The 54,836-nt window shown below is 71.4% G+C and carries 59 protein-coding genes and 2 pseudogenes (1 of these 61 running past the window's edge); 34 read left to right on the top strand and 27 right to left on the bottom strand.

Going from position 1 to position 54,836, the window contains the following annotated elements; genetic code table 11:
• Window positions 1–726 carry the 5' portion of a DEDDh family exonuclease gene (locus ACZ619_RS03035; protein ID WP_469593393.1) on the bottom strand. Its footprint begins 255 nt before the window's first position, so the window shows 726 of its 981 coding nt (coding positions 1–726); the start codon lies at window positions 724–726; its stop codon lies beyond the left edge, outside the window.
• A 216-nt stretch (window positions 727–942) separates the two neighbouring features.
• On the opposite strand from ACZ619_RS03035, the gene ACZ619_RS03030 reads away from it, so the two are divergent.
• The 8 genes from ACZ619_RS03030 to ACZ619_RS02995 all read left to right on the top strand — a co-directional run bounded on the left by ACZ619_RS03030 (window position 943) and on the right by ACZ619_RS02995 (window position 8,699).
• Window positions 943–1,737, top strand: coding sequence for an acetoacetate decarboxylase family protein (locus tag ACZ619_RS03030; protein WP_469593391.1), 795 nt, complete (start codon window positions 943–945; stop codon window positions 1,735–1,737).
• A complete protein-coding gene (locus ACZ619_RS03025) occupies window positions 1,737–2,621 on the top strand; it encodes an SDR family NAD(P)-dependent oxidoreductase (protein WP_469593389.1) in 885 nt (294 codons plus the stop codon). The genes ACZ619_RS03030 and ACZ619_RS03025 overlap by 1 nt, the downstream gene beginning before the upstream one ends.
• Before the next feature lie 12 nt (window positions 2,622–2,633).
• A complete protein-coding gene (locus ACZ619_RS03020) occupies window positions 2,634–3,920 on the top strand; it encodes an amidohydrolase family protein (RefSeq protein ID WP_469593387.1) in 1,287 nt (428 codons plus the stop codon).
• Window positions 3,917–5,149, top strand: coding sequence for an amidohydrolase family protein (locus tag ACZ619_RS03015; protein ID WP_469593385.1), 1,233 nt, complete (start codon window positions 3,917–3,919; stop codon window positions 5,147–5,149). The genes ACZ619_RS03020 and ACZ619_RS03015 overlap by 4 nt, the downstream gene beginning before the upstream one ends.
• 57 nt (window positions 5,150–5,206) lie before the next feature.
• A complete protein-coding gene (locus ACZ619_RS03010) occupies window positions 5,207–5,920 on the top strand; it encodes a VIT1/CCC1 transporter family protein (RefSeq protein ID WP_469593383.1) in 714 nt (237 codons plus the stop codon).
• Between the two features lie 167 nt (window positions 5,921–6,087).
• Complete coding sequence (locus ACZ619_RS03005; RefSeq protein WP_469593381.1) at window positions 6,088–6,954, top strand: sterol desaturase family protein; 867 nt, start codon at window positions 6,088–6,090, stop codon at window positions 6,952–6,954.
• Window positions 6,951–7,616 carry a lysoplasmalogenase gene (locus ACZ619_RS03000; protein WP_469593379.1) on the top strand — a complete coding sequence of 222 codons (666 nt, stop codon included), beginning with the start codon at window positions 6,951–6,953 and terminating at the stop codon, window positions 7,614–7,616. Before ACZ619_RS03005 ends, ACZ619_RS03000 begins: the two co-directional genes overlap by 4 nt.
• A 36-nt stretch (window positions 7,617–7,652) precedes the next feature.
• The gene (locus tag ACZ619_RS02995; protein WP_469593377.1) at window positions 7,653–8,699 is read left to right on the top strand and encodes a zinc-dependent alcohol dehydrogenase family protein; all 1,047 of its coding nucleotides are present in this window, start codon (window positions 7,653–7,655) and stop codon (window positions 8,697–8,699) included.
• A 99-nt stretch (window positions 8,700–8,798) separates the two neighbouring features.
• Here ACZ619_RS02995 and ACZ619_RS02990 read toward each other — a convergent pair whose 3' ends face one another.
• The 3 genes from ACZ619_RS02990 to ACZ619_RS02980 form a co-directional block, all read right to left on the bottom strand.
• Window positions 8,799–10,181 carry a CoA transferase gene (locus ACZ619_RS02990; protein WP_469593375.1) on the bottom strand — a complete coding sequence of 461 codons (1,383 nt, stop codon included), beginning with the start codon at window positions 10,179–10,181 and terminating at the stop codon, window positions 8,799–8,801.
• Window positions 10,182–10,231: 50 nt separating this feature from the next.
• Complete coding sequence (locus tag ACZ619_RS02985; protein WP_469593373.1) at window positions 10,232–11,740, bottom strand: S8 family peptidase; 1,509 nt, start codon at window positions 11,738–11,740, stop codon at window positions 10,232–10,234.
• 65 nt (window positions 11,741–11,805) lie between these two features.
• Window positions 11,806–13,329 (bottom strand): S8 family peptidase, encoded by a 1,524-nt coding sequence (locus tag ACZ619_RS02980; RefSeq protein WP_469593371.1) that lies wholly within the window; start codon window positions 13,327–13,329, stop codon window positions 11,806–11,808.
• 335 nt (window positions 13,330–13,664) lie between these two features.
• Between ACZ619_RS02980 and ACZ619_RS02975 the strand changes: the two genes are divergently transcribed.
• From ACZ619_RS02975 to moaA, 3 genes are all read left to right on the top strand, one after another.
• Entirely contained in the window at window positions 13,665–14,021 is a 357-nt protein-coding gene (locus tag ACZ619_RS02975; protein ID WP_469593369.1) for a DUF485 domain-containing protein, read from the top strand.
• Window positions 14,018–15,646, top strand: coding sequence for a solute symporter family protein (locus tag ACZ619_RS02970; RefSeq protein ID WP_469593367.1), 1,629 nt, complete (start codon window positions 14,018–14,020; stop codon window positions 15,644–15,646). Before ACZ619_RS02975 ends, ACZ619_RS02970 begins: the two co-directional genes overlap by 4 nt.
• Before the next feature lie 154 nt (window positions 15,647–15,800).
• Entirely contained in the window at window positions 15,801–16,790 is a 990-nt protein-coding gene (gene moaA, locus ACZ619_RS02965; protein ID WP_469593365.1) for a GTP 3',8-cyclase MoaA, read from the top strand.
• A 6-nt stretch (window positions 16,791–16,796) separates the two neighbouring features.
• Here moaA and ACZ619_RS02960 read toward each other — a convergent pair whose 3' ends face one another.
• Both ACZ619_RS02960 and ACZ619_RS02955 read right to left on the bottom strand, forming a co-directional pair.
• Entirely contained in the window at window positions 16,797–17,006 is a 210-nt protein-coding gene (locus tag ACZ619_RS02960; RefSeq protein WP_469593363.1) for a hypothetical protein, read from the bottom strand.
• 173 nt (window positions 17,007–17,179) lie between these two features.
• Window positions 17,180–17,527, bottom strand: a complete 348-nt coding sequence (locus ACZ619_RS02955; RefSeq protein ID WP_469593362.1) for a DUF3099 domain-containing protein — start codon at window positions 17,525–17,527, stop codon at window positions 17,180–17,182.
• Window positions 17,528–17,772: 245 nt separating this feature from the next.
• On the opposite strand from ACZ619_RS02955, the gene ACZ619_RS02950 reads away from it, so the two are divergent.
• The gene (locus tag ACZ619_RS02950) at window positions 17,773–18,051 is read left to right on the top strand and encodes a GlsB/YeaQ/YmgE family stress response membrane protein (protein WP_469593360.1); all 279 of its coding nucleotides are present in this window, start codon (window positions 17,773–17,775) and stop codon (window positions 18,049–18,051) included.
• A gap of 57 nt (window positions 18,052–18,108) precedes the next feature.
• On the opposite strand, the gene tyrS is transcribed toward ACZ619_RS02950, so the two are convergent.
• The 5 genes from tyrS to ACZ619_RS02925 form a co-directional block, all read right to left on the bottom strand.
• Window positions 18,109–19,377 carry a tyrosine--tRNA ligase gene (gene tyrS, locus ACZ619_RS02945; RefSeq protein WP_469593358.1) on the bottom strand — a complete coding sequence of 423 codons (1,269 nt, stop codon included), beginning with the start codon at window positions 19,375–19,377 and terminating at the stop codon, window positions 18,109–18,111.
• 57 nt (window positions 19,378–19,434) lie between these two features.
• Complete coding sequence (locus ACZ619_RS02940) at window positions 19,435–20,829, bottom strand: metallopeptidase TldD-related protein (RefSeq protein ID WP_469593356.1); 1,395 nt, start codon at window positions 20,827–20,829, stop codon at window positions 19,435–19,437.
• Complete coding sequence (locus tag ACZ619_RS02935; protein ID WP_469593354.1) at window positions 20,826–22,349, bottom strand: TldD/PmbA family protein; 1,524 nt, start codon at window positions 22,347–22,349, stop codon at window positions 20,826–20,828. The genes ACZ619_RS02940 and ACZ619_RS02935 overlap by 4 nt, the downstream gene beginning before the upstream one ends.
• 157 nt (window positions 22,350–22,506) lie before the next feature.
• Window positions 22,507–22,728 carry a DUF397 domain-containing protein gene (locus tag ACZ619_RS02930; protein ID WP_469593352.1) on the bottom strand — a complete coding sequence of 74 codons (222 nt, stop codon included), beginning with the start codon at window positions 22,726–22,728 and terminating at the stop codon, window positions 22,507–22,509.
• On the bottom strand, window positions 22,725–23,591 hold the full coding sequence (locus ACZ619_RS02925; RefSeq protein ID WP_469593350.1) for a DUF5753 domain-containing protein: 867 nt from the start codon (window positions 23,589–23,591) through the stop codon (window positions 22,725–22,727). Before ACZ619_RS02925 ends, ACZ619_RS02930 begins: the two co-directional genes overlap by 4 nt.
• Before the next feature lie 152 nt (window positions 23,592–23,743).
• On the opposite strand from ACZ619_RS02925, the gene ACZ619_RS02920 reads away from it, so the two are divergent.
• From ACZ619_RS02920 to ACZ619_RS02895, 6 genes are all read left to right on the top strand, one after another.
• The gene (locus ACZ619_RS02920) at window positions 23,744–24,226 is read left to right on the top strand and encodes an ATP-binding protein (RefSeq protein ID WP_469593348.1); all 483 of its coding nucleotides are present in this window, start codon (window positions 23,744–23,746) and stop codon (window positions 24,224–24,226) included.
• A 95-nt stretch (window positions 24,227–24,321) separates the two neighbouring features.
• Window positions 24,322–24,609 carry a type II toxin-antitoxin system Phd/YefM family antitoxin gene (locus ACZ619_RS02915; protein WP_469593346.1) on the top strand — a complete coding sequence of 96 codons (288 nt, stop codon included), beginning with the start codon at window positions 24,322–24,324 and terminating at the stop codon, window positions 24,607–24,609.
• A gap of 5 nt (window positions 24,610–24,614) precedes the next feature.
• Window positions 24,615–25,001: a type II toxin-antitoxin system VapC family toxin gene (locus ACZ619_RS02910; RefSeq protein WP_469594473.1), complete on the top strand. Its 387-nt coding sequence runs from the start codon at window positions 24,615–24,617 to the stop codon at window positions 24,999–25,001.
• Window positions 25,002–25,158: 157 nt separating this feature from the next.
• On the top strand, window positions 25,159–25,863 hold the full coding sequence (fabG, locus tag ACZ619_RS02905; protein ID WP_469593345.1) for a 3-oxoacyl-[acyl-carrier-protein] reductase: 705 nt from the start codon (window positions 25,159–25,161) through the stop codon (window positions 25,861–25,863).
• Between the two features lie 5 nt (window positions 25,864–25,868).
• A complete protein-coding gene (gene fabI, locus ACZ619_RS02900) occupies window positions 25,869–26,636 on the top strand; it encodes an enoyl-ACP reductase FabI (protein ID WP_133026879.1) in 768 nt (255 codons plus the stop codon).
• A 199-nt stretch (window positions 26,637–26,835) separates the two neighbouring features.
• Complete coding sequence (locus ACZ619_RS02895; protein WP_469593342.1) at window positions 26,836–27,186, top strand: hypothetical protein; 351 nt, start codon at window positions 26,836–26,838, stop codon at window positions 27,184–27,186.
• On the opposite strand, the gene ACZ619_RS02890 is transcribed toward ACZ619_RS02895, so the two are convergent.
• Window positions 27,164–27,856 (bottom strand): FadR/GntR family transcriptional regulator, encoded by a 693-nt coding sequence (locus tag ACZ619_RS02890; protein WP_469593340.1) that lies wholly within the window; start codon window positions 27,854–27,856, stop codon window positions 27,164–27,166. The two genes, ACZ619_RS02895 and ACZ619_RS02890, sit on opposite strands and share 23 nt — an antisense overlap.
• 82 nt (window positions 27,857–27,938) lie before the next feature.
• Between ACZ619_RS02890 and ACZ619_RS02885 the strand changes: the two genes are divergently transcribed.
• The 4 genes from ACZ619_RS02885 (at window position 27,939) to ACZ619_RS02870 (ending at window position 30,424) form a co-directional block, all read left to right on the top strand.
• Window positions 27,939–29,240, top strand: coding sequence for a CynX/NimT family MFS transporter (locus tag ACZ619_RS02885; RefSeq protein WP_469593339.1), 1,302 nt, complete (start codon window positions 27,939–27,941; stop codon window positions 29,238–29,240).
• A 96-nt stretch (window positions 29,241–29,336) separates the two neighbouring features.
• A complete protein-coding gene (locus ACZ619_RS02880; protein ID WP_469593337.1) occupies window positions 29,337–29,453 on the top strand; it encodes an SGM_5486 family transporter-associated protein in 117 nt (38 codons plus the stop codon).
• Window positions 29,454–29,618: 165 nt separating this feature from the next.
• Window positions 29,619–29,825: a hypothetical protein gene (locus tag ACZ619_RS02875; RefSeq protein WP_469593335.1), complete on the top strand. Its 207-nt coding sequence runs from the start codon at window positions 29,619–29,621 to the stop codon at window positions 29,823–29,825.
• 80 nt (window positions 29,826–29,905) lie between these two features.
• Window positions 29,906–30,424, top strand: a complete 519-nt coding sequence (locus ACZ619_RS02870) for a SixA phosphatase family protein (RefSeq protein WP_469593333.1) — start codon at window positions 29,906–29,908, stop codon at window positions 30,422–30,424.
• A gap of 117 nt (window positions 30,425–30,541) precedes the next feature.
• On the opposite strand, the gene serB is transcribed toward ACZ619_RS02870, so the two are convergent.
• Window positions 30,542–31,750, bottom strand: a complete 1,209-nt coding sequence (serB, locus tag ACZ619_RS02865) for a phosphoserine phosphatase SerB (protein ID WP_469593331.1) — start codon at window positions 31,748–31,750, stop codon at window positions 30,542–30,544.
• Between the two features lie 229 nt (window positions 31,751–31,979).
• Window positions 31,980–34,172: a streptophobe family protein gene (locus tag ACZ619_RS02860; RefSeq protein ID WP_469593329.1), complete on the bottom strand. Its 2,193-nt coding sequence runs from the start codon at window positions 34,170–34,172 to the stop codon at window positions 31,980–31,982.
• Window positions 34,173–34,417: 245 nt separating this feature from the next.
• Between ACZ619_RS02860 and ACZ619_RS02855 the strand changes: the two genes are divergently transcribed.
• A complete protein-coding gene (locus tag ACZ619_RS02855; RefSeq protein ID WP_469593327.1) occupies window positions 34,418–36,931 on the top strand; it encodes an ABC transporter ATP-binding protein/permease in 2,514 nt (837 codons plus the stop codon).
• 89 nt (window positions 36,932–37,020) lie between these two features.
• Here the strand turns inward: ACZ619_RS02855 and ACZ619_RS02850 are convergent, their stop codons facing one another.
• From ACZ619_RS02850 to ACZ619_RS02840, 3 genes are all read right to left on the bottom strand, one after another.
• Window positions 37,021–37,758: a transglycosylase SLT domain-containing protein gene (locus ACZ619_RS02850; RefSeq protein WP_469593325.1), complete on the bottom strand. Its 738-nt coding sequence runs from the start codon at window positions 37,756–37,758 to the stop codon at window positions 37,021–37,023.
• A gap of 298 nt (window positions 37,759–38,056) precedes the next feature.
• On the bottom strand, window positions 38,057–39,139 hold the full coding sequence (locus tag ACZ619_RS02845; protein ID WP_469593323.1) for an S-adenosylmethionine:tRNA ribosyltransferase-isomerase: 1,083 nt from the start codon (window positions 39,137–39,139) through the stop codon (window positions 38,057–38,059).
• Entirely contained in the window at window positions 39,136–39,831 is a 696-nt protein-coding gene (locus ACZ619_RS02840) for an SDR family NAD(P)-dependent oxidoreductase (protein ID WP_469593321.1), read from the bottom strand. The genes ACZ619_RS02845 and ACZ619_RS02840 overlap by 4 nt, the downstream gene beginning before the upstream one ends.
• Window positions 39,832–40,056: 225 nt before the next feature.
• On the opposite strand from ACZ619_RS02840, the gene ACZ619_RS02835 reads away from it, so the two are divergent.
• The 4 genes from ACZ619_RS02835 to ACZ619_RS02820 all read left to right on the top strand — a co-directional run bounded on the left by ACZ619_RS02835 (window position 40,057) and on the right by ACZ619_RS02820 (window position 42,739).
• A complete protein-coding gene (locus ACZ619_RS02835) occupies window positions 40,057–41,202 on the top strand; it encodes a GAF domain-containing sensor histidine kinase (RefSeq protein ID WP_469593319.1) in 1,146 nt (381 codons plus the stop codon).
• Window positions 41,195–41,836 carry a response regulator gene (locus ACZ619_RS02830; protein WP_469593317.1) on the top strand — a complete coding sequence of 214 codons (642 nt, stop codon included), beginning with the start codon at window positions 41,195–41,197 and terminating at the stop codon, window positions 41,834–41,836. The genes ACZ619_RS02835 and ACZ619_RS02830 overlap by 8 nt, the downstream gene beginning before the upstream one ends.
• A gap of 168 nt (window positions 41,837–42,004) precedes the next feature.
• The gene (locus ACZ619_RS02825; RefSeq protein ID WP_469593316.1) at window positions 42,005–42,253 is read left to right on the top strand and encodes a chaplin; all 249 of its coding nucleotides are present in this window, start codon (window positions 42,005–42,007) and stop codon (window positions 42,251–42,253) included.
• 246 nt (window positions 42,254–42,499) lie between these two features.
• Complete coding sequence (locus tag ACZ619_RS02820) at window positions 42,500–42,739, top strand: chaplin (protein WP_469593314.1); 240 nt, start codon at window positions 42,500–42,502, stop codon at window positions 42,737–42,739.
• A gap of 53 nt (window positions 42,740–42,792) precedes the next feature.
• Here ACZ619_RS02820 and ACZ619_RS02815 read toward each other — a convergent pair whose 3' ends face one another.
• Window positions 42,793–43,578, bottom strand: coding sequence for a hypothetical protein (locus ACZ619_RS02815; protein WP_469593312.1), 786 nt, complete (start codon window positions 43,576–43,578; stop codon window positions 42,793–42,795).
• Window positions 43,579–43,728: 150 nt separating this feature from the next.
• Between ACZ619_RS02815 and ACZ619_RS02810 the strand changes: the two genes are divergently transcribed.
• The 3 genes from ACZ619_RS02810 to ACZ619_RS02800 all read left to right on the top strand — a co-directional run bounded on the left by ACZ619_RS02810 (window position 43,729) and on the right by ACZ619_RS02800 (window position 46,090).
• Window positions 43,729–44,520, top strand: a complete 792-nt coding sequence (locus ACZ619_RS02810) for an ABC transporter ATP-binding protein (RefSeq protein WP_469593310.1) — start codon at window positions 43,729–43,731, stop codon at window positions 44,518–44,520.
• Window positions 44,521–44,580: 60 nt separating this feature from the next.
• On the top strand, window positions 44,581–45,012 hold the full coding sequence (locus ACZ619_RS02805) for an NfeD family protein (protein ID WP_469593308.1): 432 nt from the start codon (window positions 44,581–44,583) through the stop codon (window positions 45,010–45,012).
• 130 nt (window positions 45,013–45,142) lie between these two features.
• On the top strand, window positions 45,143–46,090 hold the full coding sequence (locus ACZ619_RS02800; RefSeq protein WP_469593306.1) for an SPFH domain-containing protein: 948 nt from the start codon (window positions 45,143–45,145) through the stop codon (window positions 46,088–46,090).
• A gap of 108 nt (window positions 46,091–46,198) precedes the next feature.
• Here the strand turns inward: ACZ619_RS02800 and ACZ619_RS02795 are convergent, their stop codons facing one another.
• The 3 genes from ACZ619_RS02795 to ACZ619_RS02785 form a co-directional block, all read right to left on the bottom strand.
• Window positions 46,199–46,708, bottom strand: a complete 510-nt coding sequence (locus ACZ619_RS02795) for an HNH endonuclease (protein ID WP_469593304.1) — start codon at window positions 46,706–46,708, stop codon at window positions 46,199–46,201.
• Window positions 46,709–46,875: 167 nt separating this feature from the next.
• Window positions 46,876–47,415: a YbhB/YbcL family Raf kinase inhibitor-like protein gene (locus tag ACZ619_RS02790; protein WP_469593302.1), complete on the bottom strand. Its 540-nt coding sequence runs from the start codon at window positions 47,413–47,415 to the stop codon at window positions 46,876–46,878.
• Between the two features lie 57 nt (window positions 47,416–47,472).
• Entirely contained in the window at window positions 47,473–48,255 is a 783-nt protein-coding gene (locus tag ACZ619_RS02785) for a sporulation protein (protein WP_469593301.1), read from the bottom strand.
• 135 nt (window positions 48,256–48,390) lie between these two features.
• Here ACZ619_RS02785 and ACZ619_RS02780 point away from each other — a divergent pair.
• The 3 genes and pseudogenes from ACZ619_RS02780 to ACZ619_RS02770 form a co-directional block, all read left to right on the top strand.
• Window positions 48,391–48,648 (top strand): annotated as a pseudogene (locus ACZ619_RS02780) (DNA-3-methyladenine glycosylase); the annotation flags it as partial.
• A 14-nt stretch (window positions 48,649–48,662) separates the two neighbouring features.
• Complete coding sequence (locus ACZ619_RS02775; protein WP_469593299.1) at window positions 48,663–49,274, top strand: DNA-3-methyladenine glycosylase; 612 nt, start codon at window positions 48,663–48,665, stop codon at window positions 49,272–49,274.
• Between the two features lie 434 nt (window positions 49,275–49,708).
• Entirely contained in the window at window positions 49,709–50,083 is a 375-nt protein-coding gene (locus tag ACZ619_RS02770; RefSeq protein WP_469593297.1) for a hypothetical protein, read from the top strand.
• Window positions 50,084–50,304: 221 nt separating this feature from the next.
• Here the strand turns inward: ACZ619_RS02770 and ACZ619_RS02765 are convergent, their stop codons facing one another.
• The 6 genes from ACZ619_RS02765 to ACZ619_RS02740 form a co-directional block, all read right to left on the bottom strand.
• Complete coding sequence (locus ACZ619_RS02765; protein ID WP_210989043.1) at window positions 50,305–50,526, bottom strand: DUF7848 domain-containing protein; 222 nt, start codon at window positions 50,524–50,526, stop codon at window positions 50,305–50,307.
• Window positions 50,526–50,729 (bottom strand): hypothetical protein, encoded by a 204-nt coding sequence (locus ACZ619_RS02760; RefSeq protein WP_469593295.1) that lies wholly within the window; start codon window positions 50,727–50,729, stop codon window positions 50,526–50,528. Before ACZ619_RS02760 ends, ACZ619_RS02765 begins: the two co-directional genes overlap by 1 nt.
• Before the next feature lie 88 nt (window positions 50,730–50,817).
• The gene (locus ACZ619_RS02755; protein ID WP_469593293.1) at window positions 50,818–51,651 is read right to left on the bottom strand and encodes a helix-turn-helix domain-containing protein; all 834 of its coding nucleotides are present in this window, start codon (window positions 51,649–51,651) and stop codon (window positions 50,818–50,820) included.
• The gene (locus ACZ619_RS02750) at window positions 51,648–52,163 is read right to left on the bottom strand and encodes a DUF6879 family protein (RefSeq protein ID WP_469593291.1); all 516 of its coding nucleotides are present in this window, start codon (window positions 52,161–52,163) and stop codon (window positions 51,648–51,650) included. The genes ACZ619_RS02755 and ACZ619_RS02750 overlap by 4 nt, the downstream gene beginning before the upstream one ends.
• Window positions 52,147–52,353, bottom strand: a complete 207-nt coding sequence (locus ACZ619_RS02745) for a hypothetical protein (RefSeq protein WP_469593289.1) — start codon at window positions 52,351–52,353, stop codon at window positions 52,147–52,149. The genes ACZ619_RS02750 and ACZ619_RS02745 overlap by 17 nt, the downstream gene beginning before the upstream one ends.
• A gap of 230 nt (window positions 52,354–52,583) precedes the next feature.
• On the bottom strand, window positions 52,584–54,035 hold the full coding sequence (locus tag ACZ619_RS02740) for a recombinase family protein (protein ID WP_469593287.1): 1,452 nt from the start codon (window positions 54,033–54,035) through the stop codon (window positions 52,584–52,586).
• Here ACZ619_RS02740 and ACZ619_RS02735 point away from each other — a divergent pair.
• Window positions 54,017–54,334: pseudogene (locus tag ACZ619_RS02735) on the top strand (DNA-3-methyladenine glycosylase); the annotation flags it as partial. The gene ACZ619_RS02740 and the pseudogene ACZ619_RS02735 overlap by 19 nt on opposite strands.
• Between the last annotated feature and the right edge of the window lie 502 nt (window positions 54,335–54,836).

Here is a 54,836-nt window from a genome sequence, read left to right as displayed (position 1 = left end):
CTTGCCGTCCTCGTAGCGCCCCGGGTTCGGGTACGGGCACGCCGCCCGCTTGCGGGACGGCCGCCAGCTGGTCGGCCGGTAGCCGCCGCTCGCCTGCTGTCCGATACGGGGCGTGTCCGACCACTCCGTCAGCGGCCGGCACTCCAGCAGCGGCAGCCGTACGTTGCCCGCCGCGGCGGCCCGCAGGCTGGGCCGGAACGCCTCCGCGAGCACGCGCGCGTCGTCCAGCGCGTGGTGCGCCCGCCGCTGGACCACGCCGAAGTGCGCGGCCAGGGTCTCCAGCTTGTGGTTGGGCAGCGGCAGCGCCAGCTCCTTGGAGAGCGCGATCGTGCACAGCCGCTGCCGTACCGGGGCCTCGGCCTTCGCGCGCGCGTACTCCCGCGCGATCATCTGCCAGTCGAAGACCGCGTTGTGCGCCACCAGCACCCGGCCGTCCAGCCGGGCCGAGAACTCCTCGGCGATGTCGGTGAAGAGCGGCGCCCCTTCGAGGGTCTCGCTCGTCAGACCGTGGATCCACACCGGTCCCGGGTCGCGCTCCGGGTTGACCAGGGTGTACCAGTGGTCCTCGACCTCGCCGCGCTCGTCCAGCCGGTAGACGGCCGCGGAGATTATCCGGTCGTCCCGGGCCAGTCCGGTGGTCTCCACGTCGACGACCGCGTACCCCTTGGGATACGCGGTGGGCCACGGGGTGCCGGGGGACACTGCGGTCGTACGGTCTTCGAGCATGGTCACTGAGGATACGGGCCGGGACCGACAGTCCGGGCCGTCAGGTCGCCTCCCGCACCCGCCCGTTCGAATGTCCTGATTGCCTTCGCGTGGCTATGGACCTTTTCGCCGCGCGGTGCAAGCGTGCACCCCGCCCGGCGCGCGGACGCGACGACTGAGCACCGACGCGACGCCGACGCGACGCGGACGGTGGCCGACGGAAGGGCGGTACGGCGGATGGCACGCGTACGATACGGCGCTCGGACCGGGGCGGAGATCGCCGCGGGGCGCACCACGAAGCTCCCGGACGTCTGGTCCACCGGGGTGGTGGCGGTCTGGGAGACCGACCCGGACGCGGTCGCGGCGGTGCTGCCGCCGCCCCTGAAACCCACCGGCCGGCCGCTGGCCCGGGTCAACGTCAGCAAGGTCGAACTGCCCGGATACCCGCTCGGCGCGGGCTCGTTCGCGGTGGCCGCCGCGCACGGCTCCGTCGAGGGCTGGTACCCGCTGGTCATGCCGATGACCCACGAGCGCGCCCTCACCGGCGGCCGCGAGGTGTTCGGCGAGCCGAAGAAGCTCGGCGAGGTGACCGTCGAGCGCGAGGACGGCCTGGTCCGCGCGGTGCTGGCCCGGCACGGCGTGGCCTTCGTGGAGGTGCGCGGCACGGTCGACGGCCCGCTGCCGCTGCCCGAGCCCGCCCCGAAGACCGACTTCTACTTCAAGTTCCTCCCGGCCGTGGACGGTTCGGGCTTCGACGGCGACCCGGTCCTGGTGCACTGCGTGCGCGAGGAGAAGGTCCGCCGGCTGGAGCGGGTGACGGGTGAGGTGATCCTCCGCGAGTCCGCCCACGACCCGGTCGCCGACCTCCCGGTGCTCCGCCTGCTGGACATCACCCTCGGGGAGAAGACCAGCGACCAGCGCGGCCGGGTCGTCGAACGGGTCGACCCCCAGGCCCTGCTGCCCTACGTCCACCAGCGCTACGACGACCCGCGCCAGATCCACGACGCGCCGCCGGAAGGGAGCGGGGCCTGATGGAGCTGACCGCCGGACAGGTCGCCGTCGTCACCGGCGCGGCGAGCGGCATCGGACTCGCGATGGCCCGGAGGTTCGCGGGTGAGGGCCTGAAGGTGGTCCTCGCCGACGTCGAGGCCGCCGCGCTGGACAAGGCCGCCGACGCCCTGCGCGCCGAGGGCGCCGACGTGCACGCGCGCGTGGTCGACGTCGGCGTCCGCGAACAGGTCCTGGAACTGGCCGAGTCGGCCTACGACACCTACGGAGCGGTGCACGTCCTGTGCAACAACGCCGGGGTCGGCTCGGGCGCCGAGGGCCGTATGTGGGAGCATGAACCGAACGACTGGAAATGGGCGTTCGAGGTCAACGTGTGGGGCGTCTTCCACGGGGTGCAGGCGTTCCTGCCGAGGATGATCGAGGCGGGGGAGCCCGGCCACGTCGTCAACACGTCCTCCGGCGACGGCGGCATCGCACCGCTGCCGACCGCCTCGGTGTACGCGGTCACCAAGGCGGCCGTCGTCACGCTCACCGAGTCCCTGTACGCCCACCTGAAGGCCGAGCACGCGCGCGTGGGCGCCTCGGTGCTCTTCCCGGGGCCGCACATGCTGCGCACGGGACTGTGGGAGTCGCACCGCAACCGGCCCGGGCGCTACGCCAAGCAACGGCCGCGCAGAACGCCGTACCGCAGCCTCGGTCAGTGGGAGGCCGCGATGCGCGCGGCGGGCGAGGAGGTCAGCTTCACGCCCGTCGAGGAGGTCGCCGGGTTCGTCGTGGCGGGCATCCGCGCGGACCGCTTCTGGCTGCTGCCGGACAGCGAGCACAGCGACGCGCAGATCCGGGCGCGGGCCCGCTCGATGCTGGACCGGGCGAACCCCTCCTACCTCGAAAGCTTCATCCTGGACTGACAGGGGGCTCTGGTGACCGCCTACGACGACCCTTACCTGATCATCTCCTCCGACTGCCACGCCGGACTGCCCACCGAGGAGTACCGGCCCTATCTGGACGCCCGGTTCCACCGGGACTTCGACGAGTTCCTCGCCGGACGCGACCGCCGCCGGGAGGAGATGACCCGGCTCGGCATCCGCAACGAGGCGTTCGCGACGAAGTGGTTCCAGGACAACGAGGAGGGGCTGCGCGGCGGCTGGGACACCGCGCAGCGCCTCAAGGAACTGGACGGCGACGGGGTGGCCGCCGAGGTGGTCTTCCCGGACGCCGACGCGGTCGACAGCCGGACGGCCGCGCCCTTCGGGGTCGGCCTCGGCCTCTCCGGCGACCAGGACCCCGAGTTGGGCATGGCGGGCGCCCGGGCCCACAACCGCTGGCTGGCCGACTTCGTCTCCGAGCACCCCGAACGGCACTGCGGGGTCGCCCTGCTGCCCGTCACCGCCCCGGCGGACCAGGTCGTCGCCGAGGTCCACCGGGCCAGGGAGTCGGGCCTCGGCGCCCTGATGATCCCCTCCATGTGGGTCGACAAGGAGCCCTACCACGACCGCCGTTACGACCCGGTGTGGGCCGCGGCCGCCGAGTGCGCGATGCCGGTCCTCACCCACTCCGGGGCGGCCCCGCGCGACGAGTACGGCGACCATCTCGGCATCTACGTCAGCGAGGTGACGTGGTGGCCGGCCCGCCCGCTGTGGTTCCTGCTCTGGTCCGGTGTCTTCGAACGCCACCCCGGGCTGCGCTTCGGCGTCGCCGAGTCGGGCTGCTGGTGGCTGCCGAACCTGCTGTGGTTCATGGACCGCCTCTACCTGGGCGCGCACGGCGGCAAGAAACTCTCCCCCTTCGAGGAGCTGAGGCGCCCGCCGCACGAGTACCTCGATCGGCAGGTGTTCGTCTGCGCCACCAACACCAAGCGCCGGGAGCTCGCCCAGCGCTACGAGATCGGCGTCGACAACATCCTCTGGGGCAGCGACTTCCCGCATCCCGAGGGCACCTGGCCGGACACGCGCGCGTGGCTGCGCCGTACCTTCCACGACATCCCGGTGGCCGAGACCCGCCGGATGCTCGGCCTGGCGGCGGCCGAGGCCTTCGGCTTCGACGTGGACCGCCTGGCACCGCTGGCCCGCCGGATCGGCCCGACCCCCGCGGACCTCGGCCAGCCGGCCGACCAGGCGGCGGTGGAGGCCTCCTGGGCCCGCTCGCGCGAGGTGGGCCGCCACTGGCTGACGGACCACGACTTCCCCGTGCTGGGAGCGGAACGATGAACGGACAGGACCGCTACACGGTGATCTCGGCCGACTGCCACGCGGGCGCCGACCTCCTCGACTACCGGCCCTACCTGGAGCGGCGCCACCACGACGCGTTCGACGTCTGGGCGGCGACGTACGTCAACCCGTACGAGGACCTGCTGGCCGACACCGCCGACCGGAACTGGAACTCCGCGCGGCGGCTCGCGGAGCTGGAGGAGGACGGGATCGTCGCGGAGGTGATCTTCCCGAACACCATCCCGCCGTTCTTCCCCTCCAGCTCCCTGATGGCCCCGGCGCCCACGGCGGCCGAGTTCGAGCGCCGCTGGGCGGGCCTGCGCGCGCACAACCGCTGGCTGGCCGACTTCTGCGCCGCCGCCCCGGGCCGCAGGGCGGGCGTCTTCCAGATCCTCCTCAACGACGTGGACCAGGCGGTCGAGGAGATCCGCTGGTCGGTGACGGCGGGCCTGAAGGGCGGCCTCCTGCTGCCCGGCACACCCCCGGGCTCGGGCCTTCCCGAGCTGCACGCGCGCGTGTACGACCCGATCTGGGCCGTCTGCGCGGAACTCGGCGTGCCCGTCAACCACCACGCGGGCTCCGCCTCCCCGCCGCTCGGCGACGAACCGGCCGCCCGCGCGGTGTTCATGGTGGAGACGACCTGGTTCTCGCACCGGGCGCTGTGGCACCTGGTCTTCGGCGGCGCCTTCCGCCGCCACCCGGAACTGCGGCTGGTCCTGACCGAACAGGGCTCGGGCTGGATCCCGGGGGTCCTGGCGATGCTGGACTACTACCACGGCCGCATGCTGGCGGCGGCGACGAGGACGGCCACCGCGGAGTCCAGGTTCGGCGCCGGCCTGGCGGAGTCGATGGGGAAGCCGCCCTCCCAGGTGTGGCACGAGAACTGCTTCGTGGGCGCCAGCTTCATGCGCCCGCACGAGGTGCCGCTGCGCGACCGCATCGGCCTGGACAAGATCATGTGGGGCAGCGACTACCCGCACGACGAGGGCACCTACCCGTACACCCGGGAGGGCCTGCGCTTCGCCTTCCCCGGGGTGCCGCGCGAGGAGCTCGCGGCGATGCTCGGCGGCAACGCGGCCCGGGTCTACGGCTTCGACCTGGACCTGCTGGACCCGATCGCGGCGAAGGTGGGACCGACGGCCGAGGAGATCGCGGAGCCGCTGCCGGAGCCGCCGCCGGACGCGACGAGCCCGCTGTTCGCGCGGGGCGCCTCGGTGCGGGTCTGGTGACGCCGATACGCCAGTCGGTACGCCGTTCGTGAGCCCCGGGGTGCGATCCTCCCTGCTGTGACGGAACCAACGCACGACAACGAGGCCCATGGGGGAGCGCTCGGCTCCCGGCTGAACTGGCTGAGGGCGGCCGTGCTCGGCGCGAACGACGGCATCGTCTCGACGGCGGGACTCGTCGTCGGTGTCGCGGGCGCCACGGCCGACCGCGACGCCCTGCTCACGGCGGGTCTGGCGGGTCTGCTCGCCGGGTCGATGTCGATGGCGGCCGGGGAGTACGTGTCGGTGTCCACCCAGCGCGACTCCGAACTGGCCGCACTGGCACTGGAGAAACGGGAACTCAGGGAGCAGCCCGAGGCGGAGCTGGAGGAGCTGACCGAACTGCTGGAGCGGCGCGGGCTCTCGCGCGAGGTGGCGCGCGAGGCCGCGGTCCAGCTGACGGAACGGGACGCGCTGAGGGCGCACGCGCGCGTGGAGCTCGGCATCGACCCGGACGAACTGACCAATCCGTGGCACGCGGCGGTGGCGAGCTTCCTCGCCTTCACGGTGGGCGCCCTGCTGCCGCTGCTGGCGATCGTGCTGCCGCCGACGGGCCGGCGGCTCCCGGTGACCGTGGTCTCGGTCCTGGCCGCCCTGGTCCTCACGGGCTGGACCAGCGCCCGGCTGGGCGCGGCGGCACCGGGCCGCGCGGTCCTGCGCAACGTGATGGGCGGCGCGCTCGCCATGGGCGTCACCTACGCGGCGGGAAGCCTGCTGGGGGCGGCCGGGGTCTAGGGCGGGAAGGCGTCCACGCCGGTGAGCGGTGTCGGCGGGCCGATCGGCGTTCCCGATCGCGCGCCCGTCCGTTGGCGGAGATCACCAACAAACAAGCGCATACCGCCGGTAATACTTGTGGGTAACAACGTCTAGCCGCGGCCGGCCGACGGCCCTACGGTGCCAGCATGCCGAACCTGCCCGATGTCGTGCTGTGGTCGATACCCGCCTTCGTGCTGCTCACCGTGGTCGAGGTGATCAGCTACCGCCTCCATCCCGACGACGACCTCGCCGGCTACGAGAGCCGGGACGCGGCCACCAGCATCGGGATGGGGCTCGGCTCGCTGGTCTTCGACTTCGTCTGGAAGATCCCGATCGTCGCGCTCTACACGGCGGTGTACGCGCTCACCCCGCTGAGGATCCCCGTCCTGTGGTGGACGGTCCCGCTGATGCTGCTCGCGCAGGACTTCCTCTACTACTGGTCCCACCGGGGCCACCACGTCGTCCGCATCCTGTGGGCCTGCCACGTCGTCCACCACTCCAGCAGGAAGTTCAACCTCTCCACCGCGCTGCGCCAGCCCTGGACCTCGCTGACCGTCTGGCCGTTCTACGTCCCCCTCGTCGCCGCCGGTGTGCACCCCGCCGCGCTCGCCTTCTGCTCCTCCGCGAACCTCGTCTACCAGTTCTGGATCCACACCGAGCGCATCGACAGGATGCCCCGGTGGTTCGAGTTCGTGTTCAACACGCCGTCCCACCACCGGGTCCACCACGCCTCCCAGGGCGGCTACCTGGACCGCAACTTCGGCGGCATCCTCATCGTCTGGGACCGGCTGTTCGGTTCGTGGGTGCCCGAGGTGGAGCGGCCCGTGTACGGGCTGACCAAGAACATCGACACGTTCAACCCGCTCAGGGTGGCCACCCACGAGTACCTGGCCATCGGCAGGGACCTGAGGGCGGCCCGCGGCTGGCGGGAGCGGGCCGGCCGGATCTTCCGGGGGCCGGGCTGGGCGCCGCCGGCCGCCGCCGAGCGGACCGAGGAGTCCGTGACCGCGTGAGAACGTCCCGGGTGCTGCTCGGCGCCTTCGTCCTCGCCACCGTCCTCGACCTCGGCTGCCTCGTCGCCGGCGCCCGCGCCGGGCACCTGGCCGCCAAGCCGCTGCTCATGCCGCTGCTCGCCGCGTACACCGCCCGCGCGGGCGGCCCGCGGCTCCTCGTCGCCGCCCTGCTGTGCGGCTGGGGCGGAGACCTCCTGCTCCTCTCCGACGCCGGCCCCGCCTTCATGGCCGGGATGGCCTGCTTCGCCGCCGGGCACGTCTGCTACCTGGTCCTGTTCCGGCGCCAGGGACCGCCACGCGCGCGTGCGGGCACCCTCGCGGCCGGCTACGCCCTGGCCCTCGTCACCCTGGTCGTCCTGCTGTGGCCGGACCTGCCGGCCGGACTCCGCGTCCCCGTCGCCGGCTACAGCACCCTGCTCACCGCCATGGCGTGCGCCGCGGGCTCCCGGCTCGGCCCGGCCGCCGGGCTCGGCGGTGCGCTGTTCGTGCTCTCCGACACCCTCATCGCGACCGGCGTGGCCGGCTGGCCGCAGCCGCCCCGGCCCGACTTCTGGATCATGCTCACCTACGCGGCCGCGCAGTTCCTGCTGGTCCGGGGCACCCTCGATGCGCGGCCCGTATCGGACGCGGCGTACCGTGAAGTGCGCTCGCCCACCCCCTGAGCGCCGTCACGACACCGCACGAGAAGGACCCTCGCCATGCGCGCCACCACCATCCACGCCCCGTACGACATGCGCGTGGAGGACGTCCCCGAGCCCGTGGCGCAGCTGCCCACCGACGCCGTCGTCCGGGTGCTGCGCGCCTGCATCTGCGGCAGCGACCTGTGGGCGTACCGGGGCGAGGCGGCCCGGCGGCCGGGCCAGCGCATCGGGCACGAGTTCCTCGGCGTCGTCGAGGAGACCGGCTCCGAGGTGGGCAGCGTACGGCGCGGCGACCTCGTGGTCGCCCCCTTCATGTGGTCCGACGGGGTCTGCGACTACTGCCGCGAGGGCCTGACGACGTCCTGCGAGCACGGCGGCTTCTGGGGCGCCGTGGGCTACGACGGCGGCCAGGGCGAGGCCGTGCGCGTTCCGTTCGCCGACGGCACCCTGGTCCGGCTGCCCGGGGAGGCGGCCTCCGACGACCGCCTGCTGTCCGCCCTGCTGACCCTCTCCGACGTGCTCGGCACCGGCCACCACGCGGCCCTGGGCGCGGGTGCCCGGCCCGGTGCCACGGTCGCCGTCGTCGGGGACGGCGCGGTCGGCCTGTGCGCCGTGCTGGCCGCGAAGCGGCTGGGCGCCGAGCGGATCATCGCGCTCGGCCGGCACGAGGTCCGCACCGACATCGCGCGCCGCTTCGGCGCCACCGACGTCGTCGCCGAGCGCGGCGACGCGGCCGTGGAGGCGGTCCGCGAACTCACCCGGGGCCAGGGCGCGCACGCCGTCGTCGAGGCCGTCGGCACCGAACAGTCCATGCGGACGGCCGTGAACATCGCCCGGGACGGCGGCGCGATCGGCTTCGTCGGCGTGCCCCACGGCAGCGGCACCGGACTGGACCTCGGTGTCATGTTCGACCGGAACATCGCCCTGCGCGGCGGGGTCGCCCCGGTCCGCGCCTACATCCCCGACCTGCTGCCCGACGTCCTCGACGGCACGATCGACCCCTCGCCGGTCTTCGACCTGACCGTCGGCATCGAAGGCGTGCCCGACGGCTACAAGGCGATGGACGAACGCACCGCCCTGAAGGTCCTCGTCACCAACGGCTGAGCCACCGTCCCGCCCGCCGCCCGCCGCCCAGGTCCGCCTCGCCTGACCGGCAGCGGCAACGCCGTCAGCACCCCCGGCCACCGGCGCCGGGACGGCGGCCTACTTCTCCGGCCAGCGTGCCGGGGCCGAACCCCAGGGCACCGGTGGCCGCGCCCAGTCCGACGGGCCGCCCGCGAACGACAGCGGGGGCCGCGCGTACCGCAGCCGCCCCAGCGCGCTGTCCGTCTCCGCGAGCCAGGCGTCCGGGCCCGGGTACGGCTCCCCGGCCTCCGGACCCGGCTCCACCTCGGCCGTCAGCCACCGCGCGGTGCGCGCCAGTGCCAGCCGCACGAACCGGCCGTGTCCGTCGTACGACCGCTCGGTGAGCGCCCGCAGCACACCGGCCGCGAGCAGATAGCCGGTGCCGTGGTCCAGCGCCTGCGCGGGCAGCGCGCCCGGCCGGTCCGCCGTGCCCTCGGTCACCGCGATGCCGGTGGCGACCTGCACCAGGCTGTCGAAGCCGCGCCGGCCGCCCCACGGCCCGTACCCGCCCCACGCCGAGACCTGGGCCACGACCAGTCCGGGCCGCCGTTCGGCCAGTGCCTCGGGGGAGAGGCCGAACCGGTCCAGGGCGCCCGGCCGGTAGCCGGTGACCACGACGTCCGCCGACGCCAGCAGCTCCTCGAAGGCCGCCCGGTCCGTCGTCAGGTCGAGGGTCGCCGAGCGCTTCCCGAAGCCCGTGTCGGCTTGCTGGTCGGCGAGTTCGGGCAGCCACGGCGCGTCCAGGCGCAGCACGTCCGCGCCCAGCAGCCCCAGCGTGCGGGTGGCGACCGGACCGGCCAGCACCCGGGTCAGATCCAGGACGCGCAGCCCGGCGGCCGGCAGCAGCGGGGCGGTGCCTGCGTCGAGCGGTGCGAGCACGCGCGCGTGCGTCCCCTCCAGCCGGCCCCGCTCGACCAGGGGGCGCGCGGCCACCTCGGCGGCCTGCTCGTGCTCGGCCCACCGGGCCGGCGAGCGCAGCGCCACCGCGAGGCCGCCCGCGCCGTGGACGGTGTCCTCCACCTCCTGTGCGGAGCGCCCGGCGATCCGGGCCGCGGCCTCCTCGGCCGAGGCGCCCTCCGCCAGCCCCAGCGCGGTCAGCAGCCGGGCCCTGTGGTGCGGGTAGTTGGCGTGGGTGCGCACCCAGCCGTCGGCCGTCCGCCAGAACCGGGACAGCGGGGCGAACGGCACCGGCGCCCGCCCTTCGACCAGCAGCTGCCGCTCGCTGGTGAACGCCGCCGCCACCGCCCCGTCGTCCACCAGCACCCCGGGCACCCGCGCGGCCCCGGTGCGCCGCGCGCCCAGCTCGGCGGCGGCCAGCGCGCACGCGCCGACGCAGGCGCGGGCCAGCGCGGGCACGGGAAGCCGCGCGTCGAGCGGCCCCGGGCGGACGACGGTCGACACCCGCCCGAGCAGGGCGGGGTCGCCGCCGAGCGCACCCCATGCAGCATTGATCGAGTCCATGACTCAACTATGCATGATTGATTGAATCAATATGGATGTGCTGCCCGGTCCTACCTGGTCACGGCCGCCAGCGCGTCGGCCGTGCCCCAGCCGTAGAAGCCGTTGTGGTTCCTGGAGCCCTCGCACACCGCGTCGACCTTGCCGTCACCGTTGATGTCGTACGGGTCGGTGCACGGTGTGGCGGTCGCCTCGGCGTAGAGCAGGGCCTTCACCACGGCGGGGGAGGCGTGCGGATGCGTCGACTTGATCAGCGCGGCGACGCCGACGACATGCGGGGTCGCCATCGACGTGCCCGCCATGTAGCCCCACTTGCCGCCCGGCAGCGGGCCCAGGATCAGACCGCTGGTCGCCGGGGGCTCCGGTTTCTGGTAGGCCGTCGCGTCGCCGCCGGGCGCGGCGATGTCGACGACCCCGAGGCCGTAGTTGGAGTACGACGACTTCAGGCCCTTCGCGCCGGTCGCCGCGACCGTGACGACGCCCGGCAACTGGGTCGGTATGTCGAAGCACCGGTGCGGGTCGATCACCCGGTCGCTCGGGGTGCCGTCGTTCGGTGAGGCCGGGTCGGTGATCGAGTCGGAGGCCAGGTCGTAGCTCTCGTTGCCGGCCGCGGCCACGTTGACCGTGCCCTTCTTCTCCGCGAACAGGGAGGCCCGCGTGATGGCGTCGACGAGCGCCTTCTGGTCCGGGTCGTCGGTGCAGTTGAAGTACCAGGGATCGGTGTAGTAGCTGTTGTTGGTGACGTCGATGTGGTGCTCGGCCGCCCACACGAAACCGCAGACCACGGCCTCCGTGTAGAAGTACCCCGCGGACGTGGCGACCTTGATGCCGGCCACCTTCACGCCCGGCGCGACACCGGTGATGCCGACCCCGTTCTTCGCGCCCGCGATCTCACCGGCCACATGCGTGCCGTGCGGACTCTCGGCCGAGGTGGGCCGCCAGGCGCCGTACGTGGTGTCCGGCTTGCCGCTCACGCAGTTGGCGGACTGCGAGGCGGAGAAGTTCGGGGCGATGTCCGGGTGGGTGTCGTCCACGCCGGTGTCGATGACGGCGACGGTGACCTTCGGGCTGCCCAGGGTCTTCTCGTGCGCCTTGTCGGCCTTGATGGCGGGCAGGTCCCACTGCAACGGCTCCAGCGGGTCCTGCCCGTCGGCGGCCTCCGCGTCCGCCCGGGCCACCTGCTCCGAGTCGAGCACCTCGGGCGTGCCGACGTCGGTCGTCGACTGGGCCGGCAGCGGCGCGTTGCGGGTCGCCCCGGCCGAGTCCACGCCGGGCACCCTGCGGACGACCCTGGCGAAGTCGGCGTCGGACGAGTGCACGACGATCACCCCGATCTCGTCGTACGCGATCACCACCGAACCGCCGGCCCGGCCGATCGCCCGCTGGACGCGCTCCGACGTGCCGTGCCCGGGACGGACGTTGACCACGTAGCTGAGGGATGTCGTGTCGGCGGTCTCGGCCGCGGACGCCTGGACGTTGGGCAGGAACGCGAGGGCCGAGGCCATGGCCGTGCCGAGCGGGACGGCGAGGACTCGGCGGTGGCGTGGCTGGGGCGCTGTCATGGGTGGGAGCCTCCGGTTCGTTCGTGGAACGGGCGTGCCGTGCGGGAAGCCGTCTTCGGTGAGCGTCACTTGACCGCGCGGAGCGCGTCGACGACACCTGAGCCGTAGAAGCCGTTGACATGCCGGTCGCCCACACAGGTGGCGTCCACGACACCGTCGCCGTCCCCGTCGTACGGTCCCTGCGGGCAGCCCGGGTTGACCGCCTCGGCCTTGAGCAGGGCCTGGAGCCGGGCCGGAGTGGCGTGCGGGTGCGTCGACTTCAGCAGCGCGGCCACCGCGGCCACGTGCGGGACCGCCATCGAGGTGCCCTGGAGGAAGCCGTACTGGTCGTTCGGCAGTGTGGACAGGATGCGGCCGTTCTTCGACGGCGTGTCCGGGATCTGGTACTTGTCGCCGCCCGGGCCCGCCACGTCGATGACGCCCTGGCCGTAACTGGAGTAGTACGACTTCGTGTTGTTCACGCCGACCGCGCTCACGGTGACCACCCCGGGCAGTTGCGTCGGCACGTCGAAGCACTCGTGCGGGTCGACCGTACGGGTCGTGGCCGTCGAGTCGTCGGGGCTGGAGTCGTCCACGAGGGCGTGCGAGTCGAGGTCGTCGTTCGAGTTGCCCGCCGAGGCCACGTTGAGCGTGCCCTTGCTCCGGGCGTACAGCTGCGCCCGGTTGACCGCGTCGACGACGGCACGCTGGTCGGGGTCGTCCATGCAGTTGTACAGCCACGGGTCGACGTAGTAGCTGTTGTTGGTGATCTCCACGCCGTGGTCGGCGGCGAACACGAAGGCGCAGACCACGCTCTCCGGGTAGAACAGCTGCGTCGAGTCCGGCTGGGCCACCGTGATGCTGGAGACCTTCACCCCCGGCGCCACGCCCACCACGCCGATGCCGTTGCGGGCGGCGGCTATCTCACCGGCGACATGCGTGCCGTGGTAGTGCGCGGAGTCGGCCGGCCGCCAGGCGCCGTACGTGGTGTCCGCCTTGCCGCTCACGCAGTTGGCGGACTGCGAGGCGGAGAAGTTCGGGGCGATGTCCGGGTGGGTGTCGTCCACACCGGTGTCGATGATGCCCACCGTGACCGAGCTGCTCCCCGGGTTGATCCCGGCGGCCTTGTCGGCGCCGATCGCCCGCAGGTCCCACTGGTCGGCCTCCAGCGGTTCCTGCCCGGCCGTCGCGCTCCCGGCGGCCTTCGCGGCCGCCGCCTCCGACAGGACCTGCACGGCACCCTCGTCCGTGGTGCCCGCCGCGCTCAGCGGGGCCGTCCGGGTGGCGCCGGCCGACTGCACCCCGCGCACCGCGCGCAGCGCCGCGCCGAAGCCGGGGTCGGCCGAGTGGACGACGAAGACGCCGATCCGTTCGTAAGTCGCAATGACGGTGCCGCCGTTGCGGGTGATCGCCTGCCGCACCGACTCGATGGTGCGGTGGTCCGTGCCGGTGTTGACGACGTAGGCCAGATTCGGACCGTCCGCCGACACCGCCGGGGCCGTCAGCTGGGCCGCGGAGGCCGCCGCCGGCACCAGGCCGAGCGAGGCGGTCAGCGACAGGACGACCGGTACGGCGAGCGCCAGCCCGCGTCTGGAACGCAGATGAGCCATGGGGTCTCCACATCATCCGGAACAGCAACCGAAAAAAGTGACCGCCCAAGACGCGAGTAGCGCTTGGGCAGGTACATGACGTCTTGTGCAGGGCGAAGTTATCTCCCGCACTCACCGGCCAGCAATGACCGGAGGCGACTCGTGGCGACGACTTCCGAAAGAACCCGGGCGAGTTGAACCTGTCCACGCGTGGCGCCGTGACCTTGAGCAGGGAGCCGCAGCAGGATCGAGGCCCCCTGTCGGCATCACGTGAAGGAGTCGGTTCATCACTCCACGTTTGTGATCCAAACGCCTGTGAGATCAGAATCCGTACGTCCGCAACGCGAGGAGACTCCGTGGCCACCGAGACACCACCCCCCTCGAACGCACAGACCCGGCAACCCTCCGCCGAGGAGTTCAGCGAGGTGCAGGAGAGTGCGGAGTTCGCCGAACTGCGGCGCTCCTACCGCTCCTTCGCCTTCCCGCTGACCTTCGCCTTCATCGCCTGGTACCTGCTGTACGTCCTGCTCTCCAACTACGCGGACGGCTTCATGGGCACCAAGGTCGTGGGCAACGTCAACGTGGCCCTGGTCCTCGGCCTCGCCCAGTTCCTCACCACGTTCCTCATCGCCTGGTGGTACGCGCGGCACGCCGCCGCCGAGCTCGACCCCAAGGCCGAGGCCATCAAGTCCCGGATGGAGGAAGGCGCATGAGCCCCGCGCAGCACACCGCTCTGCTCGCCGCGGGCGAGGCGAGCGACCACCGGGCGCTGATCATCACGCTGTTCTCGGTGTTCGTCGCCGCGACCCTCGTGATCACCGTCTGGGCCGGCCGCCAGACCAAGGACGCCGCCGACTTCTACGCGGGCGGCCGCCAGTTCACCGGCTTCCAGAACGGCCTCGCGGTCTCCGGCGACTACATGTCCGCCGCGTCCTTCCTGGGCATCGCCGGCGCCATCGCGCTCTTCGGCTACGACGGCTTCCTCTACTCCATCGGCTTCCTGGTGGCCTGGCTCGTCGCCCTGCTCCTGGTCGCCGAGCCGCTGCGCAACTCCGGCCGCTACACCATGGGCGACGTCCTCGCCTACCGCATGCGCCAGCGCCCGGTCCGCACCGCCGCCGGCACCTCGACCATCGTCGTGTCGATCTTCTACCTGCTGGCCCAGATGGCGGGAGCCGGCGTCCTCGTCTCCCTGCTGCTCGGCATCACCAGCGACGGCGGCAAGATCGGCATCGTCGCCCTGGTCGGCGTCCTGATGATCGTCTACGTCACCATCGGCGGCATGAAGGGCACCACCTGGGTCCAGATGGTCAAGGCCGTACTGCTGATCGCGGGCGCCCTGCTGCTGACCTTCATGGTGCTGGCCAAGTTCCACTTCAACATCTCCGACCTGCTCGGCAAGGCCGCCGACAACAGCGGCAAGGGCGCCGCCTTCCTGGAGCCCGGCCTGAAGTACGGCGCCACCGGCACCAGCAAGCTGGACTTCCTCTCCCTCGGCATCGCCCTGGTCCTCGGTACGGCGGGTCTGCCGCACATCCTGATCCGCTTCTACACCGTCCCCACCGCGAAGGCCGCCCGTAAGTCCGTCATCTGGGCGATCGGCCTGATCGGCGCCTTCTACCTGATGACCCTCGCCCTCGGCTTCGGCGCGGCCGCGCTGATCAAACCGGACGAGATCGTCGCCTCCAACAAGGCGGGCAACACGGCGGCCCCGCTGCTCGCCCTGCACCTCGGCGGCGTCGACTCCAACTGGGGCGCGATCCTGCTGGCCACCATCTCCGCGGTGGCCTTCGCGACGATCCTCGCGGTGGTCGCGGGCCTCACCCTGGCCTCTTCCTCCTCCTTCGCCCACGACATCTACGCCAACGTCATCAAGAAGGGGCAGGCCACCGAGAAGCAGGAACTGGGCGCCGCCCGCTGGGCCACCGTCGGCATCGGCGCGGTCTCGATCCTCCTGGGCGCCCTCGCCCGCGACCTCAACGTCGCCGGCCTGGTCGCCCTCGCCTTCGCGGTCGCCGCCTCCGCCAACCTGCCGACCATCCTGTACAGCCTCTTCTGGAAGCGGTTCACCACCTCCGGGGCCCTCTGGTCGATCTACGGCGGCCTGGTCACCGCGGTCGGCCTGGTCCTCTTCTCGCCGGTGGTGTCCGGCAAGGAGACCTCGATGTTCCCGGACGCCGACTTCCACTGGTTCCCGCTGGAGAACCCGGGGATCATCTCGATCCCGGTCGGGTTCCTCCTCGGCGTCGTGGGCACCCTGCTCTCCAAGGAGCCCCCGGACGCCGCGAAGTACGCGGAGCTGGAGGTGCGTTCCCTGACGGGCACCGGGGCGCACTGAGCTTCGTACGACCGGCCGCGTCGACGGGATCGTACGATCCTACGACGCGGCCTCGTCGTCCCTCGTGACATCGGGCCCCTCACGTTGTCGGTGCCGTCACGTAGGCTCGCAAGTGACGGAAACAGACTGGTCCGGATCGAGGGAGGGGGCCCACGTGCTCATCGACACCTATGGCCGAGTCGCCACCGACCTGCGGGTCTCGCTGACCGACCGGTGCAATCTGCGCTGTACGTACTGCATGCCCGAGGAGGGCCTGCAGTGGCTGGCCAAGCCCGACCTGCTCACGGACGACGAGATCGTCCGCCTGATCGACATCGCCGTCCGGCTGCTGGGCGTCGAGGAGGTCCGCTTCACCGGCGGCGAGCCGCTGCTGCGCCCCGGCCTGGTCGGCATCGTGGAGCGGGCCGCGGCCCTCACCCCCCGCCCCCGGATGTCCCTGACCACCAACGGCATCGGCCTGCGCCGCACCGCGGCGGCCCTGAAGGCGGCCGGCCTCGACCGGGTCAACGTCTCCCTGGACACCCTGCGCCCGGACGTCTTCAAGACCCTCACCCGCCGCAACCGCCACCGGGACGTCCTCGACGGCCTCGGCGCCGCCCACGACGCCGGCCTCACCCCCGTCAAGGTCAACACCGTCCTGATGCCGGGGCTCAACGAGGACGAGGCCCCCGACCTCCTCGCCTGGGCCCTCGACCACGGCTACGAGCTGCGCTTCATCGAACAGATGCCGCTCGACGCCCAGCACGGCTGGAAGCGCGACAGCATGGTGACGGCGCAGGACATCCTCGCCTCGCTGCGCACCCGCTTCGACCTCACCCCGGAGGACGCGGACGACCGCGGCTCGGCCCCGGCGGAGCGCTGGCTGGTGAACGGCGGCCCGCAGCGCGTCGGCGTCATCGCCTCGGTCACCCGCCCGTTCTGCGCGGCCTGCGACCGCACCCGCCTCACGGCCGACGGCCAGATACGGACCTGCCTGTTCGCCAGGGAGGAGACGGACCTGCGCGGCGCGCTCCGCTCGGGCGGCTCCGACGATCGGATCGCCTCCATCTGGCGGCTGGCGATGTGGGGCAAGAAGGCGGGAGCGGGCCTAGACGACCCCTCGTTCGTGCAGCCGGACCGCCCGATGTCCGCGATCGGAGGCTGACCGGGATCAGTCCTCCGGTTCCTCCCACTCCGTCAGCAGGACGACGTCCTTCAGGAAGCCCCGCACCCCCAGGAACTGCGAGAGATGCTCCCGGTGCTCGTCACAGGCGAGCCAGGTCTTCCGCCGCTCCGGCGTGTGGATCTTCGGGTTGTTCCACGCCAGCACCCACACCGCACCGGCACGACAGTCCTTCGCGGAACAAATAACGTCACTCACTGCTTCGTCTCGCACTGTTGTCAGGCCCCGCAAAAAGGCGACGCCGAGCAGCCACGGGGGGAGCTGCCCGGCGTCGGTCCGTCGCTCCGACGGGGGATGCGGAGCGCGTACGCAGTATGTCATGGGTCACCCTCGGCCCGGCACTGGAACAGCATGATTGCTCTGAGCACTTTTCACGCTTCGTGCCCCGGTTCCATGTGCGGCTCCTGAGCCCGCGGCGGCGCGATCATCGGCCTGGTCGGCGCGACCCCGAACGTCGACGGCAGCGACGGCGGCCGTTCCCGGCCCGCGTTGGCGATGACGACCGCGACATAGGGCAGCAGCGCCCCGAGCACCAGCGCCACGACGGCGACATACCGTTCGACGTTCCACAACGTCGCCGCGAGGATCACCGAGACGGTACGGACCGACATCGAGATGACGTACCGCCGCTGCCTGCCGCGGACGTCCTCGGTCAGACCGGTACGGGCTCCGCTGATCCGGAACACCTGGACGTTTCCCCCGCCACGCTGTTTCCGCATCACATTCCACCATCCGCCCGCATCGGACTCTCCCCGGCCCGTACCCTGTCCGCACCCGTACGGGGAACCAGGCTGGGACGACCTCCACGTTACGCCGCGCCCGCGCCGCCATCGAGACCGGGGCGCCCCGCCGCCCGTGCGAACGGCCTGCGCCGTACCGAGTAGGGCCGTACCGACATGCGCCGTACGGCGTACGGACCGACACTGGGCGTAATGCTCACGTCGAGCCGTACGAGGAGGCAGCCATGGGCTGGTTGTGGGCGATCATCGTGGGATTCGTACTGGGCCTGATCGCCAAGGCGATCATCCCGGGCAAGCAGCACAGCCCGCTCTGGCTGACGACGATCTACGGCATCCTGGGCGCCGTCGCGGGCAACGCGCTCGCCCGCGCGCTGGGCGTGGCCGCGACACCGGGCATCGACTGGACCCGCCATCTGTTCCAGCTGGTCGCCGCGATCATCATCGTGGCCCTGGGCGACATGGCGTACGTGTCGACCGTGGGCAAGCACAAGCGCCGCGCCTGAGCCGCGGCGCCCGCGGGGGGCGCGGGGTCCGTACCGGCACCCGCACCCCCCGCGCGCTCACGAACCCACGACCTCCACGGCCGCCAGGTTCTTCTTGCCCCTGCGCAGCACCAGCCACCGCCCGTGCAGCAGCTCGTCCCCGGAGGGCACGGCGTCCTCGGCGGTCACCTTCACGTTGTTCACGTAGGCCCCGCCCTCCTTCACCGTCCGCCGCGCCGCGGACTTGCTGGCCACCAGCCCGACCTCGGCGAACAGGTCGACCACCGGCCCCAGCTCGGCCACCCGCACATGCGGCACCTCGGAGAGCGCCGCGGCCAGCGTCCGCTCGTCCAGCTCCGCCAGCTCACCCTGGCCGAACAGCGCCTTCGACGCGCCGATCACCGCGGCCGTCTGGCCGGCCCCGTGCACCAGCGTCGTCAGCTCCTCGGCCAGCGCCCGCTGCGCGGCCCGCGCCTGCGGCCGCTCCTGTGTCTGCCGCTCCAGCTCCTCCAGCTCCTCGCGGGACCTGAAGGACAGGATCCGCAGGTACGTCGAGATGTCCCGGTCGTCCACGTTCAGCCAGAACTGGTAGAACGCGTACGGCGTCGTCATCTCGGCGTCGAGCCAGATCGCACCGCCCTCGGTCTTGCCGAACTTGGTGCCGTCCGCCTTGGTCATCAGCGGCGTCGCCAGCGCGTGCACCTCGGCGCCCGGCTCCAGGCGGTGGATCAGGTCCAGGCCGGCCGTGAGGTTGCCCCACTGGTCGCTGCCGCCCTGCTGGAGCGTGCAGCCGTACCTCCGGAAGAGCTGGAGGAAGTCCATGCCCTGGAGGAGCTGGTAGCTGAACTCCGTGTAGCTGATGCCCTGGTCGGACTCCAGCCGGCGGGCCACGGAGTCCTTGGTCAGCATCTTGTTGACGCGGAAGTGCTTGCCGATGTCCCGCAGGAACTCGATCGCGGACAGGCCCTCGGTCCAGTCGAGGTTGTTGACCATGACGGCCGCGTTCTCGCCCTCGAAGGACAGGAACGGCTCGATCTGGGCGCGGAGCCTGCCGACCCACCCGGCGACCGTCTCGGGGTCGTTGAGCGTGCGCTCGGCGGTCGGACGCGGGTCGCCGATCAGGCCCGTCGCACCGCCCACCAGCGCCAGCGGCCGGTGCCCGGCCTGCTGGAGCCGGCGCACGGTGAGCACCTGCACCAGGTGCCCGACGTGCAGGGACGGCGCGGTCGGGTCGAAACCGCAATAGAACGTGACGGGACCGTCCGCGAGCGCCTTGCGCAAAGCGTCCTCGTCAGTGGACAGGGAGAACAGCCCCCGCCACTTCAGCTCGTCGACGATGTCCGTCACGGTTCTCGTATCTCCTTGGATGATCTTCGGGCGGCCGTGCGGCCACCGGCTACGAGGTTATACGCCCTGACTGACAGAGCTCATATTGAAGTCGGGCACCCGCAGCGCGGGCATCGCAGCCCTAGTGAACCAGTCGCTCCACTCCCGCGGCAGCGTCTTTTCCGTGCGCCCCGCCTCCGTCGCCCGCCCCAGCAGGTCCACCGGCGACTCGTTGAACCGGAAATTGTTCACCTGCCCGGTGACCTGCCCGTTCTCCACCAGGTAGACGCCGTCCCGGGTGAGCCCCGTGAGCAGCAGCGTCGCCGGGTCCACCTCGCGGATGTACCAGAGGCAGGTCAGCAGCAGCCCGCGCTCGGTGGCCGCGACCATCTCGTCCAGCGAGCGGTCCTCGCCACCGTCCAGGATCAGGTTGCCGCCCGACGGGGCGACCGGCAGCCCGGTGAGCCCGGCGCTGTGCCGGGTGGTCGTCAGGTTCTTCAGACGGCCGTTCGCGACCCACTCGGTGGCGGCCACCGGCAGCCCGTTGTCGAAGACGGACTGGTCGCCGCCCGAGGAGTGCGCGAGGACGAAGGGCGCCGACTCCAGGCCCGGCTCGTTCGGGTCGCTGCGCAGGGTCAGCGGCAGGCCGGTCAGCCGCTCACCGACCCGGGTACCGCCGCCCGGCCTGGAGAACACCGTCCGCCCCTCGGCCGCGTCCCGCCCCGACGCCGACCACAGCTGGTAGATCAGCAGGTCGGCCACGGCGGTCGGCGGCAGCAGCGTCTCGTACCGGCCGGCCGGCAGCTCGACCCGCCGCCGCGCCCAGCCGAGCCGTACGGCGAGCTCGGCGTCGAGCGCGCCCGGGTCGACGTCCTTGAAGTCCCGGGTGGACCGCCCCGCCCACGCCGACCGGGTGCGGTCCGGGGACTTGGCGTTCAGCTCCAGCGTGCCGGTGGGCTGGTCGTGGCGCAGCCGCAGCCCGGTCGAGGTGCCCAGGTAGGTCGACACCAGCTCGTGGTTGGCGAAGCCGTACAGCTCGCGACCGCCCGCACGCGCGCGTGCGAAGGCCTCGCCGAGCGCCGGCGCGAAGTCGGCGAACACGGCGGAGGAGGTCTCGACGGGCCCGTCCGTGAAGTCCGGCGCCTCCGGTACGTCCGTCACCAGCGGCTGCGCGTCCTCGGCGGGGGCGGCACCGCGCGCGGCGGCCTCGGCGGCCCGCACCAGCGGCTCCAGCTCGTCGGCGGTCACGGCCGACCGCGAGACGACCCCCGAGGCCGTGCCCTCCCTGCCGTCGACGGTGGCGACCACGGTCAGCGAACGCCCGCGCGTGACGCCGTTCGTGGTGAGCGCGTTGCCCGCCCAGCGCAGGTTGGCGGTGGAGTGCTCGTCGGCGATGACCACGCAGCCGTCGGCCCGGGACAGTTCGAGAGCGCGCTCGACGATCTCGTGCGGCTTGCTGTTACGGGCGCTCATCGACCGGCCTCCTGCGTGGTGTTGAGGATGTTGACGCCCCTGAAGAGGGCCGAGGGGCAGCCGTGGGACACGGCGGCGACCTGTCCGGGCTGGGCCTTGCCGCAGTTGAAGGCGCCGCCGAGGACGTAGGTCTGCGGGCCGCCGACGGCCGCCATGGAGCCCCAGAAGTCGGTGGTCGTCGCCTGGTAGGCGACATCGCGCAGCTGCCCGGTGATCCGCCCGTTCTCGATCCGGAAGAACCGCTGACCGGTGAACTGGAAGTTGTACCGCTGCATGTCGATCGACCAGGACCGGTCGCCGACCACGTAGATCCCGCGGTCCACCCCGCCGATCAGGTCCTCCGTGGCCAGCCCCGCCGGGTCCGGCCGCAGCGACACGTTGGCCATGCGCTGCACGGGCACGTGCCCGGGGGAGTCGGCGTACGCGCACCCGTTGGAGCGCTCGAACCCGGTCAGCCTCGCGATCCTGCGGTCCAGCTGGTAGCCGACCAGCGTGCCGTCCCTGACCAGGTCCCAGGACTGGCCCGCGACGCCCTCGTCGTCGTAGCCGATGGTCGCCAGACCGTGCTCGGCGGTGCGGTCACCGGTGACGTTCATCAGCTCGGAGCCGTACTTCAACTTGCCGAGCTGGTCGAAGGTGGCGAAGGAGGTCCCGGCGTAGGCGGCCTCGTAGCCGAGCGCACGGTCCAGCTCGGTGGCGTGGCCGATGGACTCGTGGATGGTCAGCCACAGGTTGGACGGGTCCACGACGAGGTCGTAGAGTCCGGCCTCGACGCTCGGCGCCCGCATCTTCTCCGCGAGCAGCTCGGGCATCTGCTCCAGCTCGCCCTCCCAGTCCCAGCCGGTGCCGGTCAGGTACTCCCAGCCGCGGCCGACCGGCGGCGCGACGGTCCGCATCGAGTCGAACTCACCGCTCGACTCGTCGACCGATACGGCCGTGAGCTGCGGGTGCAGCCGCACGCGCTGCTGCGTCGTCACCGTCCCCGCCGTATCGGCGTAGAACTTGTTCTCGTGCACGGTGAGCAGCGAGGCGTCGACATGGTCGACCCCGTTCGCGGCCAGCAACCGCCCGCTCCACTCGGCGAGCAGCCCGGCCTTCTCCTCGTCCGGCACCGAGAACGGGTCGATCTCGTACGACGAGATCCACGTCTTGTCCGCGTGCACCGGCTCGTCGGCCAGCTCGACTCGCTCGTCCGACCCCGCGGCCTTGATCACCTGGGCCGAGAGCTTCGCCATGGCCACGGCCTGGGAGGCGACCTTGGCGGCCGCGTCGAGGGACAGGTCCACCCCCGAGGCGAACCCCCAGGTACCGCCGTGCACGACCCGGACCGCGTACCCGAGGTCGGTGGTGTCCGACGACCCGGCGGGCTTGGCGTCCCTGAGCCGCCAGGACGCACTGCGCACCCGCTCGAACCGGAAGTCCGCGTGCTGGGCCCCGAGCGCACGCGCGCGTGCCAGCGCGGCGTCGGCGAGGGCTCGCAGGGGCAGCGCGAGGAACGATTGATCGATCTCATGGGCCATGGGCGGCCTCTCCTTCGGTCATGGCGCGGTCGGGGTGAGTGAACCACGGAGCCCGGTTCACGGCTTACGGCCGCGGCCGGTGAGGTGAGGCGCAGACGACGGGCCGGAGGTTCGCGAGGAACCTCCGGCCCGTCACCGCTGCGTGTGTGCCGCGGAGTCAGAGTTCGCCCGCGATCACACCCGTCCGGAACGCGGCCCACTCCGACGCGGTGAACCGCAGGGGGTCCCGGTCCGGGTTCTTGGAGTCGCGTATGGCTCGTGCACCGTGGGGCAGTTCGGCGACTTCGACGCAGTCGTTCTCGGCACCGCTGGCGGTCGCTTTGCGCCAGGCGGCGCCGGTGAGGTCCTGGTCGTACAACTCGGCTTTGCGGTCAGTCACTTCCGGAAGTCCTCTTCCAGCTCGGCGATGCGAACGCGAGAGTCCTCCACGGACAGGGCGGCAGCGCGAATGCGCTCGTACGCTCGCTCGAAGGGGACCGCGTCTTCGCCTTCAACGTACGTGCCCCCTCCGGGGTTTTCCAAGAGGACGACGCTCGGCAGCGGCGTCCGGAACTTGGTGAGGGAGAAGCCACCTTCAAGGCCTGGGCGCGGAGTTGCGTCGAGCGGCATCAACTGCACGGTGACATTGGGGAGTTCGGTGGTCTCGCGCAGCCTTCTGAGCTGCTCGCGCATGGTCTCGGGCCGACGCGCGAACCTCAGATGCAGGGCCGCTTCATGGATGATCGCCCAGAACTCGAGAGGGGAGCCGGGCCGGCTGAGCACGGATTGGCGGGCCATGCGCACCTCCGCGAGCGCGGTCACCTCGTCCGCGCTGCGGGTGGTGGTGATGCCCGCGATGGTCTCGCGCGCGTAGGCGGCGCTCTGCAGCAGCCCTGGAATCAGGAGCGGCGACCAGGAGCACACGATCTCGGCGTCCGTCTCCAGTGAGATGTAGTCCGCGTACAGAGGGCTGACGACCTGTGCGTAGGCCTGCCACCAACCCCTCTTCGCCGCGTCACCTCTCAGCTGCTCCAACGCGTTGCGAACGTCGATGTCCTGCACGCCGTAGACGGTGAGCAACTTGTCCAGATCGGCGGGGCGGATCGCCTGAACGGCGTTCTCGATCTTCGACATCTTGGGGCCCTGCCACATCATCGCTGAGGCGGCGCGGTCCAGGCTCAGACCTGCCTCGGTGCGGAGCTTGCGCAGCGCTCCTCCGAGGCGGCGGCGCCTGACAGTAGGCGTGAGAGGGGTGTTAGGCATGCCGACATGTTGCCACCCATGTGCATCGCAGCTGACGCCGAAAAGAAACCATCACTCGTTAGGGTAGAAAGGTTGCGATTGATGTGGGTGTGAGGCCAACCTCAAGGCGTCGCAGGGCGAGGTGAGTTCGCCCCCCGAACGAAGGAGCCCCCATGCCCCACTCCCTCGGCTGGTACCACACCTCCACCCCCACCGGCTTCGTCCTCCACCTCTCCGCCACCCCCGGCCACCTCCGCGCCGTACGCGCCCTCATCGGCAAGACGCTGGCCGGCGCCGGGGTCGACGAAGGCCTCAGCCACGCCGCGCAGTTGGTGATGTCCGAGCTGTGCGGGAACGCGGTCCGCGCCTGTGGCGACTTCGTGCCGCTGGTCGCCGAGGTCGAGATCGAGCCGCCGTCGGGCTGCGGCGACGGCACGGAGCGCGGCGTCCGGGTCAGGCTGCACGACCCGTACCGGCAGGCGCTGCCCGCGAGGGGCGCCGTACGGCTGGACGACCCCACCGCGGAGTCGGGGCGCGGGCTGCCGCTGATCGACCTGTTCGCGCCGGGGTGGCGAGTCACGGGCACGCCGGTCGGCAAGCAGGTGCGCTGCCGCATTCCGGCACCCGGCGAGGAGAGTCTGGGTTTCCGGGCGTGAACCGGCCCCGCCTCGCCGTCCGGGCCGCCGAGTGACGCCCGCCTCTCTTTTGTGGTTACAGTTGATGCTATGTAGGCACAATCGAGGGGGTCGTCATGAGCGCCATCTCCATTCGGGAGTTCTCCCACAACCCCAGCGCCGTGTTCGCGCGTGTGGAACGGGGCGAGACCCTGGAGGTCACCCGGCACGGCAACGTCATCGCGATACTGGTCCCGAGCGGTGGGCCCATGGAGCGGTACGCGCACCTCGTGGCCCAGGGAAGGATCAGACTCAAGACGGCGACGGCGGCCGACCTCGCCGGCTTCCCCCGGTACGACATCCCGGACGACGCCCCTGATCCGCTGGAGTCCCTGCTCGCCGAGCGCGACGAGTACTACCGGTGATCTACATGGACTCCTCCGCGTTGATCACCTTGCTGACCGGGAGGGCCAACGCCGCCGCGCTCGCGTCGTTCCTCGCCGGCTTTCCGCAGGCGCCGTTGGCCACCTGCACGGTCGGCTTCGTGGAGACCGTGCGGCATCTGGACCGGGCCGGCAGTTTTCCGCGGGCGCTGGCGGATCTCGACGAGCGGGTGACGGAGATCCTGCTCGGCCGTGAGGTCCGCGACCTCGCCACCCGCGTCGATCCTGGGCTGCGCGCACTGGACGCTCTCCACGTGGCGAGCGCCCTCTCGGTGGAAGGCGAGCTGGTGGCGTTCGTGACGTACGACCGCCGGATGCTCGACGCGGCACGCAAGGAGGGGCTGCCCGGCCACGCTCCCGGGATGGTGGGCTGACCCGGCTGCCGACTGTAGAAACCCGACAGCACCGCCCCCGCGCCACTGTCGGTGCCCGCTTGCCCGTGGTGATGACCGGACCGATAGGTTTTCGGTGAAGCCACCTGCCGTGTCAGCTGTTCGGGCGGGTGGTCAGACCGAACGAAAGGGTGATCCGTTGAGCCGCTCGGTTCTCGTCACTGGAGGCAACCGGGGCATCGGCCTCGCCATCGCCCGTGCTTTCGCCGACGCCGGCGACAAGGTGGCCATCACGTACCGCTCCGGTGAGCCGCCGGCCGGCTTCCTCGCCGTCAAGTGCGACATCACCGACACCGAGCAGGTGGAGCAGGCCTACAAGGAGATCGAGGACGCGCACGGTCCGGTCGAGGTCCTGATCGCCAACGCCGGCATCACCAAGGACACGCTCCTGATGCGCATGTCCGAGGAGGACTTCACCTCGGTCGTCGACACCAACCTCACCGGCACCTTCCGCGTGGTCAAGCGCGCCAACCGCGGCATGCTGCGCGCCAAGAAGGGCCGCGTCGTCCTCATCTCCTCGGTCGTCGGCCTCTACGGCGGCCCCGGCCAGGCCAACTACGCGGCCTCCAAGGCCGCCCTGGTCGGCTTCGCGCGCTCCCTCGCCCGTGAGCTGGGCTCGCGCAACATCACCTTCAACGTCGTCGCGCCCGGCTTCGTCGACACCGACATGACGAAGGTGCTCACCGACGAGCAGCGCGCCGGCATCGTCGCGCAGGTGCCGCTCGGCCGGTACGCGCAGCCCGAGGAGGTCGCCGCGACGGTGCGGTTCCTCGCCTCGGACGACGCCTCGTACATCACTGGAGCCGTCATCCCCGTTGACGGCGGACTGGGAATGGGTCACTGATCACCATGAGTGGAATCCTCGAGGGCAAGCGCATCCTGATCACGGGTGTGCTGATGGAGTCCTCCATCGCCTTCCACGCGGCCAAGCTGGCCCAGGAGCAGGGCGCAGAGATCATCCTCACCGCGTTCCCGCGGCCCACGCTGACCGAGCGCATCGCCAAGAAGCTGCCCAGGCCCACCAAGGTCATCGAGCTCGACGTCACCAACGACGAGCACCTCGGCCGCCTCGCCGACCTCGTCGGCGAGGAGCTCGGCGGCCTCGACGGCGTCGTCCACTCCATCGGCTTCGCCCCGCAGGACGCGCTCGGCGGCAACTTCCTCAACACGCCGTTCGAGTCCGTCGCCACCGCCATGCACGTCTCGGCGTACTCGCTGAAGTCGCTGACCATGGCCTGCCTGCCGCTGATGCAGAACGGCGGCTCGGTCGTCGGCCTCACCTTCGACGCCCAGTACGCGTGGCCGCAGTACGACTGGATGGGCCCGGCCAAGGCCGCCCTGGAGGCGACCAGCCGCTACGTCGCCCGCGACCTCGGCAAGCAGAACATCCGCTGCAACCTCATCTCCGCCGGCCCGCTCGCCTCCATGGCCGCCAAGTCCATCCCGGGCTTCAGCGACCTGGCCGCCGTCTGGGACCACCGCTCCCCGCTGGAGTGGGACCTCAAGGACCCGGAGCCGGCCGGCAAGGGCATCGTCGCCCTGCTGAGCGACTGGTTCCCGAAGACCACCGGCGAGATCATCCACGTCGACGGCGGTCTGCACGCCATCGGCGCCTGAGCTTCCGCACGGCCACGAGGCCCGTCCCTTCACCGAGGGGCGGGCCTCACCCGTTCGGCCCACCGGCCGGGCCGTCGCCGCCCGGGCGGCGCACTCTGGAGAACACGTGGGACCGCGCGTCGCCGCACGCCGGACCACGCGTCGCCATCCGCGTGCACCGCGCGACATCCCTCCCCAGCCCGGCCGAGGAGGTCCCCTTGTGTGCCTGTCCCGCAGCCTGGCCCCGCTGACCCTGGCCCTGGCCCTCGTCCTGTGCCTGCCGTACGACGCGATGTCCCACGCGCGCGTGGGCGGCGGTCACCGGCCGGCCCCGCAGCTGTTCGGCGCCGAGTGCCGGACCGCCGTCCGCGGCTCCCACGTGGTCGCCTACTGCCACAACCCCTACGTGGACACCGACCGGGTGCAGCTGCACATCGAGTGCGACCAGTGGTGGGACATCGACACCGACGGCCCCCCGGCCGACACCGGGCCCGCGATGACCGTACGGCTCACCGGGCGCTGCTGGAAGGACGTCCGCGCGGTGTGGATCAGCCACCGGAAGGCGGACTGAACCGGTCCGGCCGGCACAGGAACGGGTAGCTCGCCGCCTCCTTGGCCGCCGCGTCCGCGTCCCCCGAGCGGATCGCCTCCACCAGCCGGGCGTGGTCCATGTACGCCTCCGGCGTCAGCTCGGCGCCGACGTCCGCGCGCAGCCAGTCCCGCAGCACCTCGCCGAGGTCGGCGTACATCTGTGTCATCACCTCGTTGTGCGAGGCGGCCACCACGGCCAGGTGGAGGGTCGCGTCCGCCGCCACGAAGACCTCCGTGTCGCCCGACTCCCAGGCCCGCTCGCGGCGCTCCATGAGCGCGTCGAGCTGTCTGAGGTCCTTCTCGGTGCGCCGGGCCGCCGCCAGCCGGGCCGCCGACGACTCCAGCGTGGAACGCAGCTCGGCGATGTGCCGGGGGTCGGCCTCGGCGAACCTGCGGTGCATCACGCCGGCCAGCTCGCTGGTGGCCGCGACGTACGTCCCCGAGCCCTGCCGGATGTCCAGCAGACCGTTGTGCGCCAGCGCGCGGACGGCCTCCCGGACGGTGTTGCGGGCCACTCCCAGCTGCTCGACCAGCTCCGGCTCGGTGGGGATGCGCGAGCCCACCGGCCACTCGCCCGAGGTGATCTGGTTCCGCAGCTCGGCGATGACCTGCTCGGAGAGCGCCGACCGGCGCTGGTGGCTCAGAGGCATGACACACCTTCGCACGCGGGGGCCGGGCGGGAGCGGCTGGGCCTGTCCCAGGATGGACAACCAATCATCCCATGATTCTATGATGGGCCACATGGCAGGCGAAGAAGCTCGGACCAGGACATCGGCCACCCCGCGCGCTACGGCGCACGAGGACGGCCCCGCGACCCCCACGCGCGCGTGGACGACACGGCTGGTCGTCGCCGGCATCCTGCTGGCCGCGGTCAACCTCCGCCCCGCCATCACCAGCCTCGGCGCGCTCCTGGAAGAGGTCCGCGACGGACTCGGCATGAGCGGCGGCGTGGCCGGCCTGCTCACCTCCGTGCCCCCGCTCTGCTTCGCCGTCTTCGGGGTCATGGCACCCCGCCTGGCCCGCCGCTTCGGGCCTGCGGCGGTGGTCTGCGCCGGCATGGCCGCCATCACCGCGGGCCTGCTGATACGGCCGTACATCGGCGGCACGGCCGGGTTCCTGGCCGCCAGCGCGCTCGCGCTCATGGGCATCGCGGTCAGCAACGTGCTGACGCCGGTCATCGTCAAGCGCTGGTTCCCCGACCGGGTCGGCTCCATGACCGGCCTGTACTCGATGGCCCTCGCCGCCGGCACCTCGGTCGCCGCCGCGGTGACCGTGCCGCTGACCGACGCGCTGGGCGGCGGCTGGCGGCCCGGGCTCGCCGTGTGGGCCGCCCTCGCGGCCGTCGCGGTGCTGCCGTGGGTGCCGCTGGTGCGGGACCGGGGCACGCCGGACCCGGCGGCCGGGGCACCCGCGCCCGCGGACCGGCAGCCGCCCGCCCCCGCCCTGCGCATCACCCGCAGCCGCACCGCCTGGGCGCTCGCCGTGTTCTTCGGGCTCCAGGCCACCGCCGCCTACATCACCATGGGCTGGATGGCGCAGATCTTCCGGGACGCCGGGGTCTCCGCGGGCACGGCCGGGCTGCTGCTGGCCGTCACCATGGTGATGGGCGTACCGCTGGCCTTCGTCATCCCGCGCGTGGCCACCCGGCTGCCGCACCAGGGCCCGATCGTGATCGCGCTCGGCCTCTGCGGCCTCGCCGGATACGCCGGCCTGTACCTCGCCCCCGCCGCCGGCGCCTGGGCCTGGGCCGTGCTGCTCGGCGTCTCCAACTGTGCCTTCCCCCTCGCCCTCACCATGGTCGGGATGCGGGCCAGGACCGGCGCGGGCGTCGCCCAGCTCTCCGCCTTCGCGCAGAGCACCGGCTACCTGATCTCCATCCCCGGCCCGCTGCTGGTCGGCGTGCTCTACCAGCACAGCGGCGGCTGGGGCGTGCCGATCGCCCTCATGGTCGGGCTGATGATCCCGCAGATGGCGGTGGGCGTCCTGGCGGGCCGCAACCGCACGGTGGAGGACGAGGCGGCCCGGGCCGCCTGACACCGCCCCCGCCCCGCGGGCGCGCCGCTCGCCCGTCCGGGGCACCCGGGGCACCCCACCCGGTCCGCGCCGCTCGCGGGGTGCCAGACTGGCCCCATGCCAGTGCTCGATCCGAACCCCCAGAACGGTCAGAAGAAGATGTTGATCGTCTTCGGCTCGTTCCTCGCCATCTTCGTCGTCATCGCCGTCATCGCGACCCTCGCGTCCCCCTGACCACGGCCGGGGCGGCCCATGGTGGGGCTGGCCCCCCATCCCCTAGGGGGTAAGGGTCAGGGTCAAGTGGGTGGATCACCGGATGGGTTGACGGCCGCGGATTCCGTAACTTCGAGGTGTGGCCGCGAGGGGCGGTCGCGGTGACGGAGACCAGCGGAGGCGATCATGTCGGCCCCAACGCACACTCGGCCCCGCCCGGCGACCCCGGGCGGCGTCGACATCCGGCTCCCCTGGTGGGCCCTCGCCCTCCCGGCGCTCGCCTTCGCCGCCCTGCTGCTGCTGATACTGAACCCGGCGGACGCCCACGCTGCCACCGGCGACCCCGCGGTCGCCCATCTCTTCGAGCGCGTCCGCCAGGTCCTCGGCCGCTAGGGCCCTTCTGCCCCGGGCAGGGCGAATCCGCATGTCAACTCCCTGCGCCCATTGGCCTGTTTCATGCGAAGCTGGGTGTCATGAGCGTCGCAGAACCCCGCAGGATCGTCTTCTTCCGCCATGCGAAAGCCGACTGGCCACAGGTGACCGACCACGAGCGACCGCTCGCTGACCGGGGCCGTATGGACGCGGCCGTCGCCGGACGCAAGCTGGCGGACAGCGGCATCGCCTTCGACCTGGCCCTGTGCTCCACCTCCGTACGCACCCGGGAGACCTGGAAGCTCGCCGTCCACGAGCTCGCGCACCGGCCGAAAACCGTCTACGAGGAGCGGGTCTACGAGGCCTCGCCGGGCGAGCTGATCGCCGTGCTCAACGAGGTGCCCGACGACGCACAGAACGTGATCCTCATCGGCCACAACCCGGGCGTCCACGGCGTCGCCGAGATCCTCACCGGCAGCGCCGAGGGCGACGCCCGCGAGCGGATGAACCGCCGGGGCTTTCCCGCCGCCGCCTTCGCCGTCGTCACCTACGACGGCTCCTGGAAGACCCTGGAGCCCGGCGCGGCCACGCTCGTGGACTACTGGGCGCCCTCCGAGTGAGACCGGCGCACGGCCGCGGGGCCGTCACCACCTGACAGCGGGACGACGAGGGCCCGGCACCGTCTCCCGGTGCCGGGCCCTCCTGTCCGCGTCGGCCGCTCCAGCGCTCCCGGCGCCTCAGCTCTCGTCGTGGGTGTCCGCCGCCTCGACCTCTTCGCGGGTGACCCCCAGCAGGTAGAGGACCGTGTCCAGGAAGGGAAAGTTCACCGCGGTGTGCGCGGCCTGGCGGACCACCGGCTTGGCGTTGAAGGCGACCCCGAGCCCGGCCGCGTTCAGCATGTCCAGGTCGTTGGCGCCGTCACCGATGGCCACCGTCTGTGACAGCGGCACGCCCGCCTCGGCGGCGAACCGGCGCAGCAGCCGCGCCTTGCCCGGCCGGTCCACGATCTCGCCGGTCACCCGGCCGGTCAGCTTTCCGTCGACGATCTCCAGCGTGTTGGCCTGGGCGAAGTCCAGCCCCAGCCGCTCCTTGAGATCGTCGGTGACCTGGGTGAAACCGCCCGAGACGACACCGACTTGGTAGCCGAGCCGCTTCAGCGTGCGGATCAGGGTCCGCGCGCCCGGCGTCAGCCGCACCTCGGCGCGCACCTTCTGCACGACCGACTCGTCCAGCCCCTTCAGCAGTGCCACGCGCGCGTGCAGCGACTGCTCGAAGTCCAGCTCGCCGCGCATCGCGGCCGCCGTCACCTCGGCGACCTTGTCCTCGCAGCCGGCGTGCGCCGCGAAGAGCTCGATCACCTCGTCCTGGATGAGCGTCGAGTCCACGTCCATGACGACCAGGCGCTGGGCGCGCCGGTGCAGGCCCGCCGAGACGACCGCCACGTCCACCCCCAGCTCGGCCGCGTCGGAGGCCAGGGCGGTGCGCAGCGGCGCGGTCTCCACACCGGACACGGCGAACTCGACGGCCGTCACCGGGTACTTGGCGAGCCGGAAGATACGGTCGATGTTGCCGCCGGTCTTGGCGATCCGGGCGGCGATGGCGGCGGTCGACTCGGCGGTCAGGGGGTGACCGAGGACGGTGACCAGGGAACGGCCCAGACCGCGCGGGCGGTTGTCGCCGCGGCCCGAGATGATCTCCGCCTGCATCTTCATCGACTCGGCCCAGCTGTGCACGGTCGCCCTGAGGTCGCCCTCCAGCCCCGCCGGGGGCTGGGTCACGAGCGCGCACAGCACCAGGCGGCCTCGCGTGACGACCTGCTCGATGTCGACCACGTCGACCATGTACGCGGCAAGAGTGTCGAAGAGGCCGGCCGTGATGCCCGGCCTGTCCTTGCCGAAAATCTTGACGAGGAGAGTGGGGACCTCGGAGGTCTGAGGATCGCTCATGGTGTGACCACCGTAACCGGCACCCAGTGCCTGCGGCGCAGGTGGTCCGCCTGACGGACACGGAACAATGGATGTCGGGCCGGTGTCGGACGCCTTGCCTCCGTACTACGGGCGAACGTGCGTGCGATGCCGGGGGTCCGGGACGCGGTGTCGCACGCCCCGCCTTCGCACGGAGTCCGGCCCGGATCCACCCGGGGTGCGCACACCGCCCGCGCCCCGTCGCCCCACGTCACCGGCCCGGCCGCCCGGGCGGTCGCGGCGGTCGCGGCGGCGGAGGCGGTGGTGGCGGAGGCGGTGGTGGTCCGGTGCCCGGGCCGCCGGCGGACCCGCCGCCCCGCCCGGTCCCGGACGGACGCCGCGGTGACCGGGGCGGCGGGTCGAAGGGCCGCGCCATCGTGGGGGCGCCGTACACGTCCCCCGCGTCCGGCGGCGCGTCGGAGAAGCCCCCGCCACCGGCGGGCCCACCCCCCTGCGACGGCCCCCGGCCACCCTCCGCACCCCGGCCGTCCTGCGGCCTGCGGTCGTTCTCCGGGCTGCGGTCGTTCCCCGCACCCCGGCCGTCCTGCGCGCCCCGGCCGTTCTCCGTACTCCGGCCGTCCTGCGGCCTGTGGTCGTTCTCCGTGCCCCGGCCGTCCTGCGGCCTGCGGTCGTTCTCCGTGCCCCGGCCGTCCTGCGGCCTGCGGTCGTTCCCCGCGCCCCGGTCGTTCTCCGCGCTCCAGCCGTCCTGCGCGCCCCGGCCGCCCTGCGGTCTGCGGCCGTCCTCGGGCCTGCGGTCCTCCGGACCTCCGCCGTGCTGTTCCCGTGGCGCGTCGGGCCAGGGTGCCCTGCCGCCCTCGGGCGGTGCCGGAGTCCGCAGCTCACCCGGCACCCGGAGGTAGGGGTTCGTGTGCGGGTTCGGCGGACGGTACGGAGCGCCCGGCGCATAGGGACCGGACCACCCGCCCCCACCCGATGCGCCCGGCCCGCCCGGACCGTCCTGTCCGGCCGGTCCCGCCGCCCTCCCCGCGTCACCCAGTGCCAGCGGGGCCGCGCGGGATCCGGCCGCCCCCGTCGCCCACGCCAGGAGCGCTCCCGCCGCTCCCGCCGCCGCGCCCCAGGCCGCCCCGAGCAGCAGCGCCGTGCCGGGTTCCCCGTGCAGCTCGATCCCCGCGCCGAAGGCGTCGAAGCCCAGCACCGACAGCGAGGCGTCCACGGACACGTCCGTCAGCCAGGCCAGCAGCGGCAGCGTGAGCGCCGTCGCGATGCCCAGCCGTACCGCACACCGCCCCGCGAACCCGAGCGCGCCCGCCCGCCCCGCCGCCCCGGCCTCCCGTGCCACCGGCGTCCGGACCGCAGTGAACACGCCGGCCAGCAGCATCAGCAGCGCCGCCGCCACCCCCAGCAGCCACACCCGGCCGTCCAGGTCGGCCAGCCGCCCCAGCGTCACCGGCCGGCCGGACGCGGAGCCCAGCAGCCGGTCGAGGGGGTGGGGCAGGAACGCGGTCAGTACGCCCGTCGCCCGGCCGTCGAACGGCACGAGGAGCCCGATCGGGAGGCCGAGCCAGACGCCGTTCGGGGCGCCGAGCAGCGCCGCGCCCATGATCCGGGCGGGGTGCGGGTCGCGGACCGCCGCCCAGGCCGCCGCCGCCCAGCCGGCCGCCACCGCCACCAGCGCCACGGTCACCAGCGCCGAGGCGGCCGGCCGCACCACCCGGTGCACGGCCGCCCAGCCGTGCGGCAGCGGGGTCCGGCGCGAGGCCAGCAGGGCGATCAGCAGGACGCCGGCCGACCAGCCGAGGCCGCCGAGCAGGGTCGCCGCCGTGTCCACGCGGAAGCCGACCGCCGCGTCGGCGTGGACGAGGTCGCCGAGGCGGTCCGGCAGCAGACCGCCGACGTCCCCGATGCCGGGGATCTTCAGACCCCCTCCGCCGCCCGTGCCCGGCAGCTTGTCCAGGCCCAGCGCACCGCCGTCGATGGTCACGACCGAGTGTCCCGCCCAGGCCAGCCCGCCCAGCGTCGCGACGAAGAACGCGACCACCGTGCCCGCGCGGGCGAGCAGTTCGGCCGACGGGATCACAACTCCGGCCGTGCGCAGGGACCGTAAGAAGAACCAGGACAGGAGCAGCGCTCCGACCAGGCTCACGCCCAGTGGCGTGATCTCGATGGCCGTCGTCGCCTGGGCGCCTTTCAGTCCGAAAGCGGACAGATCCCCGTTCGGTGTGACCGAACCACCCGCCCCGAGCGCCACGGCCGCCGCCGTCATCGGGCCCAGTGAGCCCGCCGCGTCGGCCCGCAGCAGATGCAGTCCGAGCGCCGCGGTCCCCGCCATGCCGATCAACGCCCAGCTCACGGCGGCGATCGCGGACAGCAGGATGTCGGCCCACGGCAGCCCCGCGCCGTGCCCCGCGCTCTCGACTCCCGTACGAGACGTGCCGGAACCCATGGCAGACCCCCCGATCCACAGACGCGCCGGGCCGCTCCGTCGCGCTTGTCCCCCTCGCCTGGATTACCACTCTCCGGCCCGGTTTCAACCCCGTCAACGGAAAGAGCCGACGCGTTCGCGGGAGCTCTCCGCAAGGCCCGACTTTCGGTCAGAGGGCCGAGCCTGAAATAGTTCCCGACGATGTTCGACATCCCTAGACTCCCTGTGATGGGGGTAACTCGGGGGACTACTCAGTGGGGCTTGGCGTGCCGGAACTCGTACTGGAAACCAACGGACGTACCTGGACGCTCGATCAGTCCAGGTCATACACCCTCGGACGCGATCCGCAGGGGGACATCGTGTTCGAGGACGCCAGGGTCTCCTGGCGGCACGCCACGATCAGCTTCGACGACCGCGGTTGGGTCATCGAGGACCACGGCAGCACCAACGGCACCTTCGTGCAGGGCCGGCGGGTCCAGCGCACGGAGATCGGGCCGGGCTCGGCCGTGCATCTCGGCAACGCGAACGACGGGCCGCGGCTGAGCCTGTCGGGCTCCGCGGCCGCCGTCGCGCAGCCCCAGCAGCAGCCGTTCGCGGCGCAGGGCGCGGGCGGCGCGGGCTGGTCGCAGCCGCCGGCCGCGCAGCCGCAGCAGCCCCAACAGGACTGGCAGCAGGTCCCGTCGGCGATCCCGCAGCAGCAGGGTGCCCCGGCCCCGGCCGCCGGTGGTGCCGCGGGGGCGCCGCCGGTCTACGGCGACCGCAGCCCGACCACCTTCCACCAGTTCTCCATCGGCCGCGTGATGCGCATCGGCCGTGCCCTGGAGAACGAGCTGGTCGTCTCCGACCTCCAGGTGTCCCGCCACCACGCCGAGTTCCACTCCACGCCCGACGGCCGCATGGAGATCCGCGACCTCGGCTCGCACAACGGCACCTACGTCAACGGTGTGCTGATCACCAAGGGCGGCACCGCGGTGCTCGGCCCGAACGACATCGTCGGCGTCGGCCACTCCACCTTCCGGATCGTCGGCGACCACCTAGAGGAGTTCGTCGACACCGGTGAGGTCTCCTTCTCCGCGCGCCACCTGACGGTCACCGTCGACGGCGGCAAGCAGATCCTCAAGGACGTCTCCTTCGGCGTCCCGGAGAAGTCCCTGATCGCGGTCATCGGCCCGTCCGGCTCCGGCAAGTCGACGCTCCTCAAGGCGCTGACCGGCTACCGGCCCGCCAACGAGGGCGAGGTGCTGTACGACAACCGAAACCTGTACAAGCAGTTCGCCGAGCTGCGCCAGCGCATCGGTCTGGTCCCGCAGGACGACATCCTGCACAAGGAGCTGACCGTCAAGAAGGCCCTGAAGTACGCGGCCAAGCTGCGCTTCCCGGCCGACACCACCGGCCAGGAGCGCGACGCCCGGATAGACGAGGTGCTGCGCGAGCTGAAGCTCGACATCCACAAGGACAAGAAGGTCACCTCCCTCTCCGGCGGCCAGCGCAAGCGGGTCTCGGTGGCGCTGGAGCTGCTCACCAAGCCGTCGCTGATCTTCCTGGACGAGCCCACCTCGGGTCTCGACCCGGGCATGGACCGCGATGTCATGCAGCTGCTGCGCGGTCTCGCCGACGACGGCCGCACCGTCCTCGTCGTCACCCACTCGGTGGCCGAGCTGGCGATCTGCGACAAGCTGCTGGTGATGGCGCCGGGCGGCGCGGTCGCCTACTTCGGCCCGCCCGAGGAGGCGCTGAACTTCTTCGGCTACGACACCTGGGCCGACGTCTTCTCCGCCTTCGAGAACTACCGCGACTACGACTGGGCGGGCCGCTGGAAGGGCTCGCAGCACTACCAGATGTACGCCGCGGACATCGACGCGATCGCCCCGCAGTCCGTACCGATCCCCGCGATGCAGGCGATGCGGCCGAAGAAGCCGCAGAGCTGGGGTTCCCAGCTGCTGACCCTGGTCCGGCGGTACGTCTCGGTCATCGCCTCCGACAAGGGCTTCCTGGCGCTGACGGTGATCCTGCCCGCGGTGCTCGGCGCGGTCAGCCTGCTCATCGACAGCGACAAGGGCCTGCTGGTGAACCCGGTCAGCTCCAAGACCGGTGTGCCCGTGCCGAACGGCACGGCGACCACCGTCCTGCTGATCCTCGCGGTCGGCGCCTGTTTCGCGGGCGCCGCGAACTCCGTCCGTGAGCTGATCAAGGAACGGGTGATCTACGAGCGGGAGCGCGCGGTCGGCCTGTCCCGGTCGGCGTACCTGATGTCCAAGGTGGTCGTGCTCGGTGTGGTCACCGTGCTCCAGGGCCTGATGGTCGGCCTGATCGGCTTCTCCAGCCGGGAGATCCCCGCCGAGGGCGTGGTCCTGGGCCACTCCACCCTCTTCGAGCTCTGCATCCCGATCATGGGACTCGGCTTCACCTCGATGATGTTCGGCCTGGTCATCTCCTCGCTGGTGAAGACGTCCGAGAAGACCATGCCGCTGCTGGTGATGTTCGCGATCATCCAGGTCGTCTTCACCGGCTGCCTGTTCACCCTGAACGGCGCGGTCGGCGCCAACCAGTTCTCGTTCCTGATGCCGTCCCGCTGGGCGGTGGGTGCCGCCGGCGCCACGCTGGACTTCAACAACATCGCGCCCAACACGGACGACCCGACCAGCAAGGACCCGCTCTGGGAGCACACGCTCGGCGCCTGGTCCATGGACATGGCCGTGCTGATCGTCCTCGGCGTGCTCTGCGGCTTCCTGGTGGCCCGCTTCCTGCGCCGCCACGAGCCCGAGGTCATGCGCAAGTAGCGGTCCGCGGCCCGTACGACGCCGAAGGGCGGCACCCCGTGAGTGGGGTGCCGCCCTTCGGCGCGTCGCTGCTGAGGTCCGCGCCTGCCTCAGTACGCGCTGTTGACGTTGTCGATCGAGCCGTACCGGTGGGCCGCGTAGTTGGCGGCGGCGGTGATGTTGGCGACCGGGTCGTAGATGTTCCAGGACGTACCGGCGACGTGGTACGTGCTGAAGGTGGGCGGGATCACCTGGAGCAGGCCCTTGGAGGGGATGCCGTTGATGGCGTTGATGTCCCAGTCGTTGATGGCGTTCGGGTTGCCGGAGGACTCCCGCATGATGTTGCGGTGCAGGCCGCTGTAGGAGCCCGGGATGCCCTTGGCGTTCATGATGTCGAGGGCCTGGCGGATCCAGCCGTCGAGGTTGTCGGCGTAGTTCTTCGTGGCGGCCTGCTGGACCTGCGGGCGCTGCGCGGAGCGGCTCGCGGCCTGCTCGGCGGCGCGCTGGTCGGCGGCCTTCTTCGCCTCGGCCGCGACGTGGGCCGCGTGGGCCTGCTTCACGTGGGCCACGTGGAGGGTGTGGGCCGTGGTCGCCGCCTTCTTCGCGGCGATCGCCTCGACCTTCAGGTTCTGCTGGGCCAGCTGGTCGGTCACCGCGCCCTTGACGTCCTTGATCTGCTCCGTGCCGTAGACGACCTTGGCGGCGGTCTCGGGGGCGCCGGTCACGACGGTCCCTGCGTTGCCGGGCACGGCGGAGAAGGCGAGGGCGGCGGCGCCGAGCGTGGCGACACCGGCGAGCGCGATCTTGTGGTGCTTGGTCAGCGCGGGACTGTGGGAGTTCTTCGGCATGGCAGTGGACCTCTTCGAATAGCGCGGAGGCCGCTCGTTGTCCGCGGGGGAGACCGGCTCCTCCTGCACGAACACCGCGGGGGGGAACCCGCGGTGCTGAGCGACGGCAGCCATTCTTAGCGACCGCAAAATGCCGTGGCAAAGGTGTGACGTACGATCCCGGGTAGTGGACCCGGCAAGGGCAAAACGGGACAGACTAGGCAGTCTGCCCCGCTGGGGAGGGGATTGTTTATCTCCTATGTCTGTTCGTACGTGATGTGCGCCCTATGTGCGGCCTCACATCGGCCCTACAGGAATCTCACCGGGAGTTGCGGCAGCAATGCTCTGCGTGAGGACCCTCCTCCGGGAGGACCAGGTGCACGTCGCCGAACTCGTGCCACAGGTAGAGCCCGGCCAGCGCCGCCTCGTAACCGCGGTCGACCGCGGCCCGCCCCGCGACCGCCTCCAGCATCAGCAGATGCGAGGCCTCCGGCTCGTGCAGCCCGGTCAGCAGCCCGTCCACCACCCGCACCCCGCGCCCGGGCGTGACGACCAGCTCCGTCCACCCCTCGGCCGCCCGCACCACCCCGTCCGCCCCGGCGGCCGACTCCACGGCCCGCACCGCCGTGGTCCCGACCGCCACGACCCGGCCATCCCCGGCCCGCACGCTGTTGATCAGCCGTGCCGAAGCCGCCGGCACGGCGAAGCGCTCCGGGTACGGCGGCTCGTGCGCCTCCGCCGACGAGACCCCCGTGTGCAGCGTGACCGGCGCGAACTGCACCCCCCGGCTCACCAGCTCCGCCACCAGCCGCGCGGTGAAGGGCCGCGCCGCGCTCGGCATCTCCGCGCTCCCCGCCCCGTCCGCCGCCGGCAGCGCGAACACCGTCTGGTACGCGGACAACGGCTGGTCCCGCTCCGTGTAGGAGTAACGGATGGGCCGCCCGTACTCCCGCAGCACCCCGCGCACGTCCGCCGCCGTCCGCGCCCACCACAGCCGCTCGCCCCGCGGGCTCAGCGGCTCCTCCAGGACCAGCCGCCCGCCCCCGGGCAGCCGCACCCCCGTACCCGCGCGGGCACCCGCACGCGCGCGTGTCGTGCCGTTCCCGTCCGGCTCCCGCAGCTCGACCGCCCACCGCCCGTCGTCCCCGCGCGTGGAGAAGTGGACCACCACGCGCGCGTGCCCGACCCGCCCGTCCACGGCGGCCGCCAGTGTCGGCGAGGTGTTCACCACCAGCAGGTCCCCGGCCCGCAGCAGACCCGGCAGCTCCGCGAAGGCGTGGTGCGACACCGCCGTCCCGCGCGACACCAGCAGCCGTACGGCGTCCCGCTCCAGCCCGGGCCCGCGCTGCTCGGCCGGGACCCGCGCGGACAGCTCCTGCGGCACCCTCACCACCGTCGTCATCGCCCCTCCACCAGAGCCGGCGCCCCGTACCGCCCACTGGCCGACCGCTCGTCGAGCAGCCGCAGGAACGCCGGTACGACGCTCGCCGGCGCCGGCCGCGGACCGTCGTCGTCCGGCACCGCCGCCGCGTACAGCCCGGTCGCCATGTCCCCGGGATCCACCGCCCACACCCGGAGCCCCGGCTCCTCGACGCCGAGCACGGCCGCCAGCTGGTCCAGGGCCGCCTTGGAGGCGCCGTAGCCGCCCCAGGTCTCGTACGCCTCGGCGCCCGCGTCCGAGCTGACCGCGATCACCGCGCCCGCCGCCGACCCCCGCAGCAGCGGCAGCGCCTCCTGGACCAGGCCCAGCGCGGCCACCACGTTCACCTCCAGCGCCCGCCGCAGCCCCGCCAGGGGCAGCTCGCCCAGCCGCACCAGCGGCTCGGCGCCCAGCGCGCTCGCGTTGCTCACCAGCAGGTCCACCCCGCCCAGCGCCCGCGCGGCGGCCACCAGCCGGGCCCGGTGCCCGGCGTCCGTGACGTCACCGGGCAGCGCCGTCACCCGCACCCCGTGCGCCACGACGGCCTCCGCCGCCTCCTTCAGAACATCCGCGCCCCTGGCGTCGAGCACCAGGTCCCAGCCGCGCGCGGCCAGCGCCTCGGCCAGCGCCCGCCCCAGACCCTTCGAGGCCCCCGTGATGATCGCTACCGGCATGACAACCGTCCCCTCGGCTCCGTCCGCCCGCGTCGGCGGTGCCCCCAACCTAGGAACGCGACCGCCCCGGCCGCCTCGGACGCGGGCCGCAATCCGGTGGGGCCCTTGGGACTAAGCCGCCGGTCCGGGGCGCGCGGCCTAGGCCCCGTGACCTAGGGCCGGCGGACCGGGGCGGGCCGTCGGCGGTCCGATCCGCCGCCCGGACCCCGCCGGTACGGTGAGGGCATGAGTCACCGTCCCCGGTCCGGCCTCGCCGCGGTCAGCGAAGCGCTGCTGGCCATGAGCAGGCACCTGGAGGTGCGCGACGTCCTCAAGACGATCGTCGCCTCGGCCCGTGAGCTGCTCGGCGCGCAGTACGCCGCGCTCGGGGTCCCGGACGACCACGGCGGCTTCGCCCAGTTCGTCGTCGACGGCGTCACCGACGCCCAGTGGAAGGCCATCGGCCCGCTCCCGCGCCAGCACGGCATCCTCGCCGCGATGCTCCGCGAGGCGAGGACCGAGCGGCTGGCCGACGTCCGCAAGGACCCCCGCTTCGAGGGCTGGCCCTCGGCCCACCCCGACATGTCCGACTTCCTGGGCCTGCCGATCCGCGACGGCGACGAGGTCATCGGCGCGCTCTTCCTCGCCAACAAGAACTGCCCCAAACCCGAGGGCAGCTGCGGCTTCACCGCCGAGGACGAGGAACTCCTCTCCATCCTCGCCCAGCACGCGGCCATCGCCCTCACCAACGCCCGCCTCTACGAGCGCAGCCGTGAGCTGACCATCGCCGAGGAACGCTCCCGGCTCGCCCACGAGTTGCACGACGCGGTCAGCCAGAAGCTGTTCTCCCTGCGGCTCACCGCGCAGGCCGCCGCCGCGCTGGTCGACCGCGACCCCTCCCGCGCCAAGGGCGAGTTGCAGCAGGTGGCCGTGCTCGCCGCCGAGGCCGCCGACGAACTGCGCGCCGCCGTCGTCGAGTTGCGCCCCGCCGCCCTCGACGAGGACGGACTGCTCGCCACCCTGAGCACCCAGGTCCAGGTCCTCGACCGCGCCCACAGCGCGCGCGTGACCTTCGCGAGCGGCGGCTTCCGCGCCCTGCCCGCCGCCCAGGAGGAGGCCCTGCTGCGGGTCGCCCAGGAAGCCCTGCACAACGCCCTCAGACACTCCGGGGCCGAGCACGTCGACGTGACGGTCGACCGGCGCGGCGCCGGCGCCGTCCTCCGGGTCGCGGACGACGGCGCCGGCTTCGACCCGCACCTGACCCGGCGCGCCGGACGCCACCTCGGCCTGGTCTCCATGCGGGACCGGGCGAGCGGCGTCGGCGGCGCGCTGACCGTGGAATCGGCGCCCGGCAAGGGCACCACGATCGAGATGGAGGTACCCGGTGGCTGACGCGATCAGGGTGCTCCTGGTCGACGACCACCAGGTCGTCCGCCGGGGCCTGCGCACCTTCCTGGAGGTCCAGGACGACATCGAGGTGGTCGGCGAGGCCGCCGACGGCGCCGAGGGGGTCGAGCGCGCCGAGGAACTGACCCCCGACGTCGTCCTCATGGACGTCAAGATGCCCGGCATGGACGGCGTGGAGGCGCTGCGCAGGCTCCGCGAACTCGACAACCGCGCGCGCGTGCTGATCGTCACCAGCTTCACCGAACAGCGCACGGTGGTCCCGGCCCTGCGCGCCGGCGCCGCCGGGTACGTGTACAAGGACGTCGACCCCGACGCGCTCGCCACCGCCATCCGCTCGGTGCACGCCGGGCACGTGCTGCTCCAGCCCGAGGTGGCCGGCGCCCTGCTCTCCCAGGAGGGGGCCAACTCGGGCCAGGGCAGGGGGGGTTCCCTCACCGAGCGGGAGCGCGAGGTGCTCGGGCTGATCGCCGACGGACGCTCCAACCGGGAGATAGCCCGCGCGCTGGTGCTCTCCGAGAAGACCGTCAAGACCCACGTCTCGAACATCCTGATGAAGCTCGACCTCGCCGACCGCACCCAGGCCGCGCTCTGGGCCGTGCGCCACGGCGTGACCGGCTGAAACGCGCTCCGCAACGCTTCACCGACGGCAACCTGGAGGGTCGCCCTCCGGACTGAGATTCATACCGTCGTGGGAATGTCACCCGGATGGCGCATCCTCCGCCGGTCCACGCCGTTCTCCAGTGCGTGCCGCGGCGACCGCCGCGGCCGTCGCCGAGGAGGCTTTGAAGTGAAGAACCTGAAGAAGGCAGCGGCCCTGACGATGGTGGCCGGCGGGATCGTGGCTGCGGGTGCGGGGATGGCCTCCGCCCACACCGGTGGTGCCACGGCCGCGGGCGAGGCCCACCACTCGCCGGGCGTCGTCTCCGGCAACGTGATCCAGGCCCCGGTGCACGTTCCGGTCAACGTCGTCGGCAACAGCGTCAACGTCATCGGCGTGCTGAACCCCGCCTTCGGCAACCTCGGCCTCAACCGCTGAGACTGCTGAGTCCACTGGGACGGCTGATTCCCCGGGATACCGCGGGACACCGCGGGAACCTCGCCGCGGTACGGCGGCGGCCTCCGGCCTTCCGGGCGACCCCGGAAGGCCGGTCGGCTTTTAGGCCCAATGATCCGAACGGGCAGTCACTGCCGCCCGCCCCGTACCGACCGGCGCCCCTCCGGCGTTGATCAGCGCACGACCCACGGTCGGGTCGGACACGCACTCGCAGGAGGAACGTTTCCCATGAACATCGCCAAGAAGGCCGCCGTAGCCATGACCGTCGCCGGTATCGCGGCGGGAGCCTCCGCGGGAGCGGCCTTCGCCGACGCGGGTGCCGGCGGCGCTGCCGTGAACTCCCCGGGCGTCGCCTCCGGCCTGGTCGCCCAGGTCCCGGTCCACGTCCCCGTCAACGCCAGCGGCCTGTCCGTCAACGTGATCGGCCTGCTGAACCCGGCGTTCGGCAACACCGCGGTCAACCAGTAGGACCCGCACGACCGACGGGGGGCCACGCCGGCCGGCGTGGCCCCCGGGCGCGTCTAACGCCCCCGCTCGCGCTCCTCCACCACGGAGTTGTACGCCGCGACCTGCGCCCGCCGCGCCGTCCGCTCCACCGGCCGCAGCGCCAGCGACCGCCCCGCCATCTCCGACGCGCTCACCGCGCCCCCGTGCCCGTTCTCGTACGCCAGCGAGACCAGCAGCCCCACCCGCTGCGCCAGTTCCAGCACCCGTACCGCCCGCGGCGGATACCCCGGCGCCAGCACCTCCCGCCCCCGCTCGGCCCGCGCCCGGTACGCGTCGATCGCCGCCTCGGCCACCGGCCCCGACCCGGCCACGTCCAGCTTCGAGAGCACCTCGGTCGCGTCCCGCAGCGCCTCCGCCAGCTCCCGCTCGGCCTCACCGAGCGAGGGCACGTCGGCGGGCGGCGCCTCCCGCACCGGCAGCACGTGCCAGACCACCTCGGCGTGCACGTCACCGGCGGGACCGGCCTCGTGGACCTCGGGCACCAGCCCGAACGCGGCCCCGTGGCAGATCACCGCCTCCTCCGCCTCCAGCGCCCGCGCGTTGAACTCCGGCGGCCCGCTCAGCCCCAGCGGATGCCCCGGCGCCGGCAGCGCCACCCGCAGCGCGCCCGCCCCCAGCGCCCGCAGCCGTCCCAGCGCGAGCGTGAGCCCGACCGGAGCGGACTCGCCCGGCAGCCCCTCCACCCGGTGCACCGTGTCCTCGCCGACGATGGCGAGCACGGCGTCATCCGGAGAGACAAGTCCGGCCAATAGGGCATTTCCCCAAGCGGCGAGGCGTCCTGAACGCGGTTCCGAGAGCATGCCCCCACCCTAAGGAGCGGACCGATGGAATGGAGCGCCGCACTCGTGGCGTAGATTTCATAAGGGCTGCGCCCACCGGCGCCGCCGCCCGAGCCACAGGCTTACGCGACAGCCGAGACCGGCCACACTGCAAGGGGAGACAACGCGCTCATGAGCGATGTTCTGGAGCTTCAGGACGTATCCGTGGTCCGTGAGGGCCGGGCTCTGGTGGACCAGGTCTCCTGGTCGGTGAAGGAGGGCGAGCGCTGGGTCATCCTCGGTCCCAACGGCGCCGGCAAGACCACCCTCCTGAACATCGCCTCCAGCTACCTCTTCCCCAGCAAGGGCACCGCCACCGTCCTCGGCGACACCCTCGGCCAGGTCGACGTCTTCGACCTGCGCCCCCGCATCGGCATGGCCGGCATCGCGATGGCCGAGAAGCTCCCCAAGCGCCAGACCGTCCTGGAGACCGTCCTCACCGCCGCCTACGGCATGACCGCCCACTGGCAGGAGGAGTACGACGAGGTCGACGAGCAGCGCGCCCGCGCCTTCCTCGACCGCCTCGGCATGACGGACTACGTCGACCGCCGCTTCGGCACCCTCTCCGAGGGCGAGCGCAAGCGCACCCTCATCGCCCGCGCCCTGATGACCGACCCCGAACTGCTCCTTCTCGACGAACCCGCCGCCGGCCTCGACCTCGGCGGCCGCGAGGACCTGGTCCGCCGCCTCGGCCGGCTCGCCCGCGACCCGATCGCCCCCTCCATGATCATGGTCACCCACCATGTCGAGGAGATCGCCCCCGGCTTCACCCACGTCCTCATGATCCGTCAGGGCCGGGTCCTCAGCGCCGGCCCGCTGGAGCTCGAACTCACCTCCCGCAACCTCTCCCTCTGCTTCGGCCTCCCGCTCGTCGTCGAGCAGGCCGGCGACCGCTGGACCGCCCGCGGACTGCCCCTGTCCTGACGGGCGCCGACCCGGAAAGCACCCTGTCGGGGTCGGTACCCGCGGCCCTACCATGACTATGTGAACAACATCGACGCATGGGTGTGGTGGCTCGTCGTCGCGGCGGCACTCGGCATCCCGCTCGTGGTGACCGCGATGCCGGAGTTCGGCATGTTCGCGGTCGGCGCCGTGGCAGCGGCCGGTACGGCCGGGCTCGGCGCGGGCGTCGTGGCCCAGGTCCTCGTCTTCGTCATCGTCTCGGTCGCCCTGATCGCCGTGGTCCGGCCGATCGCGGCCCGGCACGCCGCAGGACGCCCCCAACTCGCCACGGGCGTGGACGCGTTGAAGGGCAAACAGGCCGTCGTGCTCGAACGCGTCGACGGCTCGGACGGACGGATCAAGCTCGCCGGCGAGATCTGGTCGGCGCGCTCCCTCGACCCGGACCGTGCCTTCGAAGTGGGCCAGGCGGTGGACGTCGTGGAGATCGAGGGCGCCACCGCGATCGTCATCTGACCTCGCAAGACTCAACTGAACAGAACTGTCCCCGAGTTGCGCGAACGTCTGTCAGACTCATCCAGCAAGATCTTCAACAACCATAAGATCTGCCGAAGCGCCGAGGCGGAGAAGGGTACGGGGAGCGACGATGGAACCGGTCATCATCGTCCTGATCATTCTGGTGGTGTTGGTCTTCATCGCCTTGATCAAGACGATCCAAGTCATCCCACAGGCGAGCGCCGCCATCGTCGAGCGCTTCGGCCGTTACACACGGACTCTCAACGCGGGCCTCAACATCGTGGTCCCGTTCATAGACACCATCCGCAACCGCATCGACCTGCGTGAACAGGTCGTGCCGTTCCCGCCGCAGCCGGTGATCACCCAGGACAACCTGGTCGTGAACATCGACACGGTCATCTACTACCAGGTCACGGACGCGCGGGCCGCCACCTACGAGGTCGCCAGCTACATCCAGGCCATCGAGCAGCTCACGGTCACCACGCTCCGCAACATCATCGGCGGCATGGACCTCGAACGCACCCTGACCTCCCGCGAGGAGATCAACGCGGCCCTGCGCGGCGTCCTCGACGAGGCCACCGGCAAGTGGGGCATCCGCGTCAACCGCGTCGAGCTCAAGGCGATCGAGCCGCCGACCTCCATCCAGGACTCGATGGAGAAGCAGATGCGCGCCGACCGTGACAAGCGCGCCGCGATCCTCACCGCGGAAGGTACGCGGCAGGCCGCCATCCTCACCGCCGAAGGCGAGAAGCAGTCCCAGATCCTGCGCGCCGAGGGTGAGGCCAAGGCCGCCGCCCTGCGCGCCGAGGGCGAGGCCCAGGCGGTCCGTACGGTCTTCGAGGCGATCCACGCCGGAGACCCCGACCAGAAGCTCCTGAGCTACCAGTACCTCCAGATGCTCCCGAAGATCGCCGAGGGCGACGCCAACAAGCTCTGGATCGTCCCCAGCGAGATCGGCGACGCCCTCAAGGGCCTCTCCGGCGCGATGGGCAACTTCGGCTCCCTGGGCGGAGGTTCCAACGGCGGAGGCGGCAACGTCCCCGCCCAGGAGCGCCGCGAGAAGCCGAACATCGACTGACGGTCACCGCGGACAAAAGTTCCCCGCACCCCGATCAGGGGTGCGGGGAACGGTGCGTTCAGCCACGAACAACCGCTACTCGCGCGACGGGCCGGACCCGCCAGCCGCTCAGGCGGCCACCTCCCCCGACAGCCACTCGGGCAGCGCCGCCAGGTCCTCGGCCCCCATGGCCAGCAGCATCGCGTCCTGCGGAGAGGGCTCGAACGGCGCCCGGAGCAACGGCATCCCCGCCTGCTCCGGCGTCCGGTCCGCCTTGCGGTGATTGTCCTCCGCGCAGGAGGCCACCGTGTTCAGCCACGAGTCGGCCCCGCCCTGCGCCCGCGGCACCACATGGTCCACGGTCGTCGCCCGCCGCCCGCAGTAGGCGCACCGGTGCCGGTCCCTGACCAGCACCCCCCGCCTCGACCAGGGCGCCTGTCTCCGGAACGGCACCCTCACGTATCTGCAGAGCCTGATCACCCGGGGCGCGGGTATGTCCACATCCGCACCGCGCATGCGCAGTTCGGGGTGGGCCTGCTCAACGACGGCCTTGTCCTGGAGCACCAGAACAACGGCGCGATTCAGCGTCACCGTCGACAGCGGCTCGAAGCTCGCGTTCAGAACCAGCGTGTCCCGCATCCAGCCCACCTCCCATGTGCACCGTGCCCACCCCCGGCGGGCTTGGATCAACTCTGGACGGGCGCGTCGAGATGGACAACGCAATAAAAACTGCCCGCCTCTGATCACTTCCATGACCAGAGGCGGGCAAACGTTCCATGAACGCTCGACTGATTTCGCGCGGTGTGTCAGCCCTGTCCGGGGTTCTCGTACTCCCCGATGAGCTGCGCCCGCGCGATCGTGTGGAACCGCAGGTTGAAGCCGACGACGGCCGGCGACACGTCGGCGTCCGGACCGAGCTTCTCCTGGTCCACGGCGTACACCGTGAACACGTAACGGTGCGGCCCGTCCCCGGGCGGCGGCGCGGCACCGCCGAAGTCCTTCGACCCGTAGTCGTTGCGCACCTGCACGGCGCCCTCGGGCAGACCCTCGAACGTGCCGCTGCCCGCGCCCACCGGCAACTCGGTCACCGAGGCGGGGATGTCGAACACCACCCAGTGCCAGAACCCGCTGCCCGTCGGCGCGTCCGGGTCGTAGCAGGTCACGGCGAAGCTCCCGGTGCCCTCCGGGAAGCCCTCCCACCGCAGCTGCGGCGAGGTGTTGCCCTCCGCGTAGACCTGGGCGTCCTTGAGCGTCGCCCCCTCCTCGATGTCCGCGCTGGTCACCGTGAACGACGGGACGGGCGGGTGGAAGTCGTGGGGGAGAGGACGCCGCTTGAGCTCGGTCACCTCGGTACCTCCTGGGTACTGACGATCTGATCGACTACGGAACATGCGCTCCCGAGCCTAGAACCAGTTGCGCTTGCTGCCGACCTCGGACAGCCACTGGTTGAGGTAAGCCGCCCAGTCGGTCCCGTGGAAGTCGTGCAGACCCACCTGGAACGACCGGAAGGTGTCGCTGCCCTCGCTGAACAGCCCCGGCTTCTTGTCCATCTCCAGCACCACGTCCATGGCGTGCCCGTCCGCGACGAAGCTCAGCTCCACCTGGTTCAGGCCCCGGTACTGGGACGGCGGGTGGAACTCGACCTCCTGGTAGAAGGGGAGCGTCTGCCGGGTCCCCCGGATGTGCCCCTTCTCCAGGTCCGCGTTCTTGAAGCGGAAGCCCAGCTGGATGAAGGCGTCCAGGATGGCCTGCTGCGCCGGCAGCGGATGCACGTTGATCGGGTCGAGGTCACCCGAGTCGACCGCCCGCGCGATCTCCAGCTCCGTCGTCACCCCGATGTGCATCCCGCGCAGCGCCTGCCCGTCGATCATCGTGACCGGCGTCTCCCACGGGATCTCCAGTCCGAACGGCACCGCGTGCACGGCCCCGGCCTGGAGCTCGAAGGCACCGCCGAGCCGCACCTTGCCGAAGCCGATGTTCTGCTTGTACTCCTCGTCGCCGCTCTCCACCTCGACCCGGGCCTGGAGACCCACGGACAGCCCCTGGATCTCCTGGTTGACCGAACCGCCCTGGATCCGCACCTCGCCCTGGACGACACCGCCCGGTACGACGTTCACCTCGGTGAGCACCGTCTCGACGGACGCCCCGCCGGCACCCAGGCTGGCGAGCAGCTTCTTGAAGCCCATGACTCTCCCTTTACGTACGGACCTTTGATCCCTACAAACGCGACCGGGCCGTCGCCGGTTCCGGCCCACCCCCTGGCGAGCGGACGATTCCCTGACCCCCCTTGGCGCACCCGGCCTGGTCTAGGCTCGGACGCCATGATCGCGCCCCCGGACCGTACGCCACTCCCCAGGGACTTCTTCGACCGCCCTGTACTGGAGGTCGCCCCCGACCTCCTCGGCCGCATCCTCGTCCGCACCACCCCGGACGGTCCGATCGAAGTGCGCCTCACGGAGGTGGAGGCGTACGACGGCCCGAACGACCCCGGCTCGCACGCCTATCGCGGCCGCACACCCCGCAACGAGGTGATGTTCGGCCCGCCCGGACATGTGTACGTCTACTTCACCTACGGCATGTCAAGGCGGTCAGCATGAACGTTGATCTCCTCTCCCATCCCGCTGAAGAGGTCGCCCCCAAGCTGCTCGGATGCGTCCTCACCTGCAAGACCCCCGAGGGGACTGTGAGCATCGCCATCACGGAGGCCGAGGCGTACTCGGGTACGGCTGACCCAGCCTCCCATGCCTACCGGGGCCGGACACCCCGTAACGCCGTCATGTTCGGACCCGCAGGACACCTGTACGTCTACCGGTCCCACGGTCTCCACTGGTGCGCCAACGTCGTCACCGGGACGGACGGCATCGCCTCGGCTGTCCTCATCCGGGCAGGCAGGGTCATCGAGGGGGAAGACCTGGCACGCAAGCGACGAGGGGAGAGGGTCGAGAGTCCACGGCTTGCCCGAGGTCCGGGGAACTTCTGCCAGGCACTCGGCATCACGGCGGAGCACAACGGCGCAGACCTCCTGACAGGTACCTCGGTCGTGTTGTCCGAGGGCGAGTCGGTACCTACCGCGCTCATCCAGGTTGGTCCTCGGGTAGGCGTGAGCAAGGCCCACGACTGGCAGCACCGGTTCTACCTCGCCGGTGATCCAACGGTCTCGGCGTACCGACTGAGCCCGAGAGCCAAACCTTCCGCCGGAGCCTGAGCCGCTGTGCGCCTTGCCCACGGCCCGCCGGTGAGTCGGCGCGGAGTTGGGTCAGAAGATGAGTGATCGCTCGCGAGCGTGGCGCGTGACGCGTTCCTGGTCGGTCGAGCGACTGCCGACGTGCCCGACTCGGGCCGGACGGGTGGGGATGGCCGGGTACATCAGCGGATGGCCGAACGGAGCAGCACCACACGGGCGGGCTCCCTGAACGGGGTCGTCCTCCCTCCTTCGTGTACGAACCCTCGGCCAGGTCGCCGCCGTCGCTCCCGACCGCACGAGACCGAGTCCAGGCCCGAAGGCTTGGGCGCCCACCTGTGAAGAGAGACCGTGCCATCCGTGCACGGTCCACCCCCGCAACGAAAGGGAGGCACATGTCCCGCCGTCCGGCGGGGGTCACTGGCGCACTCTGCGCCACACAGGAAGGGACTGCCACAGTGGGACGTATCCCATTCCAGTTCGAGGGCGACTTCGCCGCCGTGTCTCAGGAGGAGTACAAGCGGCGCGCGAGAGACCCGCGCTTCGACTACGCCCACCGCGTCGAGTACGCGGCCATGGGATGGGCGAACCAGATCGGCCACGCCGAGTTCCCACCAGGGGAGCTGAACAAGATCCTCGCCGACAGGGACGGCAGGGTGCCGAGCAACAACGCCGTGAACAACCACGTGCGCAAAGCCAAGAGGTGGGGCTTCATCGAAGTCGGGTCCAACCGCCGGTGCCTCGCTCTGCCGATGTACCACTTCCAGAAGGGCATCGGGGACAAGACCTGCGACGAGCACGGCATACGCCCGGTGAAGCGGTTTACGCCGTAACCCACACGTGGGAGCTGTCGGTCACTCGGGGCACTGACACGCAACGCGTGCCGATCAGAGGGCGAACGACACGCAGCACCTGTAAGCGCAGGGCGTTGACCAGGGAAGATGTGCCGCCCTTTCTTGATCTCTCTTGGGTGCACTGAAGGCCATACGTACTGCAGCCAGCCGAAGGGGCGGCCGGAAGGCCGCCACAGCCGAAGCGGTCAACGGTCTGTCAGTCACTCGTCCCGGACCACCATCGCGAACGACGTACAGACACGCCGGAAGCCCTTGTGCCCGCTCCGGCCTGTGTGGCTCATGCACTCCACGTCGACTGCCGCGCCGTCCGTCGAGGGCGTGGCTGTCCACTTGCAGTGAAGGCACTCCGCTTCGAAGGTCACGTCAGTGTCCGGGTGCTGCGTGATTCTGTGCCTCACATACCGCAGGACAGAGCGCACCATCACTCGGCCCCGTGGTCTTCCCGGAGGTGCTCACGGAGCACGACGTTCGCGTCCGTCGCCTTCGAGTAGTCGCCGACCGATCGAGCGTTGGCTCGGGTCACGGCGACGCCGAGGCGCTGCCGACAGCCCGCGACGGGGTTCGGGTCTCCCTCCGGAAGGGTCAGGTTCACCGGCCCTGCCATCGTCGTTTTGGGTGTGCTCATCCCTGCGACCTCCCGACTGTTCGCCTGCCGAAGGATGATCCCCCGGGGTGCGGACGGGATGGCGTTTCAGTCGCGTAGTCGAATGAAGTCATGCACGGCAACCGGCGGACCACTCGGCGAGCCGCGCCCGAAGGTCTTCGCCGAAGAGGGCGTGTTCCTCGTAGTCGGCGAACTCCTTCAGGAACGCCTGAACATCTCGGCCGTCGCGGAGTACGAGACTTCCCGCCGTCGTCTCGATGGTGACCAACGCGGCGTCGTAGATGGTGAACGTACTCAGCGGGGTTCGGGGCGTCGGTGCCCCTACAGGGATCACCCCGATCTGAACGTTCGGGAGGTAGGACAGGGACGCCAGTCGGTCCATCTGCTCGGCCAGTGCCAGTGGGGAGACGACCGGCCAGCGAACCGCCTGCTCGGTGAGAACGAACGTGAACCGCTTCGAGGCGTCGTAGAGGACGGCTTGCCGTCCCAGCTTCCCCGCTACGGCCTTGCTCGCGTCGGCCGTCGAGTGGGCCAGGCTCGCCCGTACGTACTCCGGTGTTGCGAGCAGCCCGGTAACCATCGAGAGCAGGAAGTAGCGCATGTGCGTAGAGGACGCTTCGAGCGACTTCAGCTCGGCCTGTCTCGTACCGAGCCCCTTGCGTCGAAGTTCTCGAAGGTTCCGCCACTCGGTGTTTGCCATCCTGGCGAGGGCGGAGACCTCGGCGACCAGTTCCGGCGGAGCGTCCAGCGCTCGCAAGATCTGCTCGACATCGACCAGGGACGGCCGTGTCCGGCCGTTCTCGATGCGAGACACCTTCGACTGGGACATGTTGCAGCGCGCTGCGAGCCGGTCCCCTGAGAGGCCGGCACGCTTGCGCAAGTCCCGAAGCAGAGAGGCGAGTTCGGTGCCAGACTCGCCAAGCTGCTCAGCTTCGAACGTCACCCGTTCACGTACTCCAGGAAGGGAACCGACTCGGCGACGGCGATGCGCTGCCACTCGATGAAAGGCGCAGGCTCACCCTCGTACAGCTCTCGGCTGATCTGCGTGCCGTCGCCCTCGTAGTGCATCAGGACGACCGTCGAGCGGTCGAACATCCAGAAGTCCTCGACATCCGGCAACGGGTTCTCTCGCTCGGTCACGTCAAGGATGCGGATGTTCTCCCCGGCGAGCATGTGCGGGGAGTAGTAGCGGGAGAACTCGAAGCGCAGGTACTCGGAGAGCGGTCGAGTCAGGACGTGCACTCGCCCCTTGCTCTTCCCCTCGCCGAGTAGACGCTTCAGGTCTTCCGTGTACGCGGACGAGTAGTCGTGCGGGTCGACGCGCTTGCCTGCCCGGAAGGCTTCGAGCTCTTCCGCCTCCTGCGGTACGAGGTACTGGGGCAGGGTCTCCAGTCGCCACGCCTCCGAATGGAAGCCTCGGAGCGTCGCCCGCCACTCCTCACCATCCAAGAGCACGAACGGCCTCCCGAAGAACGCTCTCGGGGATCTCCACGAGTCCTTCCCCTCGCGGGGGAGCGAAGGCGTCGGACACGTCGCCCTGAACCACGACGGAGCCGGACGCGGTGCGGTAGACGTTCGGACAGTCGTCCTCTCCACACGTGCCGTTGCCGTTGCCGGTGAGCCGAGTCAGTTCTTCGCGTGCCATGCGGAACCCCCTTCACTTGGCGGCCCGGTCAGGCCGCCTGAAACGACCGTACGGGGCCGCTTGCGGCCGTCCATGCACGGACGTGACTCATGCACGTTGTTGCATGAACTGGGGAGCGAGAGGGGCGCGCCTCCTCGACGGGCATGGCGAAGGGCCCCGCCCGACACTCGTCAGACAGGGCCCGTGCTCACCGAGCGCCGACAGCCGGCTCGGCTCTCCGCGGTCGGATCTCAAGGGTTCCGGAACGTGATCCGGCAGTGCTCGCCCTTGAAGGCTCGGACCCCTCGACCGCGCGGCATCAACTCGACTCGCGCGCAGACCTGCATGACGACGGTCCGCACGTAGTCGATGCGGTCGGGGTCCTCATAGTCCAGTTCCTCCCACAGGTACTCGATGTCGCCGAGGTCGACGCGCACCCGCTGCGATGCCAGGTCTGCCAGCTCGGCCCGGATCTTGGTCAGGTCGGCATCGCACCTGCTGATGCCCGTCCGCAAGGTCGACGCGTCGATGTCCCCTACGGCGAACATCTCCGCCAGGGCGGTGCGCCTCTCGGATGCGGCCGTCTCCTCGGCCAGCAGCTCGGCCTCTCGCTCCTCGTCTGCGGCATCTGTGGCCGGTGCCGCGTTCCACTCCTCGGCCTTGTCGATGACCTTCCGGACCACGAAGGAGTCAAGAGCGTCTGCCGGGCAGGTGATGCATCGGCCACCTGAACAGGTGTAGATGCGGTACCGCTCGCCTGCCGCGTTCTTCTTGCTCCACCCCTGAGTGACGACGGCCTGACACTTCGAGCAGCGGACCACGCCGGACAACAGGGCCTTGCGCTTGCCGCCCCCGCCCGTGTTGCGCTCGGGGTCGCTCAGGTGGCGGACGAGGGCCCGGAATATGCCCTCGGAGACGATCGCCTCCCAGTTGCCCGCGCCGGTCTCCTCGGTCCGCCGCACCCGCGTCCCGTCCGGCTTCTCGACCCACTGCGAGTACGTCTGGATGCCCGCGTTCCGCGGCTTCAAGAGGACACCCCGAAGGTTCGCGCTGCGCCACTCCTTGCCGTGCGGCGAGAGCAGCCCACGCGTGTTCCAGTCCTTCGCGATGGACCAGAGGGTGACGCCGGTCAGGACATCCCGGTACGCCTGCCGTAGGGCTTCCGCCTCTGCTTCCCGGTGCCTGCCGTCCCGCTCGAAGCCGAAGGGGCGAGTACTCCAGAAGGGCCTGCCCGACTCCCTGCGCCGCTGGTGTCCGAGCACCTGACACTCGACACGCATCTCGGTCTCGTTGCGAGCCACCACAGCGCCGATGCGAGCAGCGAGCCGGCCGGACGGGGTGGACAGGTCGAGCACTCCCTGCGCCTGTGCGGCGGCCAGCGTGACGCCGGTCGCCTCGGCCAGGTCCACCAGATCCTCCAGGTCCCAGGGGGTGCGGTACATACGGTCGTAGTGGCGGGACACGATGGCGTCTGACTTGCCGTCCTCCACCAGAGCCTTGACGCGCTCCCACTCGGCGCTCCGCTTGGTTCCCCGCTTCGTCGAAGCCGACGTGTCCTTCTCAACGATCGTGGCTACGACTGACCAGCCCCTCCGGTCGCACAGCGCCTGACTCAGCTCGACCTGTTGTGTCAGGTTCCCACCCTTGGATTCCTCGCCCCTCGGGGTGGGGCTGAGCCTGGCGTAAGGGAGCCGAGCTCGCACGTAAACGTCGACTTTCGGCCCGATACGACCGAGAACTGGCCAAAGGTCCGGCCCGCCTGGCCACCGCCCTGGGCGTCGACCGGGAGCTGGACGGCACCGACGCGTGCGCCGCCGGCGGGACACCGCTGCGCGTACTGACCGGTACCCCCGTCTCGTCCGACCAGGTACGGAACGGTCCGCGCACGGGACTGGCCGGCGAGGGCGGTGACGGCGACGCCCATCCCTGGCGTTACTGGGTCGCCAACGACCCCACGGTGAGCCCCTATCGGGCCCATGCGCCCAGGCGTCGCTCAAGTTGACGCGTCCCTGGAAGGTGCGTAACGTAGCCCGAGTCGCTTGAACCGGGTACGGCAATCGCCAGCAGCCGGAAGCGGCCACCCACTACCTACGACTTCCCCTGACGGGGTCGAATTCTGCATGCCCGCATGCCCGAATTCGAACTCGCGGAACTCGATTATGAGTCCTGACGGGAGTCGGCTAACGTAGTGAATGTCGAAAGGCCGACGAGCGAAAGCCGAAAGCCTTACGGCAATCCCGCCGACAGGGAATCGGACGCCGAAAGGATCTGATAGAGTCGGAACCGCCGGAAAGGGAAACGCGAGAGCGAGAACCTGGAAAGCACCGAGGAAATCGGATCGGAAAAAGATCTGATAGAGTCGGAAACGCCGAAGGGAAGCCCGGAGGAAAGCCCGAGAGGGTGAGTACAAAGGAAGCGACCGTTCCTTGAGAACTCAACAGCGTGCCAAAAGTCAACGCCAGATATGTTGATACCCCGTCTCCGGCCATCACGGCTGGGACGAG

This window comes from Streptomyces sp. NPDC104367, assembly GCF_055583825.1.
This window is presented reverse-complemented; position numbering and strand designations above follow the sequence as displayed.

Coding starts and splice junctions, on each gene's coding strand:
- ACZ619_RS03030 (WP_469593391.1), top strand. CDS start 943: ATGGCACGCGTACGATACGGCGCTCGGACCGGGGCGGAGATCGCCGCG.
- ACZ619_RS03025 (WP_469593389.1), top strand. CDS start 1,737: ATGGAGCTGACCGCCGGACAGGTCGCCGTCGTCACCGGCGCGGCGAGC.
- ACZ619_RS03015 (WP_469593385.1), top strand. CDS start 3,917: ATGAACGGACAGGACCGCTACACGGTGATCTCGGCCGACTGCCACGCG.
- ACZ619_RS03005 (WP_469593381.1), top strand. CDS start 6,088: ATGCCGAACCTGCCCGATGTCGTGCTGTGGTCGATACCCGCCTTCGTG.
- ACZ619_RS02995 (WP_469593377.1), top strand. CDS start 7,653: ATGCGCGCCACCACCATCCACGCCCCGTACGACATGCGCGTGGAGGAC.
- ACZ619_RS02990 (WP_469593375.1), bottom strand. CDS start 10,181: ATGGACTCGATCAATGCTGCATGGGGTGCGCTCGGCGGCGACCCCGCC.
- ACZ619_RS02985 (WP_469593373.1), bottom strand. CDS start 11,740: ATGACAGCGCCCCAGCCACGCCACCGCCGAGTCCTCGCCGTCCCGCTC.
- ACZ619_RS02980 (WP_469593371.1), bottom strand. CDS start 13,329: ATGGCTCATCTGCGTTCCAGACGCGGGCTGGCGCTCGCCGTACCGGTC.
- ACZ619_RS02970 (WP_469593367.1), top strand. CDS start 14,018: ATGAGCCCCGCGCAGCACACCGCTCTGCTCGCCGCGGGCGAGGCGAGC.
- ACZ619_RS02955 (WP_469593362.1), bottom strand. CDS start 17,527: ATGCGGAAACAGCGTGGCGGGGGAAACGTCCAGGTGTTCCGGATCAGC.
- ACZ619_RS02950 (WP_469593360.1), top strand. CDS start 17,773: ATGGGCTGGTTGTGGGCGATCATCGTGGGATTCGTACTGGGCCTGATC.
- ACZ619_RS02940 (WP_469593356.1), bottom strand. CDS start 20,829: ATGAGCGCCCGTAACAGCAAGCCGCACGAGATCGTCGAGCGCGCTCTC.
- ACZ619_RS02935 (WP_469593354.1), bottom strand. CDS start 22,349: ATGGCCCATGAGATCGATCAATCGTTCCTCGCGCTGCCCCTGCGAGCC.
- ACZ619_RS02925 (WP_469593350.1), bottom strand. CDS start 23,591: ATGCCTAACACCCCTCTCACGCCTACTGTCAGGCGCCGCCGCCTCGGA.
- ACZ619_RS02920 (WP_469593348.1), top strand. CDS start 23,744: ATGCCCCACTCCCTCGGCTGGTACCACACCTCCACCCCCACCGGCTTC.
- ACZ619_RS02915 (WP_469593346.1), top strand. CDS start 24,322: ATGAGCGCCATCTCCATTCGGGAGTTCTCCCACAACCCCAGCGCCGTG.
- ACZ619_RS02910 (WP_469594473.1), top strand. CDS start 24,615: ATGGACTCCTCCGCGTTGATCACCTTGCTGACCGGGAGGGCCAACGCC.
- fabI (WP_133026879.1), top strand. CDS start 25,869: ATGAGTGGAATCCTCGAGGGCAAGCGCATCCTGATCACGGGTGTGCTG.
- ACZ619_RS02890 (WP_469593340.1), bottom strand. CDS start 27,856: ATGCCTCTGAGCCACCAGCGCCGGTCGGCGCTCTCCGAGCAGGTCATC.
- ACZ619_RS02885 (WP_469593339.1), top strand. CDS start 27,939: ATGGGCCACATGGCAGGCGAAGAAGCTCGGACCAGGACATCGGCCACC.
- ACZ619_RS02880 (WP_469593337.1), top strand. CDS start 29,337: ATGCCAGTGCTCGATCCGAACCCCCAGAACGGTCAGAAGAAGATGTTG.
- ACZ619_RS02875 (WP_469593335.1), top strand. CDS start 29,619: ATGTCGGCCCCAACGCACACTCGGCCCCGCCCGGCGACCCCGGGCGGC.
- ACZ619_RS02870 (WP_469593333.1), top strand. CDS start 29,906: ATGAGCGTCGCAGAACCCCGCAGGATCGTCTTCTTCCGCCATGCGAAA.
- serB (WP_469593331.1), bottom strand. CDS start 31,750: ATGAGCGATCCTCAGACCTCCGAGGTCCCCACTCTCCTCGTCAAGATT.
- ACZ619_RS02860 (WP_469593329.1), bottom strand. CDS start 34,172: ATGGGTTCCGGCACGTCTCGTACGGGAGTCGAGAGCGCGGGGCACGGC.
- ACZ619_RS02850 (WP_469593325.1), bottom strand. CDS start 37,758: ATGCCGAAGAACTCCCACAGTCCCGCGCTGACCAAGCACCACAAGATC.
- ACZ619_RS02845 (WP_469593323.1), bottom strand. CDS start 39,139: ATGACGACGGTGGTGAGGGTGCCGCAGGAGCTGTCCGCGCGGGTCCCG.
- ACZ619_RS02840 (WP_469593321.1), bottom strand. CDS start 39,831: ATGCCGGTAGCGATCATCACGGGGGCCTCGAAGGGTCTGGGGCGGGCG.
- ACZ619_RS02835 (WP_469593319.1), top strand. CDS start 40,057: ATGAGTCACCGTCCCCGGTCCGGCCTCGCCGCGGTCAGCGAAGCGCTG.
- ACZ619_RS02820 (WP_469593314.1), top strand. CDS start 42,500: ATGAACATCGCCAAGAAGGCCGCCGTAGCCATGACCGTCGCCGGTATC.
- ACZ619_RS02815 (WP_469593312.1), bottom strand. CDS start 43,578: ATGCTCTCGGAACCGCGTTCAGGACGCCTCGCCGCTTGGGGAAATGCC.
- ACZ619_RS02810 (WP_469593310.1), top strand. CDS start 43,729: ATGAGCGATGTTCTGGAGCTTCAGGACGTATCCGTGGTCCGTGAGGGC.
- ACZ619_RS02800 (WP_469593306.1), top strand. CDS start 45,143: ATGGAACCGGTCATCATCGTCCTGATCATTCTGGTGGTGTTGGTCTTC.
- ACZ619_RS02795 (WP_469593304.1), bottom strand. CDS start 46,708: ATGCGGGACACGCTGGTTCTGAACGCGAGCTTCGAGCCGCTGTCGACG.
- ACZ619_RS02785 (WP_469593301.1), bottom strand. CDS start 48,255: ATGGGCTTCAAGAAGCTGCTCGCCAGCCTGGGTGCCGGCGGGGCGTCC.
- ACZ619_RS02775 (WP_469593299.1), top strand. CDS start 48,663: ATGAACGTTGATCTCCTCTCCCATCCCGCTGAAGAGGTCGCCCCCAAG.
- ACZ619_RS02765 (WP_210989043.1), bottom strand. CDS start 50,526: ATGGTGCGCTCTGTCCTGCGGTATGTGAGGCACAGAATCACGCAGCAC.
- ACZ619_RS02760 (WP_469593295.1), bottom strand. CDS start 50,729: ATGAGCACACCCAAAACGACGATGGCAGGGCCGGTGAACCTGACCCTT.
- ACZ619_RS02745 (WP_469593289.1), bottom strand. CDS start 52,353: ATGGCACGCGAAGAACTGACTCGGCTCACCGGCAACGGCAACGGCACG.